General features: G+C 72.2%; 48 protein-coding genes and 3 pseudogenes (1 of these 51 running past the window's edge). 21 read left to right on the top strand and 30 right to left on the bottom strand.

Features of this window, described 5'->3' with window-relative positions:
* Together B124_RS14485 and B124_RS14480 are read left to right on the top strand one after the other, a co-directional pair.
* Positions 1-384: the 3' portion of a LamG-like jellyroll fold domain-containing protein gene (locus B124_RS14485; RefSeq protein ID WP_496503222.1), read on the top strand. It extends 612 nt beyond the left edge of the window; 384 of the gene's 996 nt are visible here — the last part of the coding sequence; its start codon lies beyond the left edge, outside the window; it ends in the stop codon at positions 382-384.
* 104 nt (positions 385-488) lie between these two features.
* Positions 489-2027, top strand: a complete 1539-nt coding sequence (locus B124_RS14480) for a PQQ-dependent sugar dehydrogenase (RefSeq protein ID WP_496503221.1) — start codon at positions 489-491, stop codon at positions 2025-2027.
* Positions 2028-2213: 186 nt separating this feature from the next.
* On the opposite strand, the gene B124_RS14475 is transcribed toward B124_RS14480, so the two are convergent.
* From B124_RS14475 to B124_RS14460, 4 genes are all read right to left on the bottom strand, one after another.
* Positions 2214-2924, bottom strand: a complete 711-nt coding sequence (locus B124_RS14475; protein WP_496503220.1) for a GntR family transcriptional regulator — start codon at positions 2922-2924, stop codon at positions 2214-2216.
* A 94-nt stretch (positions 2925-3018) separates the two neighbouring features.
* Positions 3019-3927: a dihydrodipicolinate synthase family protein gene (locus B124_RS14470; protein ID WP_496503219.1), complete on the bottom strand. Its 909-nt coding sequence runs from the start codon at positions 3925-3927 to the stop codon at positions 3019-3021.
* Positions 3928-4106: 179 nt separating this feature from the next.
* Positions 4107-6443, bottom strand: coding sequence for a protein translocase subunit SecD (secD, locus tag B124_RS14465; protein ID WP_496503218.1), 2337 nt, complete (start codon positions 6441-6443; stop codon positions 4107-4109).
* A 78-nt stretch (positions 6444-6521) separates the two neighbouring features.
* Complete coding sequence (locus B124_RS14460) at positions 6522-6959, bottom strand: hypothetical protein (RefSeq protein WP_496503217.1); 438 nt, start codon at positions 6957-6959, stop codon at positions 6522-6524.
* 376 nt (positions 6960-7335) lie between these two features.
* On the opposite strand from B124_RS14460, the gene B124_RS14455 reads away from it, so the two are divergent.
* Entirely contained in the window at positions 7336-7998 is a 663-nt protein-coding gene (locus tag B124_RS14455; protein WP_496503293.1) for an HNH endonuclease family protein, read from the top strand.
* A gap of 101 nt (positions 7999-8099) precedes the next feature.
* On the opposite strand, the gene B124_RS14450 is transcribed toward B124_RS14455, so the two are convergent.
* From B124_RS14450 to B124_RS14430, 5 genes are all read right to left on the bottom strand, one after another.
* Positions 8100-8663 carry a GNAT family N-acetyltransferase gene (locus tag B124_RS14450; protein ID WP_496503216.1) on the bottom strand — a complete coding sequence of 188 codons (564 nt, stop codon included), beginning with the start codon at positions 8661-8663 and terminating at the stop codon, positions 8100-8102.
* Between the two features lie 152 nt (positions 8664-8815).
* On the bottom strand, positions 8816-10171 hold the full coding sequence (locus B124_RS14445) for a type I glutamate--ammonia ligase (protein WP_496503215.1): 1356 nt from the start codon (positions 10169-10171) through the stop codon (positions 8816-8818).
* Positions 10172-10259: 88 nt separating this feature from the next.
* The gene (locus tag B124_RS14440; RefSeq protein ID WP_496503214.1) at positions 10260-10739 is read right to left on the bottom strand and encodes a VOC family protein; all 480 of its coding nucleotides are present in this window, start codon (positions 10737-10739) and stop codon (positions 10260-10262) included.
* Positions 10740-10751: 12 nt separating this feature from the next.
* A complete protein-coding gene (locus B124_RS14435) occupies positions 10752-11687 on the bottom strand; it encodes a DUF5996 family protein (protein WP_496503213.1) in 936 nt (311 codons plus the stop codon).
* A gap of 25 nt (positions 11688-11712) precedes the next feature.
* Positions 11713-12066, bottom strand: coding sequence for a UBP-type zinc finger domain-containing protein (locus B124_RS14430; RefSeq protein ID WP_496503212.1), 354 nt, complete (start codon positions 12064-12066; stop codon positions 11713-11715).
* 274 nt (positions 12067-12340) lie between these two features.
* On the opposite strand from B124_RS14430, the gene B124_RS14425 reads away from it, so the two are divergent.
* The gene (locus B124_RS14425) at positions 12341-13597 is read left to right on the top strand and encodes a cation:proton antiporter (protein WP_496503211.1); all 1257 of its coding nucleotides are present in this window, start codon (positions 12341-12343) and stop codon (positions 13595-13597) included.
* A gap of 36 nt (positions 13598-13633) precedes the next feature.
* On the opposite strand, the gene B124_RS14420 is transcribed toward B124_RS14425, so the two are convergent.
* Entirely contained in the window at positions 13634-14359 is a 726-nt protein-coding gene (locus B124_RS14420) for a potassium channel family protein (protein ID WP_496503210.1), read from the bottom strand.
* Positions 14356-15729, bottom strand: coding sequence for a TrkH family potassium uptake protein (locus B124_RS14415; protein WP_496503209.1), 1374 nt, complete (start codon positions 15727-15729; stop codon positions 14356-14358). Before B124_RS14415 ends, B124_RS14420 begins: the two co-directional genes overlap by 4 nt.
* Before the next feature lie 199 nt (positions 15730-15928).
* On the opposite strand from B124_RS14415, the gene B124_RS14410 reads away from it, so the two are divergent.
* A complete protein-coding gene (locus B124_RS14410) occupies positions 15929-16171 on the top strand; it encodes a hypothetical protein (RefSeq protein ID WP_496503208.1) in 243 nt (80 codons plus the stop codon).
* Between the two features lie 56 nt (positions 16172-16227).
* The gene (locus B124_RS14405; RefSeq protein WP_496503207.1) at positions 16228-17136 is read left to right on the top strand and encodes a ThuA domain-containing protein; all 909 of its coding nucleotides are present in this window, start codon (positions 16228-16230) and stop codon (positions 17134-17136) included.
* 72 nt (positions 17137-17208) lie between these two features.
* On the opposite strand, the gene B124_RS14400 is transcribed toward B124_RS14405, so the two are convergent.
* From B124_RS14400 to B124_RS14375, 6 genes are all read right to left on the bottom strand, one after another.
* A complete protein-coding gene (locus B124_RS14400) occupies positions 17209-18249 on the bottom strand; it encodes an ABC transporter substrate-binding protein (protein ID WP_496503206.1) in 1041 nt (346 codons plus the stop codon).
* A gap of 27 nt (positions 18250-18276) precedes the next feature.
* Positions 18277-19122 carry an ABC transporter ATP-binding protein gene (locus B124_RS14395; RefSeq protein ID WP_496503205.1) on the bottom strand — a complete coding sequence of 282 codons (846 nt, stop codon included), beginning with the start codon at positions 19120-19122 and terminating at the stop codon, positions 18277-18279.
* Complete coding sequence (locus B124_RS14390; RefSeq protein ID WP_496503204.1) at positions 19119-20279, bottom strand: FecCD family ABC transporter permease; 1161 nt, start codon at positions 20277-20279, stop codon at positions 19119-19121. The genes B124_RS14395 and B124_RS14390 overlap by 4 nt, the downstream gene beginning before the upstream one ends.
* Positions 20276-21280, bottom strand: a complete 1005-nt coding sequence (locus B124_RS14385; protein ID WP_496503203.1) for a FecCD family ABC transporter permease — start codon at positions 21278-21280, stop codon at positions 20276-20278. Before B124_RS14385 ends, B124_RS14390 begins: the two co-directional genes overlap by 4 nt.
* Before the next feature lie 79 nt (positions 21281-21359).
* Positions 21360-22448, bottom strand: a complete 1089-nt coding sequence (locus tag B124_RS14380) for a transporter substrate-binding domain-containing protein (RefSeq protein ID WP_496503202.1) — start codon at positions 22446-22448, stop codon at positions 21360-21362.
* Positions 22445-23809: a GlnX family signal transduction membrane protein gene (locus B124_RS14375; RefSeq protein ID WP_496503201.1), complete on the bottom strand. Its 1365-nt coding sequence runs from the start codon at positions 23807-23809 to the stop codon at positions 22445-22447. Before B124_RS14375 ends, B124_RS14380 begins: the two co-directional genes overlap by 4 nt.
* Before the next feature lie 170 nt (positions 23810-23979).
* Here B124_RS14375 and B124_RS14370 point away from each other — a divergent pair, with 170 nt between their 5' ends.
* Positions 23980-24921, top strand: a complete 942-nt coding sequence (locus tag B124_RS14370) for a glycine betaine ABC transporter substrate-binding protein (protein WP_496503200.1) — start codon at positions 23980-23982, stop codon at positions 24919-24921.
* A gap of 42 nt (positions 24922-24963) precedes the next feature.
* Here B124_RS14370 and B124_RS14365 read toward each other — a convergent pair whose 3' ends face one another.
* From B124_RS14365 to B124_RS14340, 6 genes are all read right to left on the bottom strand, one after another.
* Entirely contained in the window at positions 24964-25836 is an 873-nt protein-coding gene (locus tag B124_RS14365; RefSeq protein WP_496503199.1) for an anchored repeat-type ABC transporter permease subunit, read from the bottom strand.
* The gene (locus tag B124_RS14360) at positions 25833-26576 is read right to left on the bottom strand and encodes an anchored repeat-type ABC transporter ATP-binding subunit (RefSeq protein WP_496503198.1); all 744 of its coding nucleotides are present in this window, start codon (positions 26574-26576) and stop codon (positions 25833-25835) included. The genes B124_RS14365 and B124_RS14360 overlap by 4 nt, the downstream gene beginning before the upstream one ends.
* The gene (locus tag B124_RS14355; RefSeq protein ID WP_496503197.1) at positions 26569-28131 is read right to left on the bottom strand and encodes a TIGR03773 family transporter-associated surface protein; all 1563 of its coding nucleotides are present in this window, start codon (positions 28129-28131) and stop codon (positions 26569-26571) included. The genes B124_RS14360 and B124_RS14355 overlap by 8 nt, the downstream gene beginning before the upstream one ends.
* A complete protein-coding gene (locus B124_RS14350; protein ID WP_496503196.1) occupies positions 28128-29666 on the bottom strand; it encodes an anchored repeat ABC transporter, substrate-binding protein in 1539 nt (512 codons plus the stop codon). Before B124_RS14350 ends, B124_RS14355 begins: the two co-directional genes overlap by 4 nt.
* 86 nt (positions 29667-29752) lie before the next feature.
* Positions 29753-31378, bottom strand: a complete 1626-nt coding sequence (locus B124_RS14345; RefSeq protein WP_496503195.1) for a choice-of-anchor M domain-containing protein — start codon at positions 31376-31378, stop codon at positions 29753-29755.
* Positions 31379-31425: 47 nt separating this feature from the next.
* Entirely contained in the window at positions 31426-32070 is a 645-nt protein-coding gene (locus B124_RS14340) for a choice-of-anchor M domain-containing protein (protein ID WP_496503194.1), read from the bottom strand.
* Between B124_RS14340 and B124_RS14335 the strand changes: the two are divergent.
* From B124_RS14335 to B124_RS14300, 8 genes and pseudogenes are all read left to right on the top strand, one after another.
* Positions 32033-32356 (top strand): annotated as a pseudogene (locus B124_RS14335) (glycoside hydrolase family 9 protein); the annotation flags it as partial. The gene B124_RS14340 and the pseudogene B124_RS14335 sit on opposite strands and share 38 nt — an antisense overlap.
* Positions 32357-32412: 56 nt before the next feature.
* Positions 32413-32982 (top strand): cellulose binding domain-containing protein, encoded by a 570-nt coding sequence (locus B124_RS14330; protein ID WP_496503193.1) that lies wholly within the window; start codon positions 32413-32415, stop codon positions 32980-32982.
* 450 nt (positions 32983-33432) lie between these two features.
* Complete coding sequence (locus B124_RS14325; RefSeq protein WP_496503192.1) at positions 33433-34563, top strand: NAD(P)/FAD-dependent oxidoreductase; 1131 nt, start codon at positions 33433-33435, stop codon at positions 34561-34563.
* A 33-nt stretch (positions 34564-34596) separates the two neighbouring features.
* The gene (locus B124_RS14320) at positions 34597-37638 is read left to right on the top strand and encodes a non-ribosomal peptide synthetase (protein ID WP_496503191.1); all 3042 of its coding nucleotides are present in this window, start codon (positions 34597-34599) and stop codon (positions 37636-37638) included.
* A 78-nt stretch (positions 37639-37716) separates the two neighbouring features.
* Positions 37717-38700, top strand: a complete 984-nt coding sequence (locus B124_RS14315) for an aldo/keto reductase (protein WP_496503190.1) — start codon at positions 37717-37719, stop codon at positions 38698-38700.
* Positions 38667-39446 carry a sulfotransferase-like domain-containing protein gene (locus B124_RS14310; protein WP_496503189.1) on the top strand — a complete coding sequence of 260 codons (780 nt, stop codon included), beginning with the start codon at positions 38667-38669 and terminating at the stop codon, positions 39444-39446. Before B124_RS14315 ends, B124_RS14310 begins: the two co-directional genes overlap by 34 nt.
* Before the next feature lie 21 nt (positions 39447-39467).
* The gene (locus B124_RS14305) at positions 39468-40304 is read left to right on the top strand and encodes a family 3 encapsulin nanocompartment shell protein (RefSeq protein ID WP_496503188.1); all 837 of its coding nucleotides are present in this window, start codon (positions 39468-39470) and stop codon (positions 40302-40304) included.
* The gene (locus tag B124_RS14300) at positions 40297-41448 is read left to right on the top strand and encodes an MFS transporter (RefSeq protein WP_496503187.1); all 1152 of its coding nucleotides are present in this window, start codon (positions 40297-40299) and stop codon (positions 41446-41448) included. The genes B124_RS14305 and B124_RS14300 overlap by 8 nt, the downstream gene beginning before the upstream one ends.
* Before the next feature lie 37 nt (positions 41449-41485).
* Here the strand turns inward: B124_RS14300 and B124_RS14295 are convergent, their stop codons facing one another.
* From B124_RS14295 to B124_RS14270, 6 genes are all read right to left on the bottom strand, one after another.
* Positions 41486-41902: a hypothetical protein gene (locus B124_RS14295; protein WP_496503186.1), complete on the bottom strand. Its 417-nt coding sequence runs from the start codon at positions 41900-41902 to the stop codon at positions 41486-41488.
* Between the two features lie 214 nt (positions 41903-42116).
* Positions 42117-44129 (bottom strand): right-handed parallel beta-helix repeat-containing protein, encoded by a 2013-nt coding sequence (locus tag B124_RS14290; protein ID WP_496503185.1) that lies wholly within the window; start codon positions 44127-44129, stop codon positions 42117-42119.
* A 28-nt stretch (positions 44130-44157) separates the two neighbouring features.
* Positions 44158-45393 carry a mandelate racemase/muconate lactonizing enzyme family protein gene (locus tag B124_RS14285; RefSeq protein WP_496503184.1) on the bottom strand — a complete coding sequence of 412 codons (1236 nt, stop codon included), beginning with the start codon at positions 45391-45393 and terminating at the stop codon, positions 44158-44160.
* 1 nt (position 45394) lies between these two features.
* A complete protein-coding gene (locus B124_RS14280) occupies positions 45395-46222 on the bottom strand; it encodes a carbohydrate ABC transporter permease (protein WP_496503183.1) in 828 nt (275 codons plus the stop codon).
* Positions 46222-47052 carry a carbohydrate ABC transporter permease gene (locus B124_RS14275; protein ID WP_496503292.1) on the bottom strand — a complete coding sequence of 277 codons (831 nt, stop codon included), beginning with the start codon at positions 47050-47052 and terminating at the stop codon, positions 46222-46224. Before B124_RS14275 ends, B124_RS14280 begins: the two co-directional genes overlap by 1 nt.
* A 160-nt stretch (positions 47053-47212) precedes the next feature.
* Complete coding sequence (locus B124_RS14270) at positions 47213-48475, bottom strand: ABC transporter substrate-binding protein (RefSeq protein WP_496503182.1); 1263 nt, start codon at positions 48473-48475, stop codon at positions 47213-47215.
* A 150-nt stretch (positions 48476-48625) separates the two neighbouring features.
* On the opposite strand from B124_RS14270, the gene B124_RS14265 reads away from it, so the two are divergent.
* Entirely contained in the window at positions 48626-49396 is a 771-nt protein-coding gene (locus B124_RS14265) for a FadR/GntR family transcriptional regulator (RefSeq protein WP_496503181.1), read from the top strand.
* Between the two features lie 81 nt (positions 49397-49477).
* Here the strand turns inward: B124_RS14265 and B124_RS14260 are convergent, their stop codons facing one another.
* Positions 49478-51928 (bottom strand): glycoside hydrolase family 95 protein, encoded by a 2451-nt coding sequence (locus B124_RS14260; RefSeq protein ID WP_496503180.1) that lies wholly within the window; start codon positions 51926-51928, stop codon positions 49478-49480.
* Positions 51929-52308: 380 nt separating this feature from the next.
* On the opposite strand from B124_RS14260, the gene B124_RS14255 reads away from it, so the two are divergent.
* From B124_RS14255 to B124_RS14235, 5 genes and pseudogenes are all read left to right on the top strand, one after another.
* Positions 52309-53025, top strand: a complete 717-nt coding sequence (locus tag B124_RS14255) for a FadR/GntR family transcriptional regulator (protein WP_496503179.1) — start codon at positions 52309-52311, stop codon at positions 53023-53025.
* Positions 53026-53301: 276 nt separating this feature from the next.
* Positions 53302-54231 carry a poly(ethylene terephthalate) hydrolase family protein gene (locus B124_RS14250; protein WP_496503178.1) on the top strand — a complete coding sequence of 310 codons (930 nt, stop codon included), beginning with the start codon at positions 53302-53304 and terminating at the stop codon, positions 54229-54231.
* A gap of 105 nt (positions 54232-54336) precedes the next feature.
* Positions 54337-55371 (top strand): endo-1,4-beta-xylanase, encoded by a 1035-nt coding sequence (locus tag B124_RS14245; RefSeq protein ID WP_496503177.1) that lies wholly within the window; start codon positions 54337-54339, stop codon positions 55369-55371.
* Between the two features lie 202 nt (positions 55372-55573).
* A pseudogene (locus B124_RS14240) lies at positions 55574-57040 on the top strand (PQQ-dependent sugar dehydrogenase); the annotation flags it as partial.
* Between the two features lie 222 nt (positions 57041-57262).
* A pseudogene (locus B124_RS14235) lies at positions 57263-57671 on the top strand (non-reducing end alpha-L-arabinofuranosidase family hydrolase); the annotation flags it as partial.

Below are 57671 nucleotides of genomic sequence, written 5' to 3'. Positions count from 1 at the left end.
CTGGGCCGCCGGCTCGACGAGGGCGCCTCGCAGACGTTCGCCGCCGCCCAGGACTGGCGCGAGCTGCTGCCGCCGGACGAGTGGGTGTTCCTGGCCGCGACGTTCGACTACACCGACGGCACCATGGCGCTGTTCCGCAACGGCGAGCGCCTCGACGGCTTCTACACCGTCCCGGGCGACCCGTGGCAGGTCGACGGGCCGGGCGAGCACCGCGCGTCGCCCACGGACCCCAGGGGCATCAAGATCGGCGGGAGCTTCCCGCAGAACACCCTGGAGCGCAATCCCTGCAACTGCCGCATGGACAGCCTGATGTTCCTCGACCGCGAGCTGACCGACCGGCAAGTACGAGGGCAGTACCTGCAGATGGTCTCGCCGCGGCCCTGAGCCGCAGCCGTACCCGCGCCCGTACGCCTGCGCCATCCGCAGGCACCCGCTGCACCAACGCTCGCAACGCACGCACCATCGCACCCCCCAGAACGGAGCCCGGCATGCCCTTGTCCGCCCGCCGAAAGCCCCGCCTCCTCGCCCCGGCACTCGCCGCGGCCGTGGCCGCGGCAGCCTTCCTCACCGCCCCCGCCGAGGCCCGCACGGAGCCGGCCGCCGCACCCGCCGCCCCGGCGAGCGCCGCGGCGTCCGGCGAAGCGATCCTCCCCAAGCCCGTACCGGTGCAGCTCGGCCTCGTCGTCGAGGAGTACGCGCAGTTCCCCGAGTCGGAGCCGACGCCGCCGCCGGACGATCCGCGGCTGATGCGGCACGCCCGGATCAACGCGCTCGCCGAACTCCCCGACGGCTCCGGCCGCAAGGCGGTGCCCGACCTCAACGGCAAGCTGTACCTCGTCGAGGACGGCCAGGAGCCCCGCCCGTACCTCGACGTCGGCGCCGTCTTCGCGCCGCAGTTCTTCTCCGGCAAGGGTCTCGGCCAGGGCTTCGGCTACGCGGCCTTCCACCCCGACTTCGCCAGCAACGGCATCTTCTACACCGTGCACACCGAGCTGGCCTCCACCACCGACGAGGAGCCGGACCTCACCCCGCAGCCCAACACCGCCTACCACGGCATCATCACGGAGTGGACCGCCGGCGACCCGGCCGCCGACACCTTCTCCGGCACCCGCCGCGAGGTTCTGCGCCTCGGCTTCAACGGCCGCATCCACGGCATCCAGCAGATCGCCTTCAACCCCACCGCCCGCAAGGGCACCGCCGAGTACGGCATGCTCTACGCCGCCGTGGGCGACGGCGGCACCGGCGTGCGCACCACCGAGCCGCAGGACCTCGCGCTGCCGCACGGCAAGCTGCTGCGCATCGACCCCCGCGGCGACAACAGTGACAACGGCGCGTACGGCATCCCCGCCGACAACCCCTTCGCCGGCCGTGACGGCGCCCTCGGCGAGATCTACGCCTACGGCTTCCGCGACCCGCACCGCTTCAGCTGGGACAGCGGCGGCGAACACCGCCTGTACCTCGGCCACATCGGCGAGCACGCCATCGAGTCGATCTACGAGGTACGGGCCGGGGACAACCTCGGCTGGAGCGAGCGCGAGGGCCCGTTCGTCTTCGACAAGGACCCCGCCGACCCGTGCGACGCGTACCAGCCGCTGCCTCCCGACGACGACACGTACGGCTTCACCTACCCCGTGGCCGCCTACGACCACAACCCTCCGGCCGACTGGAACTGCACCTCCGACATCGGCCGAGCCGTCTCCGGCGGCTTCGTCTACCGCGGCGACGACCTGCGCAAGCTGCACGGCACGTACGTCTTCGGCGACCTCGTCGACGGCCGCGTCTTCGCCTCCAGGACCGGCGACATGGACCGCGACGCGGCGGATAACCCGCTGGACATGGCCACGATCTACCAGCTCCGGCTCTACGACGGCGCCACCGGCAAGCGCGTCACGGCGCAGGACCTCGCCGGCGACACCCGCGTCGACCTGCGCTTCGGTCAGGACGCGGCGGGCGACCTCTACCTGCTGGCGAAGGCGAACGGCAAGGTCTGGAAGGTCACCGGCACCCGCGGTCCCGCGCTGCCGTAGCCGACCGGCCAAGTGGGTCCGCCAGTTCGCGGGCGAACGTCAGCCAGGCGGCGGCGCTGGACCACGCCACCCGGGCGCCGGCCGAGTGGTCATGTCGCCACCATCGGCTCGCCCGCGTGGGCCGGGGCATCCCGGGTTCACACGGTCCGCCGGTGCAGCGCGCCGCGCGTCAGACCTCGCCGCGCGTCAGCCTTCGCCGAGCCGCGGCGCGCCGGCGCGCCGCGCGGCGTCGCGCCGGCCGTCCGCCCACAGGGTGCGGATGTGCCCGAGGTGGCGGGCCATCAGCTCCTGGGCCGCCGCGGCGTTGCCGGCGATCATCAGGTCGAGCAGCGTGATGTGTTCCTGCGCGGAGTCGACGAGCACCCCGGCGCGGTCGAGGTCCGTCAGGCCGTACAGCCGGGAGCGGTTGCGCAGTTCGGCGACGACGGTGACCAGGTGGTCGTTGCCGGCGAGCGCGAGCAGGCCGAGGTGGAAGCGGCGGTCGGCTTCCAGATAGCCGATGAGGTCGTGGTCACCGGTGGCCTTGACGATGTCCTCGGCGAGCGGACGCAGCGCCTCGAGCTGCTCCGCGGTGGCCACTTCGGTCACCCGGCCCACGGTGGGGATCTCGATCAGCTCGCGGATCTCCGTGTAGTCGTCGAGGTCGCCCTCGGTCATCTCGGTGATCCGGAAGCCCTTGTTGCGTACGGCCTCGACCAGGCCCTCGCGCGCGAGGTCGAGCATGGCCTCGCGTACGGGCGTGGCGGACACGCCGAACTCCGCGGCCAGCGCGGGCGCGGAGTAGACGACACCGGGGCGCAGCTCCCCCGCGATCAGCGCGGCCCGCAGGGCGCCCGCGACCTGGTCGCGCAGGTGCTGCTGCACCGCGATGAGCTTGCCCCGCTTCGCCTCAGCCACGGTGTTCCCGCCGCGGGCGGCCGGGGCTGGATGCGCGATGTGACATTGTTCCAGCCTACCCCGGCCGTCCGCGGGCGAGAGGGTGCGCGGTGGGTCAGCCCAGGCCCTCGGCGAGCAGCTTGCGGGTGATGTCCCGTACGCTCGCCGCCTGTTCGTCCGGCAGCGGCGAGCGCGGCGGCCGGCAGGGGCCGCCGGGCAGCCCGGCGACGTCCATGGCCAGCTTGATCGCCTGGACGAACTGCGGCTTGGAATCCCAGCGGAGCAGGGGGTGCAGGGCCCGGTAGAGCGGCTTGGCCTGCGCCAGGTCGCCGCCGGTGGCGGCGCGGTAGAGGGCGGCGCAGGCGGCGGGCAGCGCGTTGGGGAACCCGGCGATCCAGCCGGCCGTGCCGGCTATGGACAGCTCCAGCAGCACGTCGTCCGCGCCGGTGAGCAGGTCGAGTCCGGGCGCCAGCTCGGCGAGTTCGTACGCGCGGCGGACGTCGCCGGTGAACTCCTTGACGGCGACGATGCTCCCCTCGCCGTGCAGGGCGGCGAGCAGCGCGGGGGTGAGGTCGGTGCGGGTGTCGTACGGGTTGTTGTACGCGACCACCGGCAGGCCGGCCTTCGCCACCTCGGCGTAGTGCGCGCGCACCGCCGCCTCGTCCGACCGGTAGGCGGTGGGCGGGAGCAGCAGGACCGAGCCGGCGCCGGCCTCCGCCGCCCGGTCCGCCCAGCCGCGGGCCTCGGCGCTGCCGTAGGCCGAGGCGCCCGCCATGACCCGGTCGCCGTCGCCGGCGGCGGCCACGGCGGTCTGCACCAGGCGGATGCGCTCGTCGTCGGTGAGGGTCTGGTACTCGCCCAGTGAGCCGTTGGTCACGACCCCGTCGCAGCCGGCGTCGATAAGCCGGCGGACGTGTGCGGCGTAGGCGTCGAAGTCCACGGTCAGGTCGGGGCGCAGCGGCAGCGCGGTGGCGACCATGAGGCCGTGCCAGGGGCGGGACCGTTCCGGTGGAGCAGAGGTCATGGAGTACTCCCGGGTGAGTCGCGGCAGGCGGGCGGGGCCGCGCGGGCGCGAACCCCCGACCACAGTACAATGTCACATGATTCCCTGGATACGGCCGGGCATGCGAAAGCCCGGGCGGCGGCGGGGTGTTGCTCCGCCCGCCGCCCGGGCACGTCAGACGTCGCGCCGGACGTCGCCGTTCACCGCTTCACCGGCTCCTTCCGGTTCTGACGGCTCTTATGGCTCTTACGGCTCTTCGCGTCCTCCCGGCTCTTGGCGCTCCCCCGGCTCCCCGCGTCCTTCCCGTTCCTCCCGTTCCTCCCGTTCTTCCCGTTCTTCAGGGCGTCGAGTTCGATGGCGAGCGGGGTGGCGGTGAAGACCGAGGAGTACGTGCCCGCCGCGATGCCGATGAGCAGCGCGAGCGCGAAGTCCGTGAGGGCCCCGCCGCCGAGCAGGGCCAGCGCGGCGAGGATGAAGACGGCGCCCATGCCCGTGTTCACGGTGCGCGGCACCGTCTGCAGGATCGCCGTGTTCGCGGCGGCCCGGAACGGCTTGGCGCGGTCGGCGGCGACCAGTTCACGGACGCGGTCGTACAGGACGACGGAGTCGTTGACAGAGTAGCCGATGACGGTGAGCAGCGCGGCGAGGAAGACGCCGTCGATGGGCTTGCCGAGCCAGGCGAAGAGGCCGACGAGGATGACGGCGTCGTGGGCGAGCGCCACGACCGCCGAGGTGGCGTACGTCCAGCGGAAGCGCACCGCGAGATAGGCCAGTTGGGCGGCCAGGGCGACGCCGAGCGCGATGAGCGCGCCGGTGCGCAGCTCCTTGCCGAGGCTGGGCCCGATCATCTCGTCGCGGACCTTCTCCGCGCCGCCGCCCAGCTCGGCCACCGCGGCGGTGACGTCGGCCGCCTCGTCGTCGGACAGTTTCTCGGTACGGACGGTCAGCTCGCTGCCGCCCGAGGTGTTGACGACGGCGCGCGGCAGCCCGGCGTCGGCCAGCGCGTCGCGGGCCCGGTCGGCGTCGACCGGCTGGGTGGTGGCGTACTCGATGAGCCGGCCGCCGGTGAACTCGACGCCGAAGTCCAGCCCGCGGACCACGATGCCGCTGCCGGCCAGCAGCAGGGCGACGCCGGAGGCCGCGAGCCAGCGGCGCGAGTGCCGCATCAACTGCGGGTTGCGCCGGACCAGCCAGGCGCGTACCCGGCCGTGGCCCGCGATCCCGGAACGCCCGGGGCGTACCCGCAGCGCACGGCGGCCCGCGACGGATTCGGCGAGCACCCGCGTGACGACCAGCGCGCTGAACATCGACGCCAGCACGCCGATGGCGAGCGTGACGCCGAAGCCGCGCACGGGCCCGGACGCCAGGAAGAACAGCAGGCCGGCGGCGATGAGCGTGGTGACGTTGGAGTCGGCGACGGCGGTGAACGCCTTGCGGAACCCGCCGGCCAGCGCCGTCCGCACGCTGGGCCGCCGGCGGGCGGCGTACTCCTCCCGCGCCCGCTCGAAGACCAGCACGTTCGCGTCCACCGCCAGGCCGATGGCCAGCACGAAGCCGGCGAGCCCCGGCAGCGTCAGGGTGGCGCCGAGTGCGGCCAGCGCGGCGTACGAGACGAGCGCGTAGCAGGCGAGGGCGACGGTGGCCAGAAAGCCCAGCAGCCGGTAGACGACGATGATGAACAGCGAGGTCAGGGCGGCGCCGATGAGCGCGGCCCGGGCGCTGGCGGAGATCGCCTCGGCGCCGAGCGTCGGGCCGACGGTGCGCTGCTCGACGGTCTCCAGCGGCACGGGCAGGGCACCGCCGTTGACGAGCAGGGCCAGCTCGCGCGCCTCGTCGCGGCCGAAGTCGCCGGTGATCTGGGTGGATCCGCCGGTGATGCCGGTGCGGCAGCCGACGTCCGGGGCGACCTGCGGCGAGGAGATGACCTTGCCGTCCAGGACGATGGCGACACGCCGCGCCGGGTCGCCGGGGGGCGCACACGCGGCGTCGCCGGTCAGCCCGGCCCACTCCGTCCCGCCCTCGCCGTCGAAGCCGACGGTGACGAACCAGCCGCGGGCCTGCTGGGTGTCGAAGAGGGCCTCGGCGTCGGCGACGTCGGCGCCGGTGAGCGCGGCGGGCCCGAGCCGCAGCGGCTGCCCGGCCTCGTCGCGCAGCACCTTTCCCGCGCCGCCCTGCTGCTGCTCCGCGGCGCCGAGGACGGGGTGGAAGGTGAGCTGGGCGGTACGGCCGAGGAGGTCGGCCGCCTCCCGGGGATCCTGGACGCCGGGCAGCTCCACGATGATCCGCTTGTCGCCGGAGCGGGTCAGGGTGGGCTCGGTGACGCCGAGCGAGTCGACGCGGTTGCGCAGCACTTCGAGGGTGTGGTCGGTGGTGTCCGCGTCGGCCTCGGCGACGTCGGAGTCCCGGGCCTCAAGGACGATCTGGGTGCCGCCGCGCAGGTCGAGTCCCAGGTGTACGGGCACGGCGACGGCGACGGTGACGGACAGGGCGAGGACGGCGAGGGCCAGCACGGCCCGCACGCGGGTAGCGCGTGTCACAGGGTTTGCTCCAGCCAGGCATGGCGCGGCGGCCCGCGTGCGCGGGGGTCGCGCCGGGGTGGATGAAAAGGGGTGGTGTCAGCTGCCTGGCGCCGGTGGCGGAGCGCGTTCGGTCCGCGGTGCGGGGCTGAAGCCCGGGAGCGTGCCGCCGTCGGGCGGGGGCGGGGCGGGGACGGAGGGCGTACGGGGGAGGTCGAACGGGGGCCGGGGTGCGCCGGTGACCGGCGCGGCGGGCCGCTCCGCGGGGGCGCCGCGCTGGCCCTGCTGGGACGCGGCGTACTCCTCGGGACCGGCGGCCGGGCCGCCGGCGAGGTGCTGATCCCCGCTCGGAGCGAGGTCGCCGGCCGCCTCGGCGGCGGCACCGTACGACGGCAGAGCGCCGTACCCCGCCCCGCCGTCCTGCCCGGCCCCGGCCCCGAGCACGCCGGCGACGGCGAGCACGAGGGCGACGACGGTGCCCCGCCAGCCGGCCCCGCGCCCAGAGCCCTGGCGGACCGCGTGCGCGTACCTGCTCATACGCGGTCTCCTCGGTCGGCGGACGGGGGCCCGCGGAGCGGGCATGAACAGGCCAGACTACCCATCCTCAGCCGGCAGGGACACCCGGCCCCGGCCGGGGTCCGCCGCTCACGGTGCCGTGGGGGCGGCCCGTACACCCGGGCCGGACTGCCGGGGCGAAACCTCGACGCATGCTCATGACAAGTCATGGGCATGTCTATACGCGTAGACGGAGCGGGCCGCTCGAACCTGTGCCAACCGCCGGGCGGTTCGGACGTCCCGGCGGGCGGGTGCCGCACCACCGGCACTCTCCGCCGACCCGCCTGACGCCGCTCCCGGCTGCCGCGGCGGTGCTCCCACCCGGCCGCAGATGTTCCTCCTCACCCCCATGGAGGCCGTGTTGCTCAGCTCACCGGCGATATCCCCGCGCGGCTGGACGGCCGCGCTCGCACTCCTGGCCCTCGTCCTCGGGCTCGCGCTCGGCTCGGCGCCGCCGGCGGCGGCGTTCCCGCCCGACGTGCCGTCCAAGGCGCAGGTGCAGTCCGAACTCAACAGCCTGACCGTGGCCTCGGAAGGCTCCATGACCGGATACTCCCGCGACCTGTTCCCCCACTGGACCACGGTCTCCGGCACCTGCAACACCCGCGAGACGGTCCTCAAGCGCGACGGCGACAACGTGACCACCGGCTCCGACTGCTACCCCACCTCCGGCAGTTGGTACAGCTACTTCGACGGCATCACCCGCACCTCGCCCTCGCAGATCTCCATCGACCACATCGTGGCCCTGGCCGAGGCGTGGCGCTCCGGCGCCAGCGGCTGGACCACCTCGCGCCGCCAGAGTTTCGCCAACGACCTCACCGGCCCGCAGCTCATCGCGGTGACCACCGAGGTCAACAGCTCCAAGGGCGACCGCGACCCGGCCGACTGGAAGCCCCCGCGTACCGCCTCCTGGTGCGGATACGCCAAGTTCTGGATCCACACCAAGTACCGCTGGAACCTGAGGATCGACTCCGCGGAGAAGTCCGCGGTGCAGGGCATGCTCGACCGCTGCTACTACTAGGACCACCCGGCGCGGCGCCGGGGCACCCCGCCACACCCGGGGTGCCCCGGCTGCCGTACGCATCAGGGGACACCGCACCGCGCGGACAGCGTCCCGGCCGGTCAGGAAGGTCTGCGGGCCCCGGGAACGGCCCGGGACCCGCCCGCCGTTCCGGTGGAGGGGCTCCCGCCCCCGGCGGTCAGGCCGCGCTCGAACCACGTGCCCGGCTCGCCGCCGAGGTGGGCGGGGTCGGCCGGGCCGGCGGCCACGAAGCCCGCACGGAGCAGCACCCTCCGGGACGCGGCGTTCTTCTCGGTGACGGCCGCCCGCAGCATGCGCAGCCCGTACGTGCCCGCCGCCAGCCGGCACAGCTCCACGACCGCCGCCGTCGCCACGCCGCGGCCCGTGGCATGCTCCGCGACCCGGTAGCCGAGCTCCGCGGCGCCGTCCTCCAGATCCATCAGGTTGAACCTGCCGACGACCGAGCCGTCCTCGTCGAGGAGGACGTGGAAGGCGCTGATGCCCGCCTCCTGCTCCGCCAGCAGCGCCGCGAACCGGTCGGGGAAACCGTCGAAGAAGGCGTCACCGCGGTCGGGGACCGAGGCCGCGAAGTAGGCGCGGTTCGCCCGCTCGAAGGCGAGCACCGCCGGCGCGTGACCGGTGAGCAGCCGCTGCAGCTCGTACATGGCGCGACCCTACCCAGGCCATCGCGCCGGGTCGCCTGGTTTTCCGCCGGCAGGACCGCCCTCGCCATGGCCGCCGGGTCAGCAGGACGCCGGGCCCCTGCCTGCACGTCGGGCCGGGGCAGGTGACGTGGCGCCGCCGCGGTGCGCCCGGGTCAGTACCGCCAGCGGGTGGCTTCGATGATCTCGGCCCGGGACCGGTCGGCGAAGAGCGCGTCCTCGGCCCCGCGGACCGTGAGCAGCGCGTCGAAGAGGTGGTCCCCCATCGCCTTGCGCAGCACCACCGAGACCTTGAGATGCCGGACCGCGTCCGCCAGGCTGGCCGGCAGCCGCTCGATGCCACGCCGGTCCAGCTCCCCGGGGTCCGCGTGGGCCGGGTCGTCGCAGAACTCCTCCGGCAGGCGCAGCGTGTCCTCGCACCCCGCCAGGCCCGCGGCGATGACAGAGCCCGCCACCAGGTACGGGTTGGCCGCCTGGTCGAAGCACTTGAGCTCGGCGTTCGCGCGGTGCGCCGTCTCGCCCGCGGGACCGGTGACGAAGCGCAGCGCCGCCTCCCGGTTCTCCCAGCCCCAGCAGCGGTAGACCCCGGCCCAACTGGAGGGCGCCAGCCGCAGATAGCTGGCGGGAGAGGGACAGCCCACTGCGGTCAGGGCGGGCAGGCACCGCAGCACGCCGGCGAGGAACCCCTCACCGTCCGGCGTCATGCCGTGCGGCCCCGTACCGCCCTGCATCAGGTTCTCCTTGCCGCGCCACAGGCTCAGGTGCACGTGCCCGCCGTTGCCGATGCCGGAGAGCCCCGGCAGCGGGGCGAAGGACGCCCGCAGTCCGTGGGCGCGGGAGACGGCACGCACCGTATGCCGGACCAGCACGGCGGTGTCGGCGGCGCCCAGCGGGTCCTCGGGGGCGGTCGAGACCTCGAACTGCCCCGGCTCGTACTCCGGGTGGATCTGGTGGACCTCCACACCCTGCGCGGCGAGCGCGTCGACGATGTCCAGGAGGTACGCCCCGGAGTCCGCCAGCCGGGACAGCGCGTACGCCGGGCCGTCGCCGAGGGCGCCGGGGCCGACGCTCCACTCCGTCTCGAACCCCATCCGCAGGCTCAGCCCCAGCCCGGCCGCCGCCTGCGCCATGCGGCTGACGAAGCCCCGGTGGCACCCCTGGTACGGCTCGCCGTCCTGGCCGTGCCGGTCCGCCGGTGCCCACGCCCAGCCGGGCTGTGCGGCCAGCGGGGTGAGCCGGTCCAGATCCGGCAGCAGGAGGAGGTCGCCGACCGGTCCGCCGTAGCCGTCGGCGCGGGCGATCGAGTCGTCCACCAGGAAGGTGTCGAACACCGGGGGCATCCCCACGCCGTGGTCGGCGAGCTGGGGGAAGCGGTCGAGCGGCACGACCTTGACGCGGCCGATGCCCGCGTTGTCGACCCAGCTCAACGCGACGACGCGGGTGCCCGCTTCGGCCAGTCGGGCCATCGCCCGGTCCGCCCGTGCCGCTCTGTCAGCCGTGTGCACAGTCATGCCCTCATGATCGGCCGGGCGGGGTGCCGCTCCTTCCGTCATTCCATGGCAAACCACCCGATCGAGCGCAAACGGCGGTTGGACCGCCTCAGCCGGGCAGGTCCTCCGGGCGCTTCTTCGCGAGTCTGCCTTCGAGCAGGCCGGTGGCCTGGCCCACTTCGATCAGGTAGCCGTCGGGGTCGCGCAGATAGCAGCGCTTCTCCGGCCCGCGGTCGAGGGGCGGGGTGACGAACCGGGCCCCCTTGGCGCTCCAGTCCCGGTAGACGGCGTCGATGTCGGCGACGCGCAGGTTCATGAAGCTGGAGACGGTGTCGCCGGGCTCGTAGTCGACGACCGAGATATCCGGCTTGTCGGGGGTCGGGCCGCCGCCCGGATTCATGATCACCCAGGAGTTGGCGAGCCTGACGATGCACGGGTTCTCTTCGAGGACGACCTGCCCGCCCAGGACCTCGCTGTAGAAGGCCCGGGAGCGGGCGACCCGCCTGACGGTCAGGAAGAGCGTCACCAGCATCCCGGTGCCGGGTGCGGGCAGGTTCTCCAGGTCGACGGCCGGCCGCTCTTCGGTCACGGGCTCCTCCTGTCAGCTCGGGGCCACCCGGTGGGGATCGCCCTCCAGAGCGGCGCGGTCCCAGTGGCCGTGGACGGCGGCTGCCTCGTACGTCGACTGCAGGAAGTCCAGCAGCAGGGCGTCCGGGTCAGCGGCGGTACGCACCGTCTCGTACGGCAGGAGGAACTGGCTCCACTGGTCGGAGTAGCCGCCCGCCGGGACGGGATGGTCGCGGAAGCCCGGAGGCTCCGGATAGGCGTAGGCGTAGAACATGCCCTCGTCCTCGTCGCCGCCGCCCGGCCAGAACCCGGCGCTGCTGAGCTCGTGGGAGTAGCCCTCTCTCATCACCCAGTCCGCGCAGTTGGGGGCGCCGCCGGCGTGGGCGGGCGCGGTGCGCCCGGAGAAGCGGGTGACGGCCAGGTCCATGCCGCCCCAGAAGAAGTGCACGGGGCTGACCTTGCCGATGAAGCGCGAACGGAACGCGGCGAGCACCCGGGACGCCTGCACCAACTGGCCCCAGAAGGCGTGCGCCTGGGCGGGATCGTAGGAGGTGTGGGTACGGTCCTCGGCGAACGGGATCGCCTCCTCCACCTCCACCGGCCGGGCCAGGATGGAGACGTCGATCCCGGCCCGCCGCAGGGCGTCCATCGTCTCGCGGTAGAAGTCGGCGACCGGCTTCGCCTCCAGCACGACCGTCTCCACCGCGCCGGAGGTGGTGCGCAGGCGCAACCGGTGGTCGATGAAGTCGAACTCCATGTCGAAGGTGCGCCGGCCCGGGATCGCGGACGTCGTCAGGCCGCGGGCGGAGACGTACAGCGGAACCTGCCACCAGTGGTTGACCATGGGCGCCAGCGCGAGCCGCACCTTGCCGACGATCTGGGTCCACATGTGCAGGGTCTCGCGGGTGTCCGGCCAGTCCCCGACGCGCAGGGCCGGCCACGGGTCGGCGGTGGGAGGTGCGTTCGTCATCGGCATCGACAGCTCCTGGACGGCTTCAGTGGAGACGCTGCTGCCAGTCTTCCGGCACCTTCCCCGCCGGTCCCGGCGTCGGCTGGGCGGCGGGGTGTGCGGTGGGCGGGCTCATCTCCGGCCCGTCGGTGAACTGCTGCGTATCGGCGTTGTAGAACCAGTCCTCCCCGGGCTCGAAGCTGGTCAGCACCGGGTGCCCGCTCTCCCGCGCATGCCGGCTCGCGTGCTGCGCGGGCGAGGAATCGCAACAGCCGATGTGCCCGCAGGCGGCGCAGCGCCGCAGGTGGAACCACCACCCGCCGCCGGCCGTGCACTCGGCGCAGCCGTCCCCGCTGGGGGTGGAGGCGGGGTCGACGCCAGGTATCCGCTCGGCTTCCATGGCTCCATGCTGCGCGGAACGGGCCGGACGGGCCCGTCGGCTGGGCCGTTCGGGTGCGGTGCGCCGTTCGGCACCGCATCGCCAGGCCGGCCCAGACGCCGGCGCGGCAGCCGCCGGGCGGGCGGCTGCCGCCAGCTCCGGCCCTGGTCAGGAGGTTCGTCTGGCGGGCAAGGGTGGAGGTGTGCGCCGGAGTGGGATAGGGTTCCCGGCGGTGTGCCGGGAAGTCTGGTCGGCGAGCAGGGAATGATCCTTTGCTGATCGGGGGGCTTCTGTCGTGGTACTCATCGCGGTCTTCGGGGCGGCGCTGCTGGTGGCGGTGCTGCTGTCGGGCCTGGCGGCCCGCTCCGTCCTGTCCACCTCGCTGCTGTTCCTGGTCGGGGGCGCCCTGGTCAGCGACGGCTTCCTGGGTCTGATCCACATCACGCCGGAGAGCGGCCTCGTCGAGATCACCGCCGATCTCGCGCTGTTCGCCGTGCTGTTCACCGACGGCATGCACGTGTCGTTCCCCGCGCTGCGCAGCGCCTGGAGGAACCCGGCCCGCGCCCTGGCCCTCGGCATGCCGCTGGCCTTCGTCGGCATGGCGCTGGTCACGCATTTCCTGGTGGGACTGGACTGGACGACGTCCTTTCTGGTGGGTGCGGTGCTGGCACCGACCGACCCGGTGTTCGCCTCGGCGATCGTGAGCCGCAAGGAAGTACCGGCGCGGCTGCGCCAGTTGCTGAACGTGGAGAGCGGCATCAACGACGGCCTCGCGCTGCCCGTGGTGCTCATCCTGATCGCCGCCGCCGGGCCGACCGGGCACGGCGCCGAGGCGGACCTCGGCAAGATCGGCCTGGAGCTGGTCGGCGGCCTCGCACTGGGGGTCGCGGCGCCGGCGGTGGTGTACTGGCTGGTGCGGTTCCGGCTGCTGGGCGCGGAGCCCAAGCTGCAGCCGCTGCTGCCGCTGGCGGTGGGGATCATCCTGTACGCGGTCTGCCACCTGACCCACGCCAACCCCTACCTGGCGGCGTTCTCCGCCGGCGCGGTCCTCGCGTCCCTCTCGCCGGAGGCCAAGGGCGCGTTCGAGCCGCTGGGCGAGTCGCTGGCGGAGCTGGCGAAGTTCGCCGCGCTGCTGGTGTTCGGTGCGCTGCTGACGCCGGAGCTGTTCGGGGACCTGTCGTGGGGCGGGTACGTGGCGGTGGTGCTGGCCATCGTCCTGATCCGGCCGGCTTCGCTGCTGCTGTCCCTGCTCGGGACCCGCTTCGACCGGCGTGAGCGGCTGACCGCGGCCTGGTTCGGGCCGAAGGGCTTCGCGTCGGTCGTCTACGGGCTGCTGGTGCTGCAGGCCCAGATCCCGCAGGGCGAGGAGGCGTTCACGCTGATCGCGGTCTGCATCGCGTTCTCGATCGTCGCCCACTCCAGCACCGACGTGCCCATTGCCCGCGTGTTCGACGTCGAGGACCTCGTCGGCCTGCCGAACGACGCGGACAGGGCGGAGAGCCACGACGTACCGCGGCAGCGGCAGCCGGAAGCGGACCGCGCCGGGTCGTGATCCGCCGTACCGGGCCGGGGCCGGCTCGGGACCGGCTCAGGTGAGTTCGGCGAAGGTCTCGACGGCCTGGGTGCGTCCCGTGACGATGATGACGTCGCCCTTCTGGAGGACCGTTTCGGCCGTGGCGTACGTGAACTCCTCACCGGGGCGTTTGATGCCGACCACGGTGACCCCGTGGTGGGTGCGTACGCGGCTCTCGCCCAGGGGGACGCCGATGGCGAGGGCCGGCGCCACGGTCTTGGCGAGCGCGAAGTCGTCGTCGAACTGGATGAAGTCGAGCATCCTGCCGGTCACGAGGTGGGCGACGCGCTCGCCCATCTCGTGCTCCGGCAGGATCACGTGCGGCACACCGAGCCGTTCGAGGATCTGGCCGTGCTGCCGGCTGACGGCCTTCGCCCAGATGTTGGGCACACCGGCCTCCAGCAGGTTCGAGGCGACCAGGATGGACGCCTGGATGTCGGTGCCGATACCGACCACCACATGGGTGAAGTCCTGGACGCCCAGTTGCTCCAGGGTCCGGGGGTCGGTGCAGTCCGCGACGGCGGCGTGGGTGAGATCGTCGCTGTACTTCTGGACGAGCCGGGCGTCGGTGTCGATGCCCAGGACGTCCCACCCGCGGCGCGTCAGCTCGTCGGCCAGTGAGCCGCCGAACCTGCCCAGGCCGATGACGGCGATCCGGCCCGTTCCGGCCTGCTGGCGGCCTCCCGTCTGCTGCTTGCCGCTCCAGCGGTGGAAGTGGTGCAGGTAATTGCTCATGGTCATCCAATGACGGGGCGTTCTTCTGGCAGTTGGTAGCGGCGCTTGCGCTCGCGCAGCGCGAGTGCCGAGACCAGGGTGATGGGGCCGACACGGCCGACGAACATCAGCAGTGCCAGGACGACCTGTCCGCCTGCGGGGAGGTCCGCGGTGATCCCGGTGGACAGACCGACCGTACCGAACGCGGAGACCGTCTCGAAGAGCACCGCCTCGAACCTCTCCTCGGTCATGGTCAGCAGCACCACCGTGGCCGATATCACCAGTCCCATGGCGAGCAGCGCCACGGTCAGCGCCTGCCGCACCGCGGCCTGGGGGATGCGGCGGCCCATGGTCTCGGCCGCGGGCTCGCCGCGTACCTCGGCGACTGCGGCGACCGCGAGCACCGCGAACGTGGTGACCTTGATGCCGCCCGCGGTCCCGGCGCTCCCGCCGCCGATGAACATCAGCACACAGGTGAACAGCAGCGTGGCCGGGTGCAGCGCGCCGACGTCGACGGCGTTGAACCCCGCGGTGCGGGTCATCGCCGAGTGGAAGAAGCCGTTGAGCAGCTTGTCCCCGGCGTCGAGGGGGCCGAGGGTGCCGTCGTTGGACCACTCCAGCGCACAGGTGAGGACCATCCCGGCGACCAGCAGGACAGCGGTGGTCGTCAGCGTGAGCTTGGCGTGCAGCGACCAGGTGCGCCGCCCGCTCACCCGCCGCCGGTTCCGGTACCGCAGCACCTCCAGCAGCACCGGGAAGCCGAGGCCGCCGCAGATGACGGCCACGGCGACCGGCACCGTCACCCAGAGGTCGGTGGCGTAGCGGGTGAGGCTGTCCGGGTGCAGTCCGAAGCCGGCGTTGTTGAAGGCGGAGACGGCGTGGAAGACCGCGGAGTACACGGAATCGCGTACGCCCCGGTCGTAGCCGAAACGGAAGCGCAGCGCCAGCACGGCCGCGACCGACAGCTCCACGATGAGCGTGGTGCCCGCCACGCCGAGGAGCACCCGGCGTACGTCGCCCAGGTCCAGGGACTTCGTCTCCACCTGCGCGGTGAGCTGAAGGCGCAGCCGGAGCCTGCCGGCGACCAGCAGCGCCAGCAGCGACGCCATGGTCATGATCCCGAAGCCGCCGACCTGGATCAGCGCCAGCACCACGCCCTCGCCGAAGCCGCTCCAGTGTGTCCCGGTGTCCACCACGACGAGGCCGGTCACGCACACCGCCGAGGTGGCGGTGAACAACGACGACACCAAGCCGGTCGCGGTGCCGTCCTCGGCCGCCACCGGCAGCGACAGCAGCACGGTGCCGATGAGGACCACCAGGCCGAAGGCCAGCACGACCAGTCGCGCGGGGTGCGTGGCCAGCAGGGAGCGGCCGGTCGAGCGCAGCCAGCGTCGCACAGCGGCCCCTTCCCCTGCCCGGGGCCGCTGGCGCGACCGTCGTCAGGACTCCGTCAGCAATCCGTCAGCATCTGTTCCACACCCTAGCCGCCGGCGGTACGGGCGCCGGCCCCGGTCGACAGCATGTGCAAGGGGCGCCCCCGCCGTCCTGGGACGTCCCAGGACGGCGTCATCACCGCTCGCGTCTCCGCAGGTCAGGGTGGATCCCTTCCCGGGATGTCCCGCACCGGCCGGCGACGCTGGGCCCGCGGGGACGACGGCTGCCGTCAGCCGCGGCGAGGTCGACGCCCAGATCGGCGGCGTCCTCCAGGAGCGCGACGCGGCCTTCCGCCGCGAGGCCGCCGGCTACGACGAGAGCGTCACCTCGCAGAACGGGGCGATCCGGCAGGTCCAGGTGCGGGGGCCTGCTCCCGCAGCCACCCGGCGGGCCCGGCCATCTTGACATGTCCTCGAAGAGACCTCGTAGTTAAGGGAGACATCACAGGTGAAGGGAGTGTCATGCGTAACGCACGACCAGGCGTTCACCGCGCGCTGCTGGCGGTGGCGGCGCTCGGGCTCACCGCGGCATCGGCCGTACCCGCCGAGGCCAAGGCCGAGCCGAAGGTCCTGATCTACACCGGGACGACCGGGTACCGCCACGCCGACGCGATCGACGGCGGCATCGGCCCGATCCAGAACGCGCTGGACGAGGCCGGGATCTCATGGGTACGGGAGGACTGCGACGGCCTCGGCGGCGCCCCCGGCAACTGCGACCACCCGGACAGCAACCCGCGCGTCTTCACCCCGGAAAACCTGGCCGGCTACGACGCCGTCTTCCTCTTCAACGCCTCGTCGCAGTGGCTCGGCGGCAACCGGCCGGGCCCGCTGTGGGACGAGGAGCAGCGCGCCGCGATCAAGGGGTTCGTCAATGCCGGCGGCGGGATCGCCGCCAACCACAACGCGGTCGACATGGGCGCCGGCGTCACCAGTTGGGACTGGTGGGACGGCGACGCCGGCAGCGCGGTCGGCACGCTGATGACCGGCCACGCCGCCACCGACCTGAACAACGTCGCCACGGTGCAGGTCGAAGACCGCCGCCACCCCTCGACGCGCGATCTGCCCAAGGAGTTCGGATTCGGCGACGAGCACTACAACTTCGCCCGCAGCGTGCGCGGCGAGGCGCATGTGCTCGCGACGCTCGACGAGCAGTCGTACGAACCCGGCCCGAACGCGATGGGCGAGGACCACCCGATCTCCTGGTGCAAGCCGTACGACGGCGGTCGCATCTGGGTGAGCGGGATGGGCCACTTCGCCGAGTCCTACACGGCGAACGGCGGGGACAACAGCCTCGTCAAGCACCTCGTCGGAGGCATCAGCTGGGCCGCCGCCGGCACGGCCGGCGGAGGTAAGTGCACGCCTGGACAGTGACCGGAAGGATCCCCGCCCCGGCCGCCGGCCCCCACGACGGGGGCGGTGGCCGGGTGCCGTGCGTGCGCGGTCCTACCGGGTGAGGTAGCGGTCCAGGTCGGCGAGGACCTCGTCGGTGGCCGTGACACCGAGGCCGAGGTACCAGGTCTCGTCCGGGACGTCGTGGGCGCGGCCGGCCTTGACCGCCTCGAGGTTCTGCCACAGGGAGTTGTTCTGCGTCGTGGACTTGTCGGTGGCCTCGGGGTCGCCGTAGACGCCGGTGAAGACGTAGTCGGCGTCGGCCTGGTCGATGTTCTCCGCGCTGACCTCGGCGGCGAGGTCCTCGATGTCCTGGTTCTCCGGGCGCGGGATGCCGGCGTCCTTGAGGATCGTGCCGATGAACGAGGCGTTGCCGTACAGGCGGATCACGCCGTCCGGCATGAAGCGGACCATCGAGACGGTCGGCTTGTCCGCGCCGAGCTTCCCGGCCAGCGCCGCGACCTTCTTGTCGTACGCGGCGAGCTTCGCCTCGGCCTCGGCCGTCTTGTCCAGGGCGGCGGCGTTGAGGAGGTAGTTCTCCTTCCAGGTGAAGCCGGGGCGGAGGGAGAAGACGGTCGGGGCGATCTGGGCCAGCTCGTCGTACTTGTCGGCGGCGCGCAACTGGCTGCCGAGGATCAGGTCGGGCTCAAGCTCGGCGATGGCCTCCAGGTTGAGGTTGTTGATGGTGCCGACGTTCTCCGGGCTGCCCGCGTCCTCCTTCAGGTAGGAGGGCAGTTCGGGGGAGCCCTCGGTGGGGGCGAGGCCGACCGGCTCGATGCCCAGGGACACGACGTTGTCCAGCTCGCCGACGTCGAGGACGACGACCCGCTCGGGCTGGGACTCGATGACCGTCTCACCCATGGCGTGGTCGATGGTGCGGGGCCACTCGCCGGGCTTGGCCTCGGTGCCCATGGCGGCGGTCTCCTTCGCCGCGTTCGCGAAGTCGTCGCCGCCCTGGGCGACGGCCTCCTTGCCCCCGGCCCCTGCTGACGAAGTCTCCTTCCCGTCCCCGGCGGAGTCGCCGCAGGCCGACAGGGACAGTGCGGCGGTGAGGGCGAGGGCTGCGGCGGTGATGCCGCGGCGTCTGGCAGACATGGGGAGGCTCCCGTCATTCATTGGAACTTAGGCAAGCCTTACCTTATGCGAGTCCTGTATACCGGCCGAATCCGGGGTGGTGCGGCTCCGCGGAGGGCCGGGGACGACCAGCGGATCGCCCGTCACTGGATCCGGTACGACGACCGACGCGAGCCCGAAGACCTCCTCCACCAGGCCGGCGGTGACCACGTCCGCGGGCCGCCCCTGGGCGACGATGCGGCCGGCCCGCATGGCGATCAGATGGTCGGCATAGCGTGCCGCCTGGTTCAGGTCGTGCAGCACCGCCACCACCGTCCGGCCGCGCTCGCGGTTGAGCTGCCGCACCAGGTCGAGTACCTCCACCTGGTGCGCGATGTCGAGGTAGGTCGTCGGCTCGTCGAGCAGGAGGAGATCGGTGTCCTGGGCGAGGGCCATGGCGATCCAGACGCGCTGCCGCTGCCCGCCGGAGAGTTCGTCGACCGGCCGCCCGGCGAGGCCGGCCGTCCCGGTGCGCTCCATCGCCTCGGCGACGACACGCTCGTCCTCCTGTGACCACTGCCGCCACCACTGCTGGTGCGGCTGCCGGCCGCGCGAGACCAGATCCGCGACGGTGATGCCCTCCGGGGCCACCGGCGTCTGCGGCAGCAGCCCGATCACCTGCGCGATCCTCCTGGTGGGGACGCGCGACAGCTCCGTGCCGTCCAGCAGTACGGAGCCGCCGCGCGGTTTCAGCAGCCGCCCCAGGGCACGCAGCAGGGTCGACTTCCCGCAGGCGTTGGGGCCGACGATCACGGTGACCTTCCCGTCCGGGATCTCAAGGTCCAGATCCTCGACGACCGTGCGGTTGTCGTAGGCGAGGGTGAGGTGCCGGGCGGTGAGGCGGTTGGCGGTCACGCGGTTCCTCCGGAACGGCTGCTGCGGGTGCGGACGATCAGCCACATCAGATACGGGGCGCCCACCAGGGCGGTGAACACGCCGACCGGCAGCTCCGACGGGGAGAAGAGCCTGCGGGCCAGCAGGTCGGCCACGACCACGATCAGCGCACCGGTCAGCGCCGAGCACAGCAGCGGGGTGTGCGGGGTGCGGGTGAGCCGGCGGGCGATCTGCGGCGCGAGCAGCGCCACGAAGTCGACGGGCCCCGCGGCGCCGGTCGCGGCGGAGGCGAGGACGACACCGAGGGCGCTCAGGCCGAGCCGGGTGCGGTCGAGCCGGTGGCCGAGTGACGTGGCCGTGTCGTCGTCGAAGGCCGAGCCGCGCTGGGCACGCGCGGCCCACAGCAGGAAGGGCGCCGCCAGCAGGACCGTGATCGCGAGCGGTACGGCGTGGTCGTAGCCGCGCCCGTTGAGGGAACCGGTGAGCCAGACCTTGGCCTGCTGGGCGACGAGGTAGTCGCCCTTGGTCACGAAGAGCCGGGTCAGGGAGCCGAGCGCCACCGAGATGCCGATGCCCACCAGGACGAACCGGAACGGGGACAGACCGCCCCGCCACGCGCACAGGTAGACGAGCAGGGCCGCGGCGAGCCCGCCGCCGACGGACACGTATGTCAGGGCGGTGTACGAGGTGAGGCCGAACGTCATCGCGGCGACCGTGGCCGCGCCCGCGCCGTGCGTCACGCCGATGACGTCGGGGCTGGCGAGGGGGTTGCGGGCCATCGTCTGGATCAGCGCGCCGGAGACCCCGAAGGCGGCGCCCACCAGCAGGCCGGTCACCAGGCGCGGCAGCCGCAGGGTGCCGACCACCAACTCGTCGGGGCTGGGCAGCCCCAGCAGCACGCGCACGACCTCGCGGGGCGCGACGAACGACTCACCCACGCACAGCGAGGCGACCACCGCGACGGCCAGCAGCGCGGTCAGCCCGGTGGCCACCAGGACGCTGCGACGGTGCAGCAGAAGACTGCCCTGCCCGGCCCGGAGCACGGCGTACCCGGCGGAACGCGGACCGACGCTGGCAGCCGGATGAGCCTTCCCCGGCCCGGTCGTCCCGGAATCGGCCGGCACGGGAGGCACCGGGGCGGCGGCGCCGGTGGGCGCGCCGCCGGTGATCCGCGTCATGCCGCCACCGCCTTCTTCCTCCGTACGAGCGCGACCAGGAACGGCACCCCGGCCAGGGCGGTCATGACGGCCACCGGCACCTCCGAGGGCCGTACGACGACCCGTCCGAGAACGTCCGCCAGCAGCACCATCACCGGGCCGAGCAGCGCGGCCATGGGCAGCAGCCAGCGGTGTGCGGACCCGACCAGCGCCCGGGCCAGGTGCGGCACGGCGAGGCCGATGAAGGCGATGGGTCCCGCGGCGGCGACCGCGGCACCCGTCAGCACGGTCGCGCCCAGGGCGCCGGTCGCCCGCAGCAGGGCCACCTTGCGGCCGAGCCCGCGGGCGATGTCGTCGCCGAGCGCGAGCGCGTCCAGCCCGCGGGCCATCGCCAGCACCAGCAGCAGCCCGGCGAGCAGGAAGGGCCAGATCTGCCCCGCGATCGCCGCGTCCCGCCCGGCGATCGAGCCGACGTCCCAGAACCGGAACTCGTCCAGGGCGTGGGCGTCGGTCGTGAGGATCGCCGAGACCACGGAGGCGAGGAACGCGTTCATCGCCGCCCCGGCCAGGGCCAGCCTCACCGGCGACGCGCCGCCGCGTCCGCTGCCGGCGACGGCGTAGATGCAGACCGCCGCGGCGCCCGCACCCGCGAACGCGTACCAGACATATCCCGTCAGGCCGTGCACTCCGAAAAAGGCGATGGCGCAGACGACGCCCAGCGAGGCGCCCTGGCTGATGCCCAGGATGCCGGGTTCCGCGATCGGGTTGCGGGTGATGCCCTGCAGCACCGTCCCGGCCACGGCCAGCGCGGCTCCGACCATCACGCCGATGACCGTCCGGGGCCCCCGCAGCGACCGTACGACCTGGGCGTCGTCGCTGGTACCGCCGTGCACCACGGCGTCCCAGACCACCGAAGGGGCGACCGTACGGCTGCCGACCGCAAGGCTCAGCACCACGGCCAGCAGCAGCAGGAGAAGGGCGGCGGCCACCCAGCCGGCCCGTCGGCTCACGACTCCTGACATCCACCCTTCCCCACGTCAGTTAGCTAAGGCTTGCCTTAGCTTACGTGGCGGGGTGGCCTGGACTTCGGCCGGCCAGGGGCTAGCCGTACCGGGGGGCCGGGGGCCCGGCCGGGCCCAGCCAGTCCTTCAGCCATCTGTCGTAGCTCTCCTGCCAGGCGCTCTCGCCGGCCTCCTCCAGGGTGCCGTTGACCACCCGCAGCAGGTCGTCCGCCCCGTGCTTGACCGCGACTCCGTAGGAGTCCTCGCCGACCTGCGGCCCGGCCAGCCGGGTGCCGTCCTCCTGGGCGGCCAGGCCCGCGGCGAGCCCGCTGTCGGTCAGGACCGCATCCACGCGGGAGAGCTGAAGCAGCATCAGGCAGTCCAGGGCGTTGGGCCGCCCCCGCATCCACGCGCCGTACTCCTCCTCACCTTCGCCGCTCAGCAGCTCGTACCCGCCGGAGCCGTAGGCGGTGCACACCGTCTTGCCCTCCAGGCTGCGGTCGAAGCCGGTGATGTCGGAGTGCTCGGGGACCAGCACGCGCTGCCCCGTTTCGAAGTAGGGGCTGGAGAAGTCCACGGCCGGTTCCTCCGGGGTGCCCTGAAGCGCCCGGCAGGTGATCGGCATGGTCTGCACGAGCACGTCCACCTCGCCGTCTGCCAGTGCCTGCTGGCGGTGGTCGACCGGGACGGTGCGGAACTCCACCGCCTCGCGGTCGCCGAGCAGGGCGTCGGCGAGCTGCTTGACCAGGTCGATGTCGAAGCCCGCCAGCTCGCCCCCGGCGCTGCGGTGGCTCCACAGGTAGCTGTTCTGCGCCACCCCGGCGATCAGTCTGCCGCGGTCCTTGATCTTCTTGACGGCCGCTCCGTTCCGGCTGCCGCTCGCCGGGTCCGGGCTCACCCTGGTGTCGCAGTCCTCCGCGGCGGACGTTCCCTGCCACGGGGCCTGCCCGGGCATCCCCGCCTGTGCAGCGGACGGCGCTGCCGCCGTCGGCGCCTGCTGCGGTGCGGCTCCGCTGACCGTGGGCACCAGCACCAGCGCGGTGGCAGCCAGCCACACCGCGGCCCACCCCCCGGCCACGCGGCGCCCGTCGCGCGCCGGCGCGGCGCCGCGTACCGAACCGCCGGATCCTGCCGCCGAGTTCCCCACTGCCGTCCCCTCCTTCATCCCGCCGCGGTCCCCGGCGGTCACCGGTACTCCGCCAGCCGCCGGCCCACGCCCACGACCGTGCCCGCCACGCCGAGCAGGCACAGCACCGAGCCGCCGACGGGCAGTCCGGTGAGCGCGCCGCGCCCGTTCTCGACCTGCTCCTGGAACTGCTTCTGCTCGTGGTTCACCGCCGCGGCCAGCTTGCGGTCCACGGCGGCGAAGCTGCGCTCGGTGGTGTCGGCGGCGCTCTTGCCGTCGGCGTTCCGGCCGATGGTGCGGGCCAGGGCGGCCTCGTAGTCACCCTGGTCGTCCTGCTCCCTGGCCTGGTTGTGCAGCTTCCTCCAGTCCTTCAGCTCCGCCCAGGCATCCGTGACCAGCTTCCGCCCGGCCTCGTCCTCGGCCTGCAGCCTGGAACGCTGCATCAGCCGCTGCCCCTTGCCCTTGTCGTCCATCGCACTCGCCCAGTAGTCGAACTCCCGGGAGTAGGCGGCGCCCTCCCCGCGCGCCACCAGGGCCATGTTCTCGTTCCCGCGGGCCTTCAGGCCGGCGATCCGGGACTGGGTGAGCAACTGCACCGAGGCCGAGCCGTGGGTGTCGGAGTCCGCCAGCGCGGAGCGGGCCGCGGCATGACCTGCCGTCAGCCAGACCAGAGAAGCCAGCACCGCCCCGGCCGCCGCCACCAGACCCAGATTGAGCCGCCGGTTGGTGGCCAGGTAGAGCCGGTAGGAGTAAAAGCCGATCACCGCCAGGACGAGCAGCCCGGCGCCGTAGGCCGCCCAGGGCGGCTCGCTGGCGTCGGCGCGCATGGCCGCCATCCGCCGGGTCTCCGCGTGGTACATGTCCTCGGCCGCCGGGAGCATGGTGGAGTGCATCTGCTCCGAGGCGTACCGCAGGTAGGAGTTGCCGACCGGCTTGTTCTCCCGGTTGGCGGAGCGTGCCGCTTCCACCAGGCCCGTGTAGCCGGGCAGTTCCTTGTTCAGGATGGCGATCTGCCGCCGCGCGGCGAAGGAGTCCTCGGTGCGGGCCGCCGCCTTGGAGAGCAGCCGGGAGGCGGTGCGGATATCCGCCTCGTAGGCGACGCGGTCCGCATGGGTCTCCTCGCTGCCCCGCAGGAAGCCCGCCGCCGCCGTGGCGTCCGCGTCCGCCAGCAAGCGGTATATCTCCCCCACGTCCGCGCTGAGCGGCGCGGACTCCTCCGCCAGATTCCCGGCCGCCCTCTGGCGCTCGTACACCGATGTGGCCAGAAGCACTCCGAAGAGCACCGTCACCAGTGTCGTGATCAGCCCCGCCAGCCGTAACCGGGCCGGTGGAGACCCGGTCCCGACGATCCCCCACACCGCGGAGGCCGCCGCCCGCACCCTCCCGCGCCGCCGTCCCGGAACAGCCTGCGCGGCCACGCTCATCGGCGGGCCCCTTCCACGGAGGCATCCGGTCCGGACGCGCCCCCCGTTCCCGTCGGCGTCACCACACCGGCCCTCCCCCTCGCCGCCCGGCAGTCCCCATCAAACCCCCTGTTCGGTACCGCTGTTGGGAACACTAGTGGTTCCGTCCCGGAGGGCACTACGCTGACGGAATGTCCACCGGGGGAGACCGTACGCACGCGTGGGACCGGCGCAGGTTCCTGGGAGTCCTGGCCGCGGGAGCGCTGGCACCCCCCGCCCTGGCCGCCTGCGGCACCGACGGGGAACCGGGCCCGGCGAAGGCCGCGGCGAAGGGCCGGGGGACGATCACCATCGGCTATGTGGCCTGGGACGAGGACATCGCGGTCACCGAGCTGTGGAAGCAACTGCTCGAGTCCCAGGGCTACCGGGTCGAAGCCGTACAGCAGGACGCCGTTCCCGACCTGTTCCGCGGGGTGGCCGAGGGCCGGTTCGACGTCTTCATGGACGCCTGGCTGCCGAGCACCCACACCGAGGAATGGGCGCAGTACGGCGGCTCGACGGTGGACCTCGGCCCCTGGTACGAGCCCGGCGATCTGGGCCTGGCCGTGCCCGACTACGTGGACGAGGTCGAGTCCCTGGTCGATCTGCCGGAGTACGCCCACCTCTTCAACGGGACGATCGTCGGCATCGAGCCGACCGCGGGTCTGACCAGAACCATCAACAAGTCGGTGATCCCGGAGTACGGCCTGACCGGCAGGTACCGCCACATGGCGAAGGACACCGGCACCATGCTGCAGGCCCTGGACACCGCGTACGCCGCGAAGCGCCCCGTCCTGGTGGGCATGTGGCGGCCCCACTGGGCGTTCTCCACGTACGACATCCGCTACCTCGACGACCCCGCCGACGCCTTCGGCGACCCCGACAAGATCCACACGATCGTCTCCCGGAAGTTCCACGGCCGAGGCGACAACGAAGCCCTGGAGTGGCTGCGGAACTTCCGGGTGACGCCGGATCAACTGCAGGGCCTGGAGGCCGCGATCCAGGAGGCCGGCGGCGCGGAGCACAGATCCGCCGCGGTGGAGACCTGGATCGGCGACAACCAGCCCCTCGTCAGGCAGTGGCTCCCGGTCTGATCCGAGCCGGACGGGCGTCTGCACTGCGCCGGCCGCCGGAGGTCACCGTCCGGCGGGCAGGGAGGCGGCGGCGTCCGGGCGCCGGACGAGCTTCGCCAGGAGCCCGTGCCGGGGTGCCAGGCACCAGGTGAGGACGAACAGACCGGTGAGCACCACGACCACGGAGCCGCCCGCGGCGAGGTCGTAGGCGTACGACACGTACAGGCCCGCGACGCTGCCCGCGCAGCCGATGAGCGAGGCCAGCAGGGTCATCGCCCACAGCCGCTCGGTGAGCATGCGGGCGGTGGCGGCGGGGGTGATGAGCAGGGCGAGGACGAGGATGTTGCCGACCGCTTCCAGGGACATCACGATCGTCGTGGTGACGATGACGTAGAGCGCCAGGTCGAGGCGGAACACCGGCAGTCCTGCGGCCCGTGCCGTTTCGCGGTCGAGGCTGACCGCGACCAGCTCCTTGCCGATCGCCAGCACGACGAGGACCAGGACGGCGCCGATGGCGGCCACGGTCCACACGTCCATCGCGCTCACCGCCAGCACCTGCCCGAACAGGAAGGAGGACAGGTCGGTCGTCCAACTGTCCCTGGTGGAGACCAGCACGATGCCGAGCCCGAAGGCGAAGGCGAAGAAGACGCCGATGACGGTGTCCTCCTTCAGCCGCCGGTTCTGGGAGACGAAGGCGATGAGTACGGCCGTGGTGATGCCGGCCGCGGCGCCGCCGAGGAGGAGGTTGCCCTCGAAGGCGTAGGCGAGCGCGACGCCCGGGAACGCCGAGTGGGCGACCGCGTCGCCGATGAACGCCATGCCGCGCAGCACGACGTACACGCCGACGACCCCGCACACCAGGCCGATGACCGCGGCGACCGCGAACGCCCGTTGCATGAACGGCAGGTGCCAGGGATCCATGAGGAATTCGATCACGCTGCGGCTCCGATCGCGCGGTCGAGGCCGAAGGCCCGCAGCATCTGGTCGGGGTCGGCGAGGAGGCCGGGGCCGCCCTCGGCGACGACCGTGCGGTTGATCAGCGTGACCCGCTGACAGGTGCGGGCAGCCGCCGCCAGGTCGTGGGTGGTCATCAGCAGCGCCCTGCCCGCCGCGGCCAGCCGGCCGAACAGCCCGTTCAGCAGTTCCTGGGTGGGTACGTCGACTCCGGTGAACGGCTCGTCCAGCAGCAGGATGCGCGGGTCTGCGGCCAGGGCGCGGGCCACCAGGACCCGCTGCCGCTGGCCGCCGGACAGCTCCCCGATCGGGCGCCGCCGCAGCTCAGTGAGCCCGGTCAGCTCCAGCGCCTCGGCCACGGCCGCCCGGTCCGCCGCACCCGCGCGGCGCAGCCAGCCCATCTGCCGGGTGCGGCCGGTGAGGACGGCGCCCGCGATGTCGAGGGGGAAGTCCCAGGCGAACTCGTGCCGTTGCGGCACGTAGCCGATGCTCCGCCCGGCCCGCCGGCCGGTCCTGCCCTCGACGGACACCTCGCCTGCGGCCAGGGGAACGAGCCCGAGCGCGGCGCGCAGGAGGGTCGTCTTGCCGGCGCCGTTCGGGCCGATGAGGCCGACCAGCTCGCCTGCGTCGACGGTCAGGTCGGCCCTCTCCAGGGCGGTACGCCCGCCGAGGTGGACGGTCGCGCCGGTGACCCGCAGCAGCGGGCCGGAGCTGTCAGTCACGTGCGGTCCTCCTGCGCCGGGCGGCCAGGAAGGCCGCGGCACCCGCGGCGGTGAGGACGGCCGCCGCAGCGCCCAGGAGGACCGGCTGCCCGGCACCCGTGGAGGCCATCGAACCGTCGGTGCCTTCCTTCGCAGAACCGCCGGTGGAGCCGCCGGTGGAGCCGGAGCCCGAGCCGGAGCCCGAGCCCGCCGTGTCCGGGGAAGCGGAACCGGACGTCCCCGGGGTCCCGGCCCCCTTGCCGGAGCCGTCGCCCGGCGTCACCGTGCCGGGGTCGGTGTCGCCCACCACGAACGTCACCGTCTCCGTGTCGGAGACCTTCCTGCCGTTCGCGAGCGTGCCGCCCATCTTGAAGGTCAGCCGGTACGTCCCCTGCTCCGTGAACGCCCATCCGCCGTGCGCGTGCGTGTCGGCGGGCACGCCGAAAGAGTCCGGCACCCCGTCCTTGCTGTTGAACAGGACGCTCGCGCCCGACATGGCGTCGTACGTGTAGAGGGCGTAGGTGCCCGGACCTTCGGCCTTGGTGAGGGAGAACTCCACACCTCCCCTGGTCGCCCCGGCCTTGATGTTGTCCGTCGACCAGCCGGGCCACAGCAGCCCCTCCTGCTGCACCTGGTCGAGCAGCCACACCGGGTCGCCTTCCTTGCCGAGGAACGCGAACTCCCCGCCCGCCGGAAGGGTGTTCCTGGCCTCCGGCTTGACGTGCAGGACCACGGAGGAGGGCTCGCGCCAGGTGGTCTTCCCCGAGACGGTCCCGTCCTTGATGTGGATCTGCAGCCTGTCGTCGATGACGCGGGCCGCGAAGTCGACATGGCCCTCATCGAGGACCTTCCTGTCGGACACGGCATCGGTGGCTGCCGCGGTGGCGGCCCGGGCGGTGCGCCGCTCGGCCTCGGCCGTCTGCGTCACGGCCTTCCCGGCCGCCGGCAACGGCTGTGCCGCGGAAGCTTCCCCGGCGGGCGTCTCCTCGGCGGCCGGTGCCCCGGTGTCCGCGTCCTCTCCGTCCGCCGTGTCCCCGACCACCACCGTGTACACGGTCCCGACGGACAGTTCCCGCCCGTCCGCGGCCGTGGCCTCGGCGGCGAAGATGACCTGGTACGTGCCCTCCTCGCTGAACTCCCAGCGGGTGCCGCCCGCCTGGCCCACCGGCAGCTCGCGCTCGTCACGCACCTCGTCCGCGCTGTCGAAGAGCAGCGCGTCCCCGGTGCCGCCGCGTTCCCGCTCGTCCCCGGCCGCGTACACCTTGAGGTCACCGGGGCCGTCGAGCCCGGTCAGGGACCACCGCACGGTGTCGTCGGCCACCGCGCCCTCGGGTACGCCGGTGGTGTCCCACCCGGGTGCCGAGGCATCCGCCGCCTCCGCGCGGCCGACCTTGATCACATGGGCGCCGTCGGCCGGATCCAGGGTCAGGGCCCCGTCCTCGTAGGCGATCCGGCCGAGGCCGGGCCCTGCCGCACGCGCCGTACCGTCGTCCGCGAGGGCGGCGCCGCCCCCGCCCAGGGTGGCCGCCAGCACCACTGCCACGGCGACCCGCTGAACCCTTCGTATGCCCCTCATCCAGCGTCCCTCCCCAGGCACTCGGCGAGCTCGGTCGCGTTGTGCCGCATCATCGATTCGTAGTCGTGGATCTTGTCGTCGAACGAGTCGCCGTAGATCGTGCAGATCCCGACCCCCTCGTCCTCGGCGACCCGGCGCAGCACGTCCGCCCGCGCCGCCAGATTCGGCTCCAGGAACACCGACGGGATCTTCTTCTCCCGGATGGTGTCGCCGAGTTGTTCCACCTCGGCCGCGCTCGGCTCCTGGTTCGGCACGGGCACGACGAAGCCCGCGACCTCCATGCCGTACGCCTCCGCGAGATAGCCGAAGGCGTCGTGGGTGGTGATCAGCCTGCGGTTCTGCTCCGGCACGGCGGCGAGCTTCCCGGCGACCTCCTCGTCGAGGGCGCCGAGCGTCTTCAGATACGCGGCGGCGTTCTTCTCGTACGCCGCCTTCCCGTCCGGATCGGCCTTGATCAGCTCGGCCTCGATCCGCCGGACGTACGCCGCCGCGTTGGCGACGTCCTCCCAGGCGTGCGGGTCCAAGTCGCCGTGCACGTGCTTGCCGATGACGGCCTGCGGCAGCACCCACAGCTCGTCGCCCGCGGCGCCGAGGAAGGAGTACGGTTTCTCCTCCGGCACGGTCTCCCCGGCCCGGTCGGGAACGTTCAGCACCACCTCGTCGACCGGGAGGCGCGCGGGCTCGCCGCTCCTGTCGTCGTCGGCACGGACGTACACCTTCCCGGTCTCCGCGTTGAGCGCGACGTCGGCGTGCCCGCCGTCGAGGACTCTCGCTCCCGCGGGTGCCTCGGCGCCGTCGCCGACGGTGAAGGTGACGGTGCCGCTGCCGATTCCTCCGGTCGTCCCGTCGAGGGTCTCGGTCTGTCCCTCGATGGTCAGCCGGTACGTTCCGGGCTTGCTGAACGCCCAGTTGACGTGGGTGTGGGCCTCGGGCGGCAGCGTGAAGGAGTCGCTGCCGTCGAGCCCGTCGGCGGAGTCGACGTACACCCGGGGCCTGCCGAGCGTGTCGGTGAGATACACGCGCAGCTCGCCGGGCCCCTCCACCTTCGTGGCCGTCGTACGGACCTGGGAGCCGTCTCCTGCGACCTCGCCCTCGACGGCCCAGCCGAGCCACAGCACGTCCAGCCCGAGGTCCTCCTCCAGCTTGATCACCGTGCCGCCGTACTGCTCCAGCTTCTCGGCGATCTCGACCTTCGGGGCGGACCCACGCGCGTTGCTGTGGACCATTTTCATGATCCCGGGCTCTTCGAGCAGGAGCCCGTTGCTGAACACGACGTCGGCTTCGGCGACCTTGGCCGTATCACCGGGGCTGGGCTCGTAGGAGTGCGGGTCGCCGTGGTGCGGCACGATCGACGTGACGTCGACGCGGTCACCGCCGACCTGCTCGACGAGGTCGGCGATGATCGCGGTGGTCGTCGACACGGTCAACTCCGCATCGGACACCCCGGCTTGCGGAACGCTGCATCCGGACAGCAGCGCGCTCGCCGCGATCAGCGCGGCTGCGGTGGCGGTGGTACGTCTGGGGTGGCCCCGCATGGGGCTCCTCCTTCTCTTCAGCACGACGATGCCGCGCACGACGGACCGGGCCGGCTGCGGGCACCGGTCCGTCGTACGCAGAGGTTTCACTGAGCGGTACGGCGACGCCGTACGAGCACCACCAGACCCCCGCCCATCAGCAGAGCGGCCACGGCGATGCCCGCGATCACGGCTGCCTGCGCGCCGGTGGAGGCGAGGCCGCCGGCCGTCCGGGGCCCGCCGGTGCCGCCGCTGCCGCCGGCCGTCGCGCTCCCGCCGGTACCGGAGGAGCCGGAGCCCGGGCCGGTTGCCGGGGCGCTCGGCGAGCGGGACGCGGACGCTGACGGACCCGCCGTCGCAGTCGGCGGCTGCGAGGCCGGCTCCGACGGAGTGGCCGTGGGCGTCGCCGTCGGCTCATCCCCCGCACCCGGCGCCACGGTCGACGGATCCGTGCCGTCCCCGACCACCCAGGCGATGGTCTCCGTGTCGCTGACCTTCGCGCCGTCGGCGAGAGTCGCGCTGACCGTGAAGGTGGTGCGGTAGACGCCCTCGGCGCCGAACACCCAGTCGAAGTGGCTGTGCGTGCCCGCGCCGAGGGTATGGGCGTCGGGCAGACCGTCACCGCTGTTGAGCGAGACGACCGGGTCGCCCATCGCGCCGTTGTGGAACATCGCGATGTTTCCGGGGCCCCGTACGGAGTCCAGTCGGAAGGAGACGCGGCCGTCGAGGTCGGCCTTGGCGAATTCCGTGGTGTTCCAGCCCGGCCACACGATGCCGGCGTTCTGCTGCAGCGGCAGCCACCACACCGCGTCACCGGGAGTGCCGAGGAAGTCGTACCCCTGCGGGATCTTCCGCTTGGCGGCGGCCCGTACGTGCATGACGACCCGATCCGGCTCGTACCACGTGTGGTTGAGCTCGGTGCCCTCCTTGATCTGGAACTCCAGGTCGCCGTCTGCCGGACGGGCCGCCAGGTCGACGTGGCCCTCGTCGATGACGTGCCCCGGCGGGGCGGTGGGCGGCGGGCTCGCCGTCGGCGAGCCGGTCGGCGAATCCGTCGGGGAAGCCGTGGGGGTGGAGCCGTCGCCGGGCAGGACGGCGGACGGGTCGACGTCGTCGCCCACCACCACGGCCAGTGTCTCGGTGTCCGAGGAGCCGCCGCTCGTGACGGTGAAGGTGAGCCGGTAGACGCCCTCCGCCGTGAACTGCCAGGTGGGCAGCAGCCGTTCCTCCTCGCGGGGCAGCGTGAAGGTGCGCTGTACGGAGGCGACGCTGCCGAGAAAGGCGGTTGCCGGCGCGTTCACGTTGTCCATCTCGCGGGTGTACAGGGCCAGGCCGAAGTCTCCGGGACCTTCGTACCCGGACAGCGTGACCTCGGTGTCGCCTCCCGCCGCGGAGCCGTTCCAGCCCGGCTCGGGCGCGAAGATGTTCTCCGCCTCCCAGCCGTTGAGCTGCCAGGAGTCCAGGGTCGTCGTGCCGAGAGCCGTGGCCATCGGGTCGGCGGTGTACTGCAGGGAGGACGCCGGCGCGTGCAGCACGACCTCGGACGGCTCACGCACGGCAGTCGTGCCGCCGCCGCGGTCGTCGATCTGCAGCTCAAGCTTCCCGTCGGCCGGCCGGGGCGTGAAGTCGAGTTCGCCCTCGTCCAGGACGACGGCACCGCCGGCGGCGCGGGCGTTCCCGCTGCCGCCGGCGACCAGCCCTGTCGCGCCCAGGAGCACCGCGGTCGCCGCCATGAGCACCGCACTTGTGACGGCGCGTCTGTCGCGCGCCAGGGCTCGGATCACGAGGTGACGTCGACGGTGAAGGTCTCGGTGACGGACTCCGCCACGCCGCCGACCGTGCCCCGGACACGGAAGGTGAGCTGGTAGCTGCCGGCCTCTTCGAAGGCCCAGTTGGCGTGGTTGTGCGTGCCGACGCCGAAGGTCCTGGACTTGAAGCCGGTGGTGCCGGTGTCGCTGTCGAACCAGCGGGCGCAACTGCCGGCGTAGATGCTGAAGTCCTCGGTGGCGGCACCGTTGCGGACGGCGCCGACCAGGTCGTAGGTGACGCTGTCGGTGTCGAAGACCCCGGTGGTGAGGTGCTCGGTGGAGATGCCGGGGAAGAGCACCCCGGCGGCGTCGGCCTCGGCTTCGGTGTCCGGCAGCAGCCAGACCTGGCTGCCGGAGCCGAGGAAGCCGCAGCCCGGGTTGGCCACCTTCGCCGCCGCCGGCACCGAGAGGATGACGTCGGCCGGCTCGTACTCGGTGCCGGTCTCCTCGTCGTGGACGTGGAGGTGCAGGTCGGTACCGTCCCATTCGGCGTCGAGGACATCGACGTGGCCGCTGCTCAGGGTGGTGGCGGCGAAGGCGGAGGTGTGGAGACCGGCCGTGGCGAGCGCGGCGGCGGCGATGCCGGTGACGGTCAGCAGGCGTCTGCGGGTACGCAAAAGAAACCCCCATGGGTCATGTTCATGCCCCCTCGGGCACATCCAATACGATAATCATTTTCATCGAGCCTTGGCAATGAGGCTTTCGCCGCGCCTGCAGGTGTCGGGCCAGCTCGCGCACCTCAAGGACAACCTGCGCTGGGTCAACGACTACTTCATCCGCGCGCACCCCGAGCCCGACGTCCTCTACGCCCAGGTCGGCGACGGCGACGCCGACCACCGGTGGTGGGGACCGGCCGAGGTCATGCCGATGGAGCGGCCGTCCTACCGGGTGCACCCGGGCTGCCCAGGATCGGACGTCGCCGCCGAGACCGCCGCCGCCATGCGCCGGGCGGCCAGCGCGTGCCGTACTCGCCCGGCGGCCAGGCCGTCCTCGACACCTGGGGCTCGCTGCGCTACGCCGCCAACACAGCCTTCGTCGCCGACTTCCCGCAGCCCGAGGAGCCCGACGGCCCGGAAATGTACGTCGAGGCGTCCCTGAACGCCGACGGCGCGGGATTCACCGAGGTCAAGGCCACCGTCCGCAACCGAAGCGGCTTCCCCGCGCGGACGCTGGACCAAGGCGCCTTCCGCTACTGGTTCACCCTCGACGAGGGTGTGGACCCGGCGGACCTCACCCTGTTCTCCGGCTACAGCGAGTGCCCCTCGCCGCTGCGCGGGCCCTTCCAGGCGGCTGGCGACCTCTACTACGTGGAGCTGGACTGCACCGGGAAGGCGATCTTCCCCGGCGGCCAGTCCCAGCACCGCGCCGAGGTGCAGTTCCGCATCACCGGGGGCGCCGGCTGGGACCCCACGGACGACTGGTCGTACCAGGGCCTGACCAACCAGCCGGCCCTCGCCGGGAACATCCCGCTCTACGACTCGGGAGAGCTGGTCTGGGGCGAGGAGCCGGGTCCGACGCCCGGCGGCTAGACCCTTCGTACCGGCCGGAACGGCGCCGGCGGTGTGACCGCCGCCCCGCGGACACCCGGTTGCCACGGATGAGGCTGGCGCAGAAACAGGTACGCGGCGTGCTCGCACTCCGCATCTCCCAGATGTGCCCGACCGCGTGCCCGGTCGCGGATTCGAGCCCGTGACCAGGAGGAACACCTCCCACTCAACGGGCTCCCCCTGCCCGGACGGGCACGCTCCGACCGCTGTCAAGTCCGCTGTCCGCACAAGAAATTGGCCACTCGGCCGGGCTACCGCCCCTCGTGACCCTCCCCTACTCTCCCCGCCGTATTCGTGCTCGCGTTCGAGGGGATGCCGCTGTGGACGCAGGGGAAACGCTCGTCACGCACCATGTGGCACATCCGGCCGGCCCTCCGGGGCTGCCCGCTCTGCCGTCATCCGGGGCCGCCGGGCCGGGAAGGTCCGGCGCCGATGGCTGACGTCCTGGTCATCGGGGGAGGCATTGCCGGTGCCGCCGCGGGATGGTTTCTCTCCCGGCAGTGCGGCGGACGCCGGGTGACGCTGCTGGAGGCGGAGCGGGCGCCCGGGATGCACGCGACCGGGCGCTCCGCGGCGCTGTTCAGCGAGTACTTCGGCAACCCGGTGGTGCGGGCGCTCACCGTGCACAGCCGGGCCTTCTACGCGGCTCCGCCGGCGGGCTTCGCCGCCGGCACGCTGCTCGCACCGCGCGGCGTGCTCGCCCTCGGCACCCCGCGGACCGCCGCGGCCTTCGAGGCCGCGAAGGCCGCGGGTGCCACCGCGCCCGTACCCGCCGTGGAGCTGACCGCCGAAGAGGCGCTGGGGCTCTGTCCGCTGCTCCGCCCCGGCGCCTTCGACCGGGCGCTTCACAAGCCGGGCGCCTGTGACGTCGACGTGGACGCCGCGCACCAGGGCTTCCTGCGGGGGCTGCGTGCCGCCGGCGGCACGGTGGTAACCGATGCCCGGGTCACCGGGCTCGCCCGCCGCGGCGGGCGGTGGCACGCCGGCACCTCCGCCGGCGGATTCTCCGCGCCGCTCGTCGTCAACGCCGCGGGCGCGTGGGCGGACGACGTCGCAAGGCTGGCCGGCGTGCCGCCGGCCGGGCTCGTCGCGTACCGCCGTACGGCCGCGCTCGCCCGGGTGCCGGACGGCCACGACGTCACCGGCTGGCCGATGGTCACCGACGTCGCCGACACGTTCTACGCCCGCCCCGAGCCCGGGGGGCTGCTGCTCTCCCCCGCCGACGCGACCCCGGCGGCACCCGGCCCGGTTCGCCCCGACGACGCCGACGTGGCGCTGGCGATCGCCCGGTTCGAGGCGATGGTCGCGCTCCCGCTGCGGCATGTCCCGCACACCTGGGCGGGTTTGCGCACCGCCGCGCCCGACGACACCCCGGTACTCGGTCCCGACCCGGACGCGCCGGGGTTCTGCTGGCTCGCCGGACTCGGCGGCTACGGCATCCAGACGGCACCCGCGGCCGGCGCGCTGCTCGCCGCCCTCGCCACGGGGCAGACGCCCCCGCCCGCACTCGACCCGCTCGTCGCGGACGTCATTCCGGTCCGCACCCGCACGGCACCTCTCTGACCCCAAACCGCTCAGGGAAAGAGTTTGCTGGACATGTCGGATACGACCTGGCACCTCGCCGGCGGCCGGGCCGACCACGGCCCGTACCGTCCGGTGACCGCCCTCATCGAGCAGCAGCGTGCCCGCACGCCGGACCGCCCCGCCGTCACCTGCCACGGCCCGACGGAGACCACCCTCACCTACGCGGAGTTCGACGCCCTCGCCAACGGCCTGGCCGCCGAGCTGGCCGAAGCGGGGGTGCGCGCCGGAGACGTCGTGCCCGTCGTCCTCGGCAACAGCCTCGAACTGCCCCTGTGCATGGTGGCCGTGATGAAGCTCGGCGCCGCCTTCACCCTCTGCGACCCCGCCTGGCCCGAGGAGCGGCTGCGCGCCGCGCTCGGGCGGCCCGCGCCCCCGCTGGTGCTGACCGCGACCGCCGCCGTCGTGGAGCGCGGCGCCCACGTGGTCGCCGCGCACCGGATCCGCCCGCGCGGGCGCGGGCCCGACGTGCCGGCGCCGGGCGCGGCCACGGTGGCGTACGGGGTGTTCACCTCGGGCAGCACCGGGGCGCCGAAGTGCGCGCTGAACCTGCACCGCGGGCTGACCAACCGGCTGCGCTTCATGACCCGCTGGTTCGCCGCCACCGGCGACGAGGTCGTCCTGCAGAACAGCCGGCACACCTTCGACTCGGCGATCTGGCAGTTGCTGTGGCCCCTGACGACCGGCGGTCGCACGATCGTGCCGGAGCAGGGCAAGTTCCTGGACCTGGAGCGGACGGTGGAGGTCATCCGCCGCTACCGCGTCACCGTCACGGACTTCGTGCCCGCGATCCTCGGCATGCTGGTGGCCCTGCTGGAGTCCGAGCCCGCGGCGGTGGCGAAGGTGACGTCGCTGCGCCACCTCGTCGTGGGCGGCGAGGAGATCATCCCGCACGCCGTGCACCGGCTGCGCGAGCTGGTGCCGGGGCTTGAGATCACCAACGGCTACGGCCCGTCCGAGACCGCCATCGGCATGGTCTTCCACCGCATCGCCGGCGACGAGGGCGACCGCATCCCGCTCGGCCGTCCCATCGACAACTGCTACGCGATCGTCACCGACGACACCCTCACTCCCCTGCCCGCGGGCCGCACCGGGGAGATCCTCGTCGGCGGCGCCTGCGTGGGCGCCGGCTACCTCGGCGATCCGGAGCGGACCCGGCAGGTGTTCGTGCCGAACCCGTATCCCCGGATCCCCGGTCCGCGGCTGTACCGCACCGGCGATCTGGGCTGGTTCGACGAGGCGGGCCTGCTGCGCTTCACCGGCCGTCGCGACCGGCAGGCGAAGGTGAACGGGGTACGCATCGAGCCTGCCGAGATCGAGACGGCCGCCGAGGGGTGCCCCGGTGTGATCCAGGCCAAGGCGCTGACCGTGCGGCGCGGCGGGCGCAACCGGCTGGTGGTGGCCGCCGCCGCCGAGGAGGGCACCACGCCGGCGGCGCTCCGCGCGCACCTGGCGTCGGTGCTGCCGCGCATCCACCTGCCGCAGCACTGCTTCGTACTGGAGTCGCTGCCGCTGACCGACAGCGGAAAGGCCGACATGGAGGCGCTGCGCCGGATCGTGGCGGAGAAGCTGGAGGCCGGCGTCAGACCCGGCGTCCGCGACGGCGGCTCCCCGGCGGAGCGCATCGCGGACATCGTGCGCGGCGTCCTCGGACTGCCGGACTTCACCGTGGGCGACGATTTCCTCGCCCACGGCGGCGACTCGCTGAGTGCGCTCGCCACCACTATCGCCGTACGCGACGCGCTGGGTGTGCCGGTGGTGGTCTCCGATCTGTACGCCCACCGCACCCCCGCCGCGCTCGCCGCCGCCGTGCTGCGCCCGCCCGCCCCGGGCGGCGACGGCGGCGCCGAGGAGGAGTCGGCGCTGATGGAGCGCGACGCGCAGCCGCCGGCGGACCTGGCGCACGCGGCGGCCCGCGCCGCCGATGCCCTCGGTGCCCCTGGTGCCCCCATGACGCTGCCGCCGCGGTGCGTACTGGTCACCGGTGCCACCGGTTTCGTCGGCTCCCGGGCGGTGCACCGCCTGCTCAGCACCACGTCGGCCCGGGTGGTGTGCCTGGTGCGCGCCCGCGACGACGCACAGGCCAGGCACCGGATGGTGGCCGTGCTGTGCGCCCAGGGGCTGTGGGAGGAGCGGATGGGGCAGCGGCTGGACGCCCGCGCCGGCGACCTCGCCCGGCCCCGCTTCGGCTGGCCCGCACGGCTGTGGGAGCAGTACGCGGCGGAGTGCGAGGCGGTGCTGCACACCGGCGCGCTGGTCAATTTCCTGCTCGGCTACCGGGACCACCGTGCCGCCAACGTCACGGGCACCGCGCACGCACTGCGCTTCGCGCTCGCCGGCCGCCCCAAGCCGCTGCACCACGTCTCCACCCTCGGAGTGCTCGACCGCCACGCGCTGCTGGCCGGCGCACGGCTCGGTGAGGACACCGACCCGGAGCGGGTGACCTCACCGCTGAGCGGCTACAGCCGTGCCAAGCTGGTGGCGGAGCGGCTGCTGCGGCGGGCCCGGGCGCTGGGCGCGCCGGTCACGCTCTACCGGCTCGGCGAGATCATGCCCGCGGCGGACAACGGCCTGCCCAATCCGAGAGCGCTCACGCACCTGCTGCTGTCCGCCTGCCACGAACTCGGAGTACGTCCCGCGGTGCCGATGCGCACCGACTACACGCCGGTCGACGAGACGGCCGCGCGGCTGGTCGCGGGGCTGACCGAGGGGCCGACGGGTGCGGACTACCACGTGTTCCGCGCGGAGAGCGTCGACCTGGCGGCGGTCGGCCAGGCGGACGGCGGGCCGCGCCCGCTGCCGCCGCGGGAGTTCATGGCCTCGCTCGCCGGAGCGGCGAAGTCCGACGAGCGCTCGGCCTCCGCTCTCCTGCACGCCGTGCTGGCCTCTCTCCCGGCCACCGGGCCGGACGGAACACCGGACTTCGCCCGGCTGCTCGTCGACAACCCGCGGCTGTTCACCAGAACGCAATGCGCGGCACTCGACGAGCGCCACGGGCTGCGTGACGGACCGCTCGACAAGGCGTTCGCCGCCTACCACGCCACGCTCACCGGCTGACCGCGAGAGCGGGCGGCCGGGCCGGACGCACCACAGGCAACCCGGCGAACCGAACGGAACTGCAACGGAAGGGAACTCGTGCGTAATCGGACCATGGGCCGGCTCGGCTGGCAGGTGAGCGAGATCGGCTACGGAATGTGGGGCATCGGCGGCGGCCCCGGCGGCTTCACCGGCTGGGACTACGACGTCGCGCCCGACTGCCTGGACCTCGCGGTGGAACTCGGCTGCACCTTCTTCGACACCGCCTGGGTCTACGGCAGAGGGGTCAGCGAGCAGTTGCTCGCGGCCCTGCTCAAGCGCCACCCCGAGCGGCGGCTCTACACCGCGACGAAGGTGCCGCCGCGCAACCGCGAGTGGCCGCCGGGCAAGGACGACACCCTCGACGACGCCTTCCCGCCCGACCACGTGCGCGAGTACGTCCACCGCAGCCTGGAGAACCTGGGCACCGACCGCATCGACCTGCTGCAGTTCCACGTGTGGGAGGACAGGTGGGCCGGCGACGAACGGTGGCAGCGGGTCGTCGCCGATCTCAAGGCGGAGGGCGTGATCGAGGGCTTCGGCATCAGTGTCAACCGCTGGGAGCCGGAGAACTGCATGCGGGCCCTCGACACCGGTCTCGTCGACGTCATCCAGGTGATCTACAACATCTTCGACCAGGCGCCGGAGGACGAGCTGTTCGAGCGCGCGCAGCGCGACGGCGTCGGCATCATCGCGCGCGTCCCGTTCGACGAGGGCGGGCTGACCGGCGCGCTCACCCGTCAGACGGCGTTCCCCGAGGACGACTGGCGCGCGGTGTACTTCGGCGCGGACAACCTGGGCCCGACGGTCGACCGCGCGGAGGCCCTGAAGAAGGTGCTCCCCGAGGAAATGACGCTGCCCGAACTCGCGCTGCGCTTCATCCTCCACCACCCGGCCGTGAGCACGGTCATCCCCGGCATGCGCAAACCCGCCCACGTACACGCCAACCTCGCGGTCTCCGACGCCCCGCCGCTCGACGCCGCGCTGCTGGCCGAGCTGCGCCGGCACCGGTGGGACCGGCGGCCCACGGCCTGGTCGATGTGAGCGGGGGCGACGGCGCGGGAGCCGGGGCGGGCGTCATCGCCCTGTGGGCGCACCCGCGCTCGGTGTCGACCGCCTTCCTGCGGATGATGGCCGAGCGCGGCGACGTCACCGTGGTGCATGAGCCGCTGGTGCTGCTCACGGACCACGGCGAGGTGGCGGTGCCGGGCCTCACCGGCGGCACCGCGACCGTACGGTCGTACGCGGAACTGCTCGCGCACCTGGCCCGCCTGGGCGCGCGGGGCCCGGTGTTCTTCAAGGACACGCTGGAGTACCACTACGACCACCTCTTCGCCCACCCCGAGTCGATCGCCGGCTTCCGGCACACGTTCATCGTCCGCGAGCCCGCCGCGGCCATCGCCTCGCACCACGCCGTCAAGCCGGAGTTCGCCTGCCGCGAGGTCGGCTACGAGCACCAGTGGGCGCTGTTCAAGCTGGCGTGGAAGACCACCGGTGTCCGGCCCGTGGTCGTCGCCGCCGAGCGGCTGCTCGCCGACCCGGCCGGCACGGTCGCCGCGTACTGCGCGGCGACCGGCCTGCCCTTCCTGCCCTCCGCGCTGACCTGGGCGCCCGGCGAGCTGCCCCAGTGGCGGCAGAACCGGCGCTGGCACCTGGGCGCCAGCGCCAGCTCCGGCTTCACGGCCCCGCACACCCGGCACCCGGTCACCGTCGCGGACGACACGCGGCTGCGCTCGTACTACGACCACCACCTCCCCTACTACCAGCGGCTCGTCGAACACGCCCTCTGACCCCGGCACAGGAGGAGAGACATGACCGCGACCGAGATCCGCACCGCCACCCCCGGTGAGCGGTTCGCCCACGCCTTCCGCACCGACCCGGCAACCGCGGCGGTCCGCTTCGACTTCACGCTCAGCGACGCCTTCCAGCCCACCTCGGACCGCCCCCGGCTGACCGTCCGCAACCTCTTCCGCAAGCAGCGCGTCGACGCCGACGCGCTCATCTCCTGGTTCGAGTCCCGGCCGGGCGCGGCCATGTCCCACGCGGCGGGCGAGCGGCTGCGGGAGGCCGACTTCCGCTTCGACACGGCGGCGTACGGCGTCGCGCCGATCACCGGCTGGGTGCAGATCCCCGACCGGCTCGCGGGCGAGCCGGCGGCGCTGGCGTCGTTCGTCGACCGCCGGCTGATGGTGCGGCTCGGCACCGCGGAGAACCGCGCGCTCACCGTCGGCCTGCTGAGCCACCCCGACCTGGCGCCGCTGCCGTACTCCGGCTCGTACACCCAAGGGGTGCTGGCCGCCTTCGACGAGATCGAGCAGACCGGCGGCACCGGGCACGCGATGATCGTCAACCCCCGGGACTACTACGGCGAACTGGTCGGAAACGGCAACCTGCTGACCGACCTGGCCCGGGAGAAAGTCATGATCTGCCGCAACCGGCACGTGGCGCCCGGCCACGCGATCGTCGGTGACTTCGCCATGGCGGCGCGGCTGCTGGAGGCCGGCCACTCCGTGATCAAGGTGGCCCAGCCGCCGCCCGGCACCTTCGCCGCACCCGGCACGGCCGTGTGCGCCGAGGTCTACGAGGGCGTGGCCCTGCAACTGCCGACGCACTTCTACCACGTGGTCCCGGGAGGGGCGGATGACTGAACAGCGGTGGGCCCCCACCTTCGCCGGCCTGGTAGCCGCGCTGCTGTGCACGTTCACGGCCGTCGGCATGGTGATCCCGGTCATCCCCAAGCTGGTCACGGACGAACTGGACGGCTCGGCCTTCGAGGTGGGCGTCACGTTCACCGTCTCCGGCGTGGTGGCGCTGCTGGTGCGCCCGTACGCGGGGCAGCTCGCCCAGCGCACCGGCTGCCGCCGCGTGATGCTGTTCGGCGCGGTGCTCATCGTCGCCACGGCCGGCCTGTACGCGCTGCCGCTCGGGCTGGCCGGCCTGTACGCGGCGCGGGTCCTGCTGGGCGTCGGCGAGGCGATGCTCTTCATGGCCGGGTCGCTGTGGACGGTGTCGCTGGCCCCGCAGGACCGGCGGGCACAGATCGTCGGCTTCTACGGGCTCGCCATGTGGAGCGGCTTCGCCCTCGGCCCCGTACTCGGCGAACTCGTGTACCGGGCGGGGTCGTTCGAGGCCGTGTGGGCCACGGTCGCCGCGCTCCCGGCCGTCGCGTTCTGCGTGATCCTCAGGCTCACCGACCGGGTGGAGCGCGGTGCCGCGGTCTCCCGCAAGCTGCTGCCGCGCTCGGCCGTGCTGCCGGGGCTGTCGCTGGCGTGCGGCTCCTTCGGCTACGCCATGGTGGCGGGCTTCGCGGCGCTGGCGATGACGGACCGCGGCGTGGCCCACGGGTCCGTCGTCGTCAGCGCGTTCGGCGCCGCGTACGTCACCGTACGCGTGCTGGCAGGCCGGATCCCGGACCGGGTCGGCGCGCTGCCGGTGGTGGTCTTCTCGGCGTCGGTGGAGGCGGTGGGCATGGTGCTGATCGCCTTCGCGGACGAGCTGTGGCTGGCCACACTCGGCGCGCTGATCGCCGGCGGCGGCTTCACGCTGCTCTACCCCGCGCTGGCGCTCATCACCATCGACGCCGCACCGGAGTCCGAACGCGGCGCCGCGCTGGGCGCGGTGACCTCGTTCTTCGACGTGGCCATCGGCGCGGCCGGGCTGATCGGCGGTGCGCTGGCGGAGGTCAGCTACACGGGGACGTTCCTCATCGCGGCCGGTGCGGTGCTGGGCTCGCTGTACGCGGGCACGGCCGCGGCCCGGGGCGCGCCGGCCCGGGACCCGGCGGCGGCCTGAGCGGTCCGGTCCCGGGCCGGGCCGGCGGGGCGCGGGGCTACTGGGGCCAGCCGGCGGACGGGCTGTCGGAGCCCTGTGCCTCGTACCGCTCCGCGCAGCGCTTTCCCACCTCGCGCTCGACCAGTTCCCGGGCCGCGGCGTCGCCGTTCTCCCGCCGCTCCTTTCTGGCCAGCTCGACGACGTCGAGGAGGATCGTGTTCTGCCCGTCGGACAGGCCCTTTTGCTGGTAGTCCGACTGGCTGCCGCCGCCGGGTTTGAGCTGGTCGTGGGCCCAGTAGGTGATCAGCCGTACACACACGGCCTCCTGGGAGGTCGCGCTCGGGGACGGGGCGGCGGACGAGGAGGGTGACTTTCCGCCCCGGCCGGCGGTCTCGTCCGAACCGCCGCACGCGCTCAGCACGGCGGCTAGCAGTGCAGCCGGCACGAGTAACAATCGGGTGCGCATCATCGCCATGGCCATGACCGTACGCGAACAGCGCCCCCGCCGGGCAGCACTGGAGCCGGACGGGGCAACAACGTGCGGCCTCGCCGTGAGCTGTTCCCGGACCAGGCCGCGGGCCTGGCCCGCCGCGCTCGGTTCCGCCGGCAGCGGCCACTCGGCGATGTCCTGCGGCTCTGTGCCGCCCGCATGCGGGCAGCACAGACACCGAAGCGCGACATCGGCATCACTAGCCGGTCGGGCCCGCGTTGGAGATCACTTCGCGGGCTTCGGCGGGGATGTCGCCGACGTTGAAGGTGACGTTGTCGCGGGCGATGTTGCCTCGTTGGCCGTCGACGATGCCGGTGATGGCGGGGTTGGTCGTGTAGTTGCCGACCAGGGTGAGGTCGCCGGTGCGGTTGCCGTTCTGGTTGTTGGCGTGCGCCCACTGACCGGCGCTGCCGACGAAGACGTTGCGGCTGCCGCTGAGGTAGCGGGAACCCTCGTCGAAGTACAGGCCGAGCTGTCCGCTGTTCTCGCAGTAGTTCTCGTCGACGACGCCGCCTGGAATCGCGGAGAGGCTGTAGATGCAGCCGGCGTCGAACATCGTCTGCACGACGTTGCGCACGTGGTTGCCCACGACGCGTACGTCGCGCAGGGTTGTGGGGGTCTGGTAGACCGGCTGGAAGTCGTAGAGCCCGCGGTTGACGTACTCCGGGCTGCCGCCGGGGTCGTTGGCGCCCCAGCCGTAGCCGATCCCGATACCGGTGTAGGGCATGTCGGAGACGTAGTTGTGCTCGATGGCCAGTCCGGAGATGTAGCTGGCGAAGATGCCGTCCTGGTCGAGGTATTCGAGCGCCGTGGAGTAGATGCGGTTGTTCCTGATCAGGATGTCGCTGTTGGTCATGCGCGGGTCGGCCGGATGGTGTGCGTCCGGGCGTACCCCGCCCGCCACGATGCCGCCGCCGGCGCTTGCGGTGAAGGTGTTGCCCACGACCGACACGTTCCTCGCGCCGAGTCCCACGCCGGTGCCGTGCGCGTTGGCGTCGTTGCCGATGCCGAGGCCGACGGAGCCGAGGTTGACGAAGCTGTTGTTCGCGAAGGCGATGTTCTCCGCGGCGGACACCTGTACCGCTCCGGGGGTCTGGGCCCAGTTGTTGCGGGCGCCCTCGAATCCCTTGCAGCCGACCGCGCACGAGGTGAAGGCGTCGGCGGGCCGGTGCTGCTGGACTCCGTCGATGAACGCGCCCGTCTGCTGGTTGGCGTATCCGTTGGCGGTGCCGGGGTGCAGCCACGTGGTGCCGGTGTAGGTCAGCCCTTCGAACCGGAGGTCGTGGGCCGGCTCGTCGTAGGTGCCACCGACCTCCAGCAGTGATTCCAGCCGCGGCAGCTCGACAGGTGTGCTCTGCAGATCCTGTCCGGGAAGCGGCTTGTAGTACAGCGTTCCGGCGGTCGTGTCCAGGTACCACTCGCCGGGCTCGTCGAGGAAGCTCTTGGAGTTCAGCAGAGAGAACGTGGGTGTGCGGAACGGGGACTGGACGGTGTCGTACCCGTAGGTGTTGTTGTCCCAGCCGGGTTGCTGCATGACGACCGTAGAGCCGGAGATGCTCTGTACGGGGGCGAACCGGTTGGTGAACGACAGCTTCGCCTGGAGTTCGATGCGCTTCTGGTCAGGGAGGGTGGCGAGGTAGGCGAGGTCCGGGTTGTCGAGGGTGAAGCCGGACGCGTTGAGGGTGATGTCGGACCGGGACAGTCCGGTCCGCGCGCGCTGTGCCGGTACGCCGTCGACGTAGAGCTGCCGGCTGTCGAAGCCGGTGCCGACGTCGGCCTTGTAGACGCCCGTCGCCGGGTCGTCGAGCTCCCAGCCCGTGACCGGATCCGCGCCGCTCACCACGGCTTCCGCTCCCGGTGCGGCCGTCCAGGTCACGGTGTGTCCGAAGCGGCCGGAGTCGGCGGCGCCGAAGCGCAGCGGGGAGCCGAGGCGGTGGATTCCCTGCAGCAGGCTCACCCTGACGTCGCCGTCGCCCCGGGCCGCGAGGTCCCGTGCCCGACGCTGCGCCTCGGCCAGGGTCTGCAACGGCTGCCCGGCGGTCCCCGGGCCGTCGTCGGCGGCCCTTGGCGCGCCGGTCGGAGCGACGACGAGCGTGTACTGCCGGGGTGCTGCGGCTGACTCGGCGGGGAGGACGGCGAGGAGTCCGGCGGCCAGGGCCGCGGCAGCCGCCGCGGCGGCTGTGCGTGCGTACGGTGCGCGGAGTGGAGGCATGGCCGTGTCCTTTCTTCGCGGTGGGGGGTCAGGGTCGGGCGGTGTGCGGCGCCTCGTCGATGTGCTGGGGCGCGGGGAGCGGGGGACGTCCGGCGGGACGGGCGGCGAGGGGGCTGCGGTCCCCGACGGCCAGCAGCCGCCGTCCGGCGTACTCCGGCCGGACTTCGGGGCCCTCGTGCACGGCGGTGGGCCGGGGCCGTGCCGCCGCCGCGATCGTTTTCTCGTCGACCTCGATGCCCAGTCCGGCCTGGTCGCCGAGGACGAAGGCGCCGTCCTCGACACGCAGGTCGAAGGAGAGGCCGACCGGCTCCCGCAGGTTCTGCAGTTCGCTTGCGAGGTGGTTAGGCACGGCTGTCGCGGCGTGCAGCAGCCCGAGCGGAGAGCCCCCGATCGGGCTGACCGGCAGGTCGTGGGCGTGGGCCAGGGCGGCGACCCGCAGGAAGTGGGTCACGCCCCAGGCCGCCGCCGCCTGCACGATGTCGACCGCGCCCTGGGCCAGAAGAGAGCGGTACTGTTCGAGCCCGGTGAGGTTCTCCCCGCTCGCCACCGAGGCGCGGATCCCCCGTCCGACGACGGCCAGGCCCTCGGCGTCCCAGCGCCGGACGGGCTCCTCGATCCAGGTGAGGTCCAGGGTCTGCTCCAGCTCCCGGACGTGGCGGACGGCCTGCTTGCGGGTCCAGGTCTCGTTCACGTCGAGCATCAGGGCGGGCCGCATCCCGTGCCCGGCCCGGGTCAGCACCTCCCGTACGAGGGTCAGGCGGTCGCGGTCCCGCTCGATGTCGAGGCCGCCCTTGAGCTTGGCCGCCCGCAGGCCGCGCTCGGCGTAGTCCTGGTAGACCGTGGCCAGTTCGTCGTCACCGAGGGCGATGTCGAGGCCGGACGCGTAGGCGGGGACTCGCCGGTCGCGTCCGCCGAGCAGGCGCCACAGTGGTTCGCCGGCCGCTTTCGCCTTGATGTCCCACAGGGCGGTGTCGAGTGCGCCGATGGTCCCGAAGACGGCCCCGTTGTGGCCGGCCTTGAACGCCTGCCGCAGCATGCGGTCGTAGAGCGCGTTCACGCAGCGCGGGTCCTCGCCGTCGATGGCCGCGAACACGGCTTCCTCTGCCGCCTGCGGTCCCAGCCCGACTCCGGTGATCCCGGTGTCGGTCTCCACCAGGATCACCGGCACGGGGGTGATCCCGTCGGTGAGGACGCCGTTGGCGTCCCCGACGGGCCGGCCCCAGTCGAGGAAGGTCGTCAGCGTGCGATATCCGGTGATCCGCATGTCAGCCCTTCGTGGCGCCGGCGGTGATCCCGTCGGCGATCTGGCGCTGGAAGAAGAGGTAGATCACGAGGACCGGCAGTGCGGCGATCAGCACTCCGGAGGCGAAGGTGGGGATGTCGTCGGAGTACTGTCCGCGCAGCGAGGTGACACCCACCATGAGGGTGCGGTGCTCGGCGGACGGCATCATGAGCAGGGAGATGAGGACGTCGTTCCAGCAGAACAGGGCGTTGAGGATGCCGACCGACAGCAGTGCCGGGCCGCCGATCGGCAGCATGATCCGCCGGTAGACGCCGTACAGCGTGTTCCCGTCGACCCTGGCGGCGTCCACGATCTCGCGCGGGATCCCGGAGTAGTAGCTGGTCATCAGGAAGATCGAGAAAGGGAGGAACTGCGCGACGTAGGCGAGGACCAGCCCGGGGTAGGTGTCGATGAGCCCCAGGTCCGCCATGACCTGCGCAAGCGGGACCATGACGACCTGGAACGGTACGAACAGCGCCGCGAGGAAGCCCAGGAACAGTGCTCGTGAACCCCGGAACCGCAGCTGGCTCAGTGCGAAGCCGGTCATCGAGCCGATCAGCAGGAGAATCGCGACCGCGGAAGCCACCACGACCACGGAGTTGACGAAGTACCGGCCGAGCCCGACGCTCGTCCACGCCCTGGCGATGTTGTCCCAGCGCACGGAGTCCGCCGGCGAGAACCGGTCGAGGATGTAGTCGTGGCGGGACTTCATGGCGACGTTGGCGGTGAACACCAGGGGGTAGACCGTCGCCAGTGCGAGGGCGGCCATCGGAACGGCGACCGCCCAGGCGCGCCGACGAGGGCCGCGCATCAGCTCTCCCTCCCCGCGCGACGGAGCAGCCCGATCTGCATCAGCCCGACCACGAGCATGAGAAGGAAGAGAACCGTCGAGGCGGCCGAGGCGAGCGCCGGGCGGTTCATCTGCCCCTGCTGGATCCAGATGTAGTACTCCGGCAGGTAGGTCGACCCCTCAGGTCCACCGCCGGTCATCACGTAGAGCAGGCCGAACATGGAGGTCAGCATTCCGATCATGGTGGTGACGAAGACGAACTGGATGGTGCGGGACAGGCCGGGGACGATCACGTGCCGGATGACCTGGGCGAGCCGCGCGCCGTCGACGCGGGCGGCGTCGAGGAGGCTGGTGTCCAGGGTGGCGAACCCGGCGAGGAAGACCACCAGTGCCATCCCGAACGTCGCCCAGACGTGCACTCCGACGACGGTGAACATGGCGGCGTCCGGATCGCCGAGCCAGTCGACCGGGCCGATGCCGGCCGTGTCCAGAAGAGTGTTGAGCGGGCCGTCGAAGGCGAGCAGGAGGTTGAAGATCGCGCCGACGATCACCGGCGAGAGCACGGCCGGGAAGAAGTAGACGCTCCGGAAGAGCCGGTGACCGGGCACCCGCAGGAAGATGAAGATCGCCAGCATGCCCGGGATCGCCACCGCGACGGGGAGCAGCAGCACCAGCAGCCCGACGTTCTTCAACGCGGTGCGGAAGAGCGGGTCGTCGAGGAGTTCCGCGTAGTTGTCCAGGCCGACGGAGGTCCCGTCGCGCACCCCGTCGCCCGTGAAGGAGAAGTTGACGCCCAGGAGCAGTGGCCACAGCCGAAGCGTCGCGATGACCAGGACGGCCGGGGCCACCAGGACGTAGGGCGCGAGGTGTTCGGCACGCCGCGCGCCACAGGCGCGTTGCGGGCCCGTACCGGTGCCCGGGCGGCGCGTGCGCCGCAGGGGCTTCGTCCGGCCGCTCCGCTCGGCACCGGCCCGGCCGGCCGCCGGCTGCGCGCCTCCGAGCAGCACGGGGTCAGCCCTTCTGGTCGGAGTCGGCCAGTTGCTTCAGCGCGTCGTCGACGCTGGCCGATCCGCTCAGGATCTGCTGCGAGAGCCTCCCCATCAGATCCAGCGTCTCGGTGGACAGCGCGACGTGCAGTGCCGGCTTGCCGGTCTCGATCTCCGACGCGATCGTGGCCAGGGCCGCTCCGCCACCCGAGACGTCGACAGTGGTGTCGGAGACGACCGCGCCGGCGTCGGCGTAGAACGCCTTGAGAGCGTCCGTCGAGGTCAGGGAGCGCACCAGGTCTGCGGCCAGGGCCGGCTTCTTCGTCCACTCCGCGATCCCGTAGCCGATTCCGCCGTCGTACGGCAGGACGGGCTCGGCGTCGGCCTCGGCACGCGGAGGCGGCATGACGCCGATGTCGTCCGGGTCCAGGAACTCGCCGAAGTCCTTCCAGTGCCCGACGTCCGACATCAGCCCGACGATGTGGGCTGCTTCGCCGGACTGGAAGAGGGCGAAGGCGTCGTTGAACAGTGCGGTCGAGTTGGCCCCGTCGTTGTTCAGGCCGGCGTCGCCGGTCTCCTTCCAGAGTTCGAAGATCCGCCGCACGCGGGGGGAGTCCCAGTCCCGGTCCCCGGCGATCCAGGCGTCGTACTCGCGCGGGGTGAGGACGCCCGGTCCCAGGCCCGAGAGGAAGAACTGAATGCCGAAGCCCTCTTTGTTCCCGAGGGAGAGGCAACTGGCGTCCGTCGCCTCGGCGATGGCCTCGCAGTCGTCGGTGAACTCCCGCCACGTGGTCGCCGGCTGATCGGGGTCGAGCCCGGCTTCTTCGTAGAGCGCCTTGTTGTAGTAGAGGGGATGGCCCTGCAACGTCACCGGTGCGGCATAGGTCTTGCCCTTCGCGGTGAAGGCCTCCCAGCCGGCCAGCCGCTGCCGGTCCTCGGTGACGTAGTCGTCAAGGGGAAGGAGGGCGTCCGTGCGGTCGCGTATCTGGCCCCCGCCGTTGAAGAGCATGACGTCGGGGCCCTCGCCGGACTGCATGGCCGTGCCGAGCAGTGTGTAGTACTGGTCGAAGGGCTGGGCCACGAACTCGACCGTCACATCGGGGTGCTGCTCGGCGAAGTCGGCCTTCGCCTGCTCGATGTAGGAGGCGGCCGTCTCCTCGCCGGACTTCCAGTCCCAGACCACGAGTCTGCCGTCCGCGGCGCCGGACGACGAGCCGGAGCGCGCGCTGCCGCAGCCGGACAGCAGCCCGGCGACCAGGACGACCGACCACAGTGCTGGCCGCTTCATGTGGATCACTCTCCGTTGCTGCGGGAAGACGGCGGGCCATCGCCGATGGCTCGGAAACGTAACTCGTATGACGTATTACGTCAATGCCTGGTCGCGTATGATGACCGCCTAGTCATGGCACCGCGTCGTCGCGGGGCCGCCGGAGGAACGATGACGACATCCCAGCCAGCAGCCCAGGGCAGTTCTCCACCCCCCACCTGGGCGCAACGACCGGCGAGCCTCGCGCGGGCGGTGACGGCCGAACTGGTGGGACGCATCGTCCGCGGGGAACACCCGCCGGGGACGCCACTGCCCCCCGAGCCCGCCCTCTGCGAGACCTTCGGGGTGAGCCGCACGGTCGTCCGGGAAGCCGTGAAGGTCCTGCAGGAGAAGGGGCTCGTACAGGTTCGCCAGGGTTCGGGGACCATGGTGACCACACCGGCGCTGTGGAACATGCTCGACGAGCAGGTCCTGGCGGCGAGCATCGCGCAGGACGAGAGCCTGGCGATCCTCGACGACCTCGTCGTCACCCGGCGCCTGCTCGAGTCCGACATGGCGAACGTCGCCGCCCGGCTGGCCACCGGGGACGTCGTCGACCGGCTGCGCTCTCTGGTGGACCGGATGGACGAGCTCGTCGACGACCACGTCGCGTACGCCGAACACGACCGCGCGTTCCACGACGTGATCATGCAGTCGTCCGGGAATCGCATCGCCCGTGCCGTGGTGCGGGCGCTGGAGAGCCAGGTCGTCAACACCGCCCGGTACATGGGGCATCCGGAGCGTGCCATGTGCGTCGCGTCCAACCGCGGCCACCGCCGCATTTACGAACGCATCGCCGCCCACGATCCGAGCGGCGCCGCCGAGGCGATGTTCACCCACATCACCGAGGCCTGGCTCGTCCGCCGCAGCGCACCGGGTGACCCGGTGCGGCTGGACCGTTAGCGGTCGTTCCCGGAAGGGCCGGCGCGACCGCGGTGGTCCGCGCCCGCGGTGGTCCGCGCCCGCCGGCGGGCGGGCGGGCGTTCACGCTCCGGCTCCGCCGCGCCGCGCTCCCAGGGCGTTCGCACGGTACGTGTGCCCGGGCAGAGCGGGGAACTCGATCAGATCCGGTTCTGGCTGCTCGTGCTGGACCGGATCGCCACTGGCCAGATCGAGGATCTCGTAGCCGTCGCGGAACATCTGGCTGCGGACTTTCACGGCCCCGTCGCGGTCGGGGGTGAGGGAGAGCCGGGTGGCCCGGCCGCCGGTCCACGCGGCGCCGACCGTGTAACCGCCGCGTCCGCGCAGGCCCTCCACGCTCCCGTTCGGCCAGGCCGGCGGCAGTGCGGGCAGCAGGTGCAGTTCGCCGTGGTGGCTGTGCAGCAGCATCTCGGCGATGCCGGACGTCGCGCCGAAGTTGCCGTCGATCTGGAACGGCGGATGCAGGTCGAACATGTTGGGCGCGAGCCGGTCCGGTGTCACGAGGTCGCGGATCAGGTCGTGTGCTCTGCCGCCCTCTTCCATGCGCGCCCAGAAGTTGATCTTCCAGGCCAGTGACCAGCCCGTTCCGTCGTCGCCACGCAACTCCAGGGTCCGGCGGGCGGCCTCGAACAGCTCGGGTGTGCCGCGCTTGGTGATCTGGTTGCCGGGGTGCAGACCGTAGAGGTGCGATACGTGCCGGTGGAACTGCTCGGTCTCCGTCCAGTCGTACAGCCACTCCTGGACGTTGCCGCGGGCGCCGATCCGCATCGGGGCCAACCGCTCACGGGCCGCCAGGACCTCTCCGCGGAAGTCGGCGTCCACGCCCAGGATCTCGCCGGCCCGGGCGCAGCCGTCGAACAGGTCACGCAGGATCTGCATGTCCATGGTGGGGCCCGCGCACACGGACGCGCCGGAGTGGTGGGCGAGCTCTGGCGAGTTCGACGGGTTGGTGACCAGCCAGCCCAGATCCGGCTCCGCCACCAGCGTGTCGAGGAAGAACCGGGCGGCGCCCTTCAGCGCGGGGTAGCGGGCGCGCAGGAAGTCGATGTCGCCGGTGTACCGGTAGTGGTCCCAGATCATGGTGGCGAGCCATGCCCCGCCGGTCTGCCACATGCCCCAGAAGGCCCCGTCCACGACCGAGGTCCCCCGCCACGCGTCGGTGTTGTGGTGCGTGACCCAGCCGCGTGCGCCGTACTGCGCCTGGGCCGTGCGGGCGCCGGTCACCGTGAGGTCGTCGATCATGTCGAACACCGGCTCGCAGCACTCGGAGAGGTTCGTCGAGCCGGCCGGCCAGTAGTTCATCGGCAGGTTGGCGTTGAGGGTGTACTTCGAGTCCCAGGGCGGGGCCATCTGCTCGTTCCAGATGCCCTGGAGGTTGGCCGGCTGAGTGCCGGGCCGCGAGGAGGAGATCAGCAGGTAGCGGCCGTACTGGAAGAGGAGCGCGGAGAACTGGGGATCGTCGGCACCGCCGTGCTGGGCGATCCGGACGTCTGTCGGCTGATCGGCCGCTCCGGTACGGCCGAGGTCGATCGTGGTCCGGCCGAACAGCTCCTGGTAGTCGGCCACATGCCGGCTGCGGAGGTCGTCATACGCGGTGCCCTGCACGGCGTCGAGGTGCCTGCTGGCGATGCCCCGGTAGTCGCCGCCCGCATTCTGGTAGTCGACGTAGCTGGTGCCGATGGAGACCAGCAGCGTGACGCTGTCGGCACCGGCCACCCGGAGCGTGCCACCCGAGCCGGATACCGTGCCGCCCTCGGCAACGGCCCGGGCCAGCGCGAGGAACCGGACGGAACCGGGGATCCCCTCCATGCTGCCCGAGATTCCTTCCAACGCGATCGTCGTTGCGTCGGGGTGGGATGTCGAGGCGCTCTGCGGGCTCGCGAACGCGGCTGTGAACGAGATCGAGCCGGGCGCATCGGCGGTCAGGCGCATGACAATCACCTGGTCCGGCGCGCTGGCGATCACCTCGCGCTGGAACCGCACGCCGTTCGCCACGTAGGTCACCGCGGTGGTGGCGGTGGTGAGGTCGAGCCACCGCCGGTACTCCGAAGTTCCGCTCGTGCCGGGAAGGGTGAGCCTGAGGTCGCCGACAGGCTGGTAGGCCAGCTCTCCGGCCGGCCTCCCAAGCATCGTCCGGTCGATCAGCGACTGCGCCTGTTCCCACTGGCCGTCGAAGACCAGTTGCCGGATCTGCGGCAGCGCATCGGCACCCCCCGGGTTGGCGGGGTCGTACGGTCCACCCGCCCAGAGCGTGTCCTCGTTGAGCTGGAGCCGTTCGGTGTCGACGTTGCCGAAGACCATGGCGCCAAGGCGGCCGGCACCGACCGGCAGCGCGCGCAGCCAGTCCGAGCCGGCCGGTTCGTCGTACCACAGCGCCAGGTCGTCGACCGCTCGTACCTCCGGGGGCGCGGCCGAGTCGGCGCGGGCGGACGCCGTCCATGGGACAGGCATCATGACGGCTCCCGCGCCCGCCGCGCCGAGCCTGACCATCTGCCTGCGCGTCAGTCCCCGCATCCTGATCCTCCACTGAGTCCGGACAGAGTCCCGGCGGTACCGTCGGGAGCGGTCCGCCGCAGGAGCCCGACTCGGGGCCGGGCTCCTGCCGTTCACCAGCGAGGCCCCGGTCATCGCCGCCACCGGCCCGTCGAGGGTCGCCGCGCACGGCCACCTCCGGTCCGCCGATGGCCTCATCGGCCATGACACGCGGGAGACATTAAATGTCCACGGGGACCAACGCAAGCCCTCTCACGCCAACCCGCCGGAACAAAACGGGAATAGACCGCATCCTTCGACCGCTCAACGATCCAGACATCAGATGTATAGTGCTTCGCACTATCCAGAAGACCGGTGATCGCCGGGTGGCCGGATACACAGCCGAGGCTGGAGGCCGAGCGATGTCACTGACCGACAAGGCGATCAGGCGCATTCGGGAGATGATCGCTTCGGGCGAGCTTCCGCCGGGTGCGAAGCTGCCGCCGGAGCAGCAACTGGCCGCGGAGCTGGGTCTGTCCCGGGGGCTGATGCGCGAGGCGGTCAAGGCGCTGGTCGTCACGCGCGTGCTGGAAATCCGCCGGGGCGACGGCACCTACGTCACGACGCTGGAGCCGAGAGTGCTGCTCGAAGGGCTGGGCTCCGCGGTCGACCTCCTCCAGGGGGACACCCTGCTGGAACTCACCGAGGTGCGCCGGCTCTTCGAGCCGGTCGCCACCGGCCTGGCCGCCACCCGCATCTCGGCCGCAGAACTCGCCGGAGTGGCGGGACACCTGGACGCCATGCGTGCGGCCAGGGACGACGTCGAACTGCTCAACAAGCACGACGCGGCCTTCCACCAGGCCGTCGTCTCCGCCACCGGCAACCAGACGATGGCGAGCCTGCTGGAGGGGATCTCCGGGCGGACGGTACGGGCCCGGGTCTGGCGCGGGATGGTCGACGGGAACGTCGCCGACCGGACACTCGCCCAGCACCAGGAGATCTACGAGGCGCTGGCCGCCGGAGACGCCGCGCTCGCCCAGGCCGCCGCGCTCATCCACATCAGCACCACCGAGGCGTGGCTCCGCAGCCATCTCGCGCCGGACGCGAAGGCCGCGGCGCACCCGGAGGCCGGGATGTGAGAGTTCGTCAGGCATACGGCCAGCAAGGGCTCGGCATCGGTGCGATCGCCGACAGGCGGGTCGAAAATTTCGACCTTGGAATCGAAATTATTCCGCTACAGGGGTTGACGCCCCGCCTCCGCCCCTCAATCATCCCTGTCTGAGAGTTCGACCAAAGTTCGATATATCGAACCGCTCCGGTCTGGTCCTGGTCCTGGCCACCAACGCCACCTCCGCCTGCCGAACCACCCGGGCGGCCACCGCAAGGATCCCTTCCCCCCACAGGAGTGTCTTCGTATGTCCATGAACAGGCGCACCGCTCTGGGCGCCGTGCTGGGTCTGGGTATAGCCGGAACGACGGGCGCCGCCTCCCTGCTCGGCGCCGCACCCGCCGTCGGCGACCCGGCTCGCCGGCCCGCCCTCCCCCGGCAGGCACCGACCCAGGATTTCGCCATCGGAGTCCGGCAGTTCGAGTGGAGCCGCGGCAACCGCCGGCTGTTCACCAAGATCTTCTACCCGGCCACCGGCTCCCCCGGCGGCAACCCCGTGCCCGACGCCCCGCTCGCCGACGGCGTGTTCCCCGTCGCCCACTGGAACCACGGCGCGTACGGCAACTCCGACTCCTACGCCTCGCAGACGCACGCGATAGCGTCCGCCGGCTTCATCTGCCCCGCCCCCTCGATCAGCGACAACACCAACATCGGCTCCGTGTACGGAGGCGAGTGGTCGAAGGACGTCTCCGAGGTCATCACCCAGACCCTGGCGCTGAACGACTCCTCGGGCAGCCCCTTCGCCGGGCACATCGACACCGCGGCCGGCGTCGGCGTCTCCGGCCACTCGATGGGCGGCATGACCGTCCACGGGCTGCTGACCAACTGGCCGGACGACCGGATCGAGGCCGCCGTCCCGGTCGCCTGCGTGGACATGGGCAACCCGGCGGGGCTGGACGCCAACGTGCTGTTCATCCACGGCGACCAGGACCCCACCTGCCAGTACAGCCTGGCCCGCCAGGCATACGGGGAGCTGTCCGCCCCCAAGGCGTTCCTCACCCACGTCGGCGCGGACCACGCCGCGTATCTCAACCCGGGCTTCCCGACCTTCAACCAGACCCAGAACACCCTCGTGGACTGGTTCCGCTGGAGCCTGTACGGCGACACCGCCGCCCGCGACCGCCTCCCCCAGGACGCCACCGCACCCGGCACCAACTGGGAAGCCGCACTCGACTGAACCACCGGGTCCGGTACGGCCCCCGCCGTACCGGACCCTCGGCACCGCTTCCGGACAGAAGCCGGACGGCACCTGTCACCCTCCACCGGAAAGCAAGGAGCAGTCATGTTCAGCACCTCACGCAAGCGGCGCACACGCGGCCGGACCTCGTCGGCGATCACCGCGGTCACGGCCTCCGCCGGCCTGGCGGCGGCCGGCCTCCTGGCGTTCCCCGGCAGCGCCCACGCCGCCGACACGCTCGGCGCGTCGGCGGCCGAGAGCGGTCGCTACTACGGCGCCGCCGTGGCCCCCAACCTGCTCGGCGAGAGCGCCTACGCGTCCACGCTGAACCGCGAATTCAACAGCATCGTCGCCGAGAACGTCATGAAGTGGGACGCCACCGAGCCCAGCCGGGGCCAGTTCAACTTCGGCGGCGGAGACCAGCTCGTCGCCCACGCCCAGAGCAACGGCATGTCCGTACGCGGCCACACCCTGGTCTGGCACGCCCAGCAGCCCGGCTGGGTGCAGGGGCTGTCCGGCGACAACCTGCGCCAGGCGATGCTCAACCACATCGACGGAGTCGCCGGACACTACGCCGGGAAGATCGACTCCTGGGACGTGGTCAACGAGGCGTTCGAATGGGACGGCAGCCGCCGCCAGTCCAACCTCCAGCAGCAGATGGGCGACGGCTGGATCGAAGACGCCTTCCGCGCCGCCGACGCCGCCGACCCGGACGCCACGCTCTGCTACAACGACTACGGCACCGACGGCGTCAACGCCAAGAGCGATGGCATCTACCGCATGGTCCAGGACTTCCAGGCCCGCGGCGTACCCATCGACTGCGTCGGCTTCCAGTCCCACCTCGACTCCAACTCCGACCTCAGCAGCTACCAGCAGAACCTGCAGCGCTTCGCCGACCTCGGCATCGACGTACAGATCACCGAGCTGGACATCGGCGGCTCCGGCACCGCCCAGGCCAACGCCTACCGCACGGTCACCCAGGCGTGCATGGCGGTGTCCCGCTGCACCGGCATCACCACCTGGGGCATCACCGACAAGTACTCCTGGCGCGGCCAGGACACCCCGCTGCTGTTCGACAGCAACTACCAGAAGAAGCAGGCATACAACGCGGTACTGGAAGCGCTGAACAGCGCCCCCTGACACCCCGGAGTACGCCGCCTCTCACGGACCCGGGGCGGGGCGCCCGGGAGGGCCCTGCCGAGCGCAGGTGCAGGGCGCACCGCCCCAGCACGGAGAACGCCGATCTGCCGCCCCGAGGCGGTCACCCACACCCCCGGCCAGGCGCGCGACGAGCCCGGAGCAGCGCTGCGCCGGGCCGTGGGCCGCCCTACGGAAGGTTCCCATGCACAGACACGTCAGAAAGTTACTCGCGGTGGGCATCTGCCCGCTGCTCGCCACCGCAGGCGCCGTCACGATGCTGTCGCCGGCCTCGGCCGAACCCGCCGGCGCGGGCGACACCCGGCAGGCGGAGTTCCGGCAGGTCACCCTCGCCAAGGGGGCCGCCGAGACGGGCGAGCCGATGTCGCTGGCCGTGCTGCCCGACCGCTCGGTGCTGCACACCTCGCGCGACGGCACCCTGCGGGTCACCGACCCGCAGGGCACCACAGCGGTCGCGGGCAAGATCGACGTCTACCGCCACGATGAGGACGGCCTGCTGGGCCTCGGCGTCGATCCCGGCTTCGCCACCAACCGCTTCGTCTACCTGTACTACTCGCCCCTGCTCGACACCCCGTCCGGGGACGCGCCGAGCGAAGGCTCGCCCGCGAACTTCGAGCCGTTCAACGGCGTCAACCGGCTCTCCCGATTCACTCTGAACGAGGACTACGCCCTCGACCTCGGCAGCGAGAAGACGATCCTCGACGTGGCGGTCGACCGGGGCCAGTGCTGCCACACCGGCGGGGACATCGACTTCGACGCCGCGGGCAGCCTCTACCTCTCCACCGGCGACGACAGCAACCCCTTCGCCTCCTCCGGCTACACCCCGATCGACGAACGGGGCAACCGCAACCCGGCGTTCGACGCACAGCGGTCGGCGGGCAGCACCAACGACCTGCGCGGCAAGATCCTGCGGATCACGGTCAACGACGACGGCTCGTACGACATCCCGGAGGGCAATCTCTTCGCGCCGGGAACACCTCAGACACGGCCCGAGATCTACGCCATGGGCTTCCGCAACCCGTACCGGATGAGCGTCGACCAGGAGACCGGCGTGGTCTACGTCGGTGACTACGGCCCCGACGCCGGGTCTGCCTCCCCGAGCCGCGGTCCGGGCGGCATGGTGGAGTTCGCCCGGGTGGCAGGGCCGGGCAACTACGGCTGGCCGTACTGCGTCGGCAACAACCAGCCCTACATCGACTACGACTTCGCCTCGGGCGCCTCCGGCTCCGCGTTCAACTGCTCGGCGCCCGTCAACGACTCCCCGCACAACACCGGCCAGAGCACGCTCCCGCCGGCCCAGCCGGCGTGGATCCCCTACGACGGCGGCTCCCTGCCGGAGTTCGGCAGCGGCTCGGAGTCACCCATGGCCGGCCCCGTCTACAACTACGACCCGGACCTGGACTCGGCGGTGAAGTTCCCGCAGGAGTTCGACGGTGACTTCTTCGCCATGGAGTTCGGCCGGCGCTGGCTCAAGAACATCGCCGTGAACGCCGACGGCAGCCGCGGCGACATCGGCACCATGCCCTGGTCCGGCACCCAGTTGATGGACGCGGCCTTCGGCCCCGACGGTGCCCTGTACGTCCTGGACTACGGCACGACGTGGTACGCGGGCGACGAGAACAGCGCCCTGTACCGCATCGAGAACGTCTCCGGGGCCGCGGAACACACCGGCGCGGCGGACTGACCCGCACCACTGCACCGACAGACCGGACGGCGCTGACTGGGCCGGCCGGAACCGCTTGCTCAAAAATCGGAGGTCCCAGTGTACGGACGAAGTTTCACCCGCAGGCATCCGTTCGCGGTAGTCGCCGCCGCGGTGTCGGCCGTGGTCGCGTTGGCGCCCGCGCTCACAGCGAACCCGGCTCAGGCGGCCGGCAGCATCCAGAAGTGGTCCGGCCTGTCCGGGACGACGGACGCTCAGTGTGCGCTTCCGTCGTCCTACCGGTGGTCGTCTTCGGGTGTGCTGGCGCAGCCGGCGCACGGGTGGGTGTCGCTGAAGGACTTCACCGCCGTGAAGCACAACGGCCAGCATCTCATCTACGGCACGAAGGTGGAGGGGTCGTCGTACGGCTCGATGGCCTTCAGCCCCTTCACCGACTGGNCGGACATGGCATCAGCCGGCCAGAACGAGATGAACCAGGCCACCGTCGCACCCACACTCTTCTACTTCGCACCCAAGAACATCTGGGTACTGGCCTACCAGTGGGGCCAGTGGCCCTTCATCTACCGCACCTCAAACGACCCCGCCAACCCCAACGGCTGGTCCTCACCACAACCCCTGT

It is taken from the genome of Streptomyces sp. CNP082, assembly GCF_059570535.1.
The sequence above is the reverse complement of the archived record's forward strand: the minus strand, read 5'-3'. Positions and strand labels throughout refer to the sequence as shown.

Excerpts from the sequence above, each read along its gene's own strand:
- B124_RS14245 (WP_496503177.1), top strand. The coding sequence starts at position 54,337 with ATGTTCAGCACCTCACGCAAGCGGCGCACACGCGGCCGGACCTCGTCG.
- B124_RS14480 (WP_496503221.1), top strand. The coding sequence starts at position 489 with ATGCCCTTGTCCGCCCGCCGAAAGCCCCGCCTCCTCGCCCCGGCACTC.
- B124_RS14420 (WP_496503210.1), bottom strand. The coding sequence starts at position 14,359 with ATGACCATGAGCAATTACCTGCACCACTTCCACCGCTGGAGCGGCAAG.
- B124_RS14320 (WP_496503191.1), top strand. The coding sequence starts at position 34,597 with ATGTCGGATACGACCTGGCACCTCGCCGGCGGCCGGGCCGACCACGGC.
- B124_RS14385 (WP_496503203.1), bottom strand. The coding sequence starts at position 21,280 with ATGTCAGGAGTCGTGAGCCGACGGGCCGGCTGGGTGGCCGCCGCCCTT.
- B124_RS14350 (WP_496503196.1), bottom strand. The coding sequence starts at position 29,666 with ATGCGGGGCCACCCCAGACGTACCACCGCCACCGCAGCCGCGCTGATC.
- B124_RS14250 (WP_496503178.1), top strand. The coding sequence starts at position 53,302 with ATGTCCATGAACAGGCGCACCGCTCTGGGCGCCGTGCTGGGTCTGGGT.
- B124_RS14270 (WP_496503182.1), bottom strand. The coding sequence starts at position 48,475 with ATGAAGCGGCCAGCACTGTGGTCGGTCGTCCTGGTCGCCGGGCTGCTG.
- B124_RS14375 (WP_496503201.1), bottom strand. The coding sequence starts at position 23,809 with ATGAGCGTGGCCGCGCAGGCTGTTCCGGGACGGCGGCGCGGGAGGGTG.
- B124_RS14435 (WP_496503213.1), bottom strand. The coding sequence starts at position 11,687 with ATGACGAACGCACCTCCCACCGCCGACCCGTGGCCGGCCCTGCGCGTC.
- B124_RS14305 (WP_496503188.1), top strand. The coding sequence starts at position 39,468 with ATGACCGCGACCGAGATCCGCACCGCCACCCCCGGTGAGCGGTTCGCC.
- B124_RS14280 (WP_496503183.1), bottom strand. The coding sequence starts at position 46,222 with ATGCGCGGCCCTCGTCGGCGCGCCTGGGCGGTCGCCGTTCCGATGGCC.
- B124_RS14470 (WP_496503219.1), bottom strand. The coding sequence starts at position 3,927 with ATGACCTCTGCTCCACCGGAACGGTCCCGCCCCTGGCACGGCCTCATG.
- B124_RS14445 (WP_496503215.1), bottom strand. The coding sequence starts at position 10,171 with ATGACTGTGCACACGGCTGACAGAGCGGCACGGGCGGACCGGGCGATG.
- B124_RS14290 (WP_496503185.1), bottom strand. The coding sequence starts at position 44,129 with ATGCCTCCACTCCGCGCACCGTACGCACGCACAGCCGCCGCGGCGGCT.
- B124_RS14450 (WP_496503216.1), bottom strand. The coding sequence starts at position 8,663 with ATGTACGAGCTGCAGCGGCTGCTCACCGGTCACGCGCCGGCGGTGCTC.
- B124_RS14390 (WP_496503204.1), bottom strand. The coding sequence starts at position 20,279 with ATGACGCGGATCACCGGCGGCGCGCCCACCGGCGCCGCCGCCCCGGTG.
- B124_RS14370 (WP_496503200.1), top strand. The coding sequence starts at position 23,980 with ATGTCCACCGGGGGAGACCGTACGCACGCGTGGGACCGGCGCAGGTTC.
- B124_RS14260 (WP_496503180.1), bottom strand. The coding sequence starts at position 51,928 with ATGCGGGGACTGACGCGCAGGCAGATGGTCAGGCTCGGCGCGGCGGGC.
- B124_RS14430 (WP_496503212.1), bottom strand. The coding sequence starts at position 12,066 with ATGGAAGCCGAGCGGATACCTGGCGTCGACCCCGCCTCCACCCCCAGC.
- B124_RS14405 (WP_496503207.1), top strand. The coding sequence starts at position 16,228 with ATGCGTAACGCACGACCAGGCGTTCACCGCGCGCTGCTGGCGGTGGCG.
- B124_RS14255 (WP_496503179.1), top strand. The coding sequence starts at position 52,309 with ATGTCACTGACCGACAAGGCGATCAGGCGCATTCGGGAGATGATCGCT.
- B124_RS14400 (WP_496503206.1), bottom strand. The coding sequence starts at position 18,249 with ATGTCTGCCAGACGCCGCGGCATCACCGCCGCAGCCCTCGCCCTCACC.
- B124_RS14300 (WP_496503187.1), top strand. The coding sequence starts at position 40,297 with ATGACTGAACAGCGGTGGGCCCCCACCTTCGCCGGCCTGGTAGCCGCG.
- B124_RS14265 (WP_496503181.1), top strand. The coding sequence starts at position 48,626 with ATGACGACATCCCAGCCAGCAGCCCAGGGCAGTTCTCCACCCCCCACC.
- B124_RS14295 (WP_496503186.1), bottom strand. The coding sequence starts at position 41,902 with ATGGCGATGATGCGCACCCGATTGTTACTCGTGCCGGCTGCACTGCTA.
- B124_RS14345 (WP_496503195.1), bottom strand. The coding sequence starts at position 31,378 with ATGGCGGCGACCGCGGTGCTCCTGGGCGCGACAGGGCTGGTCGCCGGC.
- B124_RS14285 (WP_496503184.1), bottom strand. The coding sequence starts at position 45,393 with ATGCGGATCACCGGATATCGCACGCTGACGACCTTCCTCGACTGGGGC.
- B124_RS14460 (WP_496503217.1), bottom strand. The coding sequence starts at position 6,959 with ATGAGCAGGTACGCGCACGCGGTCCGCCAGGGCTCTGGGCGCGGGGCC.
- B124_RS14325 (WP_496503192.1), top strand. The coding sequence starts at position 33,433 with ATGGCTGACGTCCTGGTCATCGGGGGAGGCATTGCCGGTGCCGCCGCG.
- B124_RS14355 (WP_496503197.1), bottom strand. The coding sequence starts at position 28,131 with ATGAGGGGCATACGAAGGGTTCAGCGGGTCGCCGTGGCAGTGGTGCTG.